The 56,552-nt window shown below is 43.6% G+C and carries 64 protein-coding genes (1 of these 64 running past the window's edge); 37 read left to right on the forward strand and 27 right to left on the reverse strand.

The window, feature by feature from the left end:
• Window positions 1–267: 267 nt before the first annotated feature.
• Entirely contained in the window at window positions 268–1,149 is an 882-nt protein-coding gene (locus ANME2D_RS08705; protein ID WP_048090732.1) for an ABC transporter ATP-binding protein, read from the reverse strand.
• A gap of 37 nt (window positions 1,150–1,186) precedes the next feature.
• Here ANME2D_RS08705 and ANME2D_RS08710 point away from each other — a divergent pair, with 37 nt between their 5' ends.
• A complete protein-coding gene (locus tag ANME2D_RS08710) occupies window positions 1,187–2,944 on the forward strand; it encodes an ABC transporter permease (protein WP_048090734.1) in 1,758 nt (585 codons plus the stop codon).
• Window positions 2,937–3,992, forward strand: coding sequence for an ABC transporter permease (locus ANME2D_RS08715; protein ID WP_052368733.1), 1,056 nt, complete (start codon window positions 2,937–2,939; stop codon window positions 3,990–3,992). The genes ANME2D_RS08710 and ANME2D_RS08715 overlap by 8 nt, the downstream gene beginning before the upstream one ends.
• 57 nt (window positions 3,993–4,049) lie before the next feature.
• Here ANME2D_RS08715 and ANME2D_RS08720 read toward each other — a convergent pair whose 3' ends face one another.
• Window positions 4,050–5,249 (reverse strand): RNA-guided endonuclease InsQ/TnpB family protein, encoded by a 1,200-nt coding sequence (locus ANME2D_RS08720; RefSeq protein ID WP_052368735.1) that lies wholly within the window; start codon window positions 5,247–5,249, stop codon window positions 4,050–4,052.
• A 257-nt stretch (window positions 5,250–5,506) separates the two neighbouring features.
• On the opposite strand from ANME2D_RS08720, the gene ANME2D_RS08725 reads away from it, so the two are divergent.
• The 11 genes from ANME2D_RS08725 (at window position 5,507) to ANME2D_RS08775 (ending at window position 15,470) form a co-directional block, all read left to right on the forward strand.
• A complete protein-coding gene (locus tag ANME2D_RS08725; protein ID WP_048090735.1) occupies window positions 5,507–5,995 on the forward strand; it encodes a DUF7287 family protein in 489 nt (162 codons plus the stop codon).
• Window positions 5,995–6,600, forward strand: a complete 606-nt coding sequence (locus ANME2D_RS08730) for a DUF7288 family protein (protein ID WP_052368736.1) — start codon at window positions 5,995–5,997, stop codon at window positions 6,598–6,600. The genes ANME2D_RS08725 and ANME2D_RS08730 overlap by 1 nt, the downstream gene beginning before the upstream one ends.
• Complete coding sequence (locus ANME2D_RS08735) at window positions 6,600–7,433, forward strand: hypothetical protein (protein WP_048090738.1); 834 nt, start codon at window positions 6,600–6,602, stop codon at window positions 7,431–7,433. Before ANME2D_RS08730 ends, ANME2D_RS08735 begins: the two co-directional genes overlap by 1 nt.
• Before the next feature lie 4 nt (window positions 7,434–7,437).
• Window positions 7,438–7,914: a hypothetical protein gene (locus ANME2D_RS08740; RefSeq protein ID WP_048090739.1), complete on the forward strand. Its 477-nt coding sequence runs from the start codon at window positions 7,438–7,440 to the stop codon at window positions 7,912–7,914.
• 90 nt (window positions 7,915–8,004) lie between these two features.
• Window positions 8,005–8,790: a DUF7289 family protein gene (locus tag ANME2D_RS08745; protein ID WP_048090741.1), complete on the forward strand. Its 786-nt coding sequence runs from the start codon at window positions 8,005–8,007 to the stop codon at window positions 8,788–8,790.
• Window positions 8,787–10,223 (forward strand): DUF7289 family protein, encoded by a 1,437-nt coding sequence (locus ANME2D_RS08750; RefSeq protein WP_048090742.1) that lies wholly within the window; start codon window positions 8,787–8,789, stop codon window positions 10,221–10,223. The genes ANME2D_RS08745 and ANME2D_RS08750 overlap by 4 nt, the downstream gene beginning before the upstream one ends.
• Window positions 10,224–10,413: 190 nt before the next feature.
• Complete coding sequence (locus ANME2D_RS08755) at window positions 10,414–11,679, forward strand: COG1470 family protein (RefSeq protein ID WP_048090744.1); 1,266 nt, start codon at window positions 10,414–10,416, stop codon at window positions 11,677–11,679.
• Window positions 11,680–11,722: 43 nt separating this feature from the next.
• Window positions 11,723–12,298, forward strand: coding sequence for a hypothetical protein (locus ANME2D_RS08760; protein ID WP_048090746.1), 576 nt, complete (start codon window positions 11,723–11,725; stop codon window positions 12,296–12,298).
• Window positions 12,299–12,452: 154 nt separating this feature from the next.
• Window positions 12,453–13,358 carry an ABC transporter ATP-binding protein gene (locus ANME2D_RS08765; protein WP_048090748.1) on the forward strand — a complete coding sequence of 302 codons (906 nt, stop codon included), beginning with the start codon at window positions 12,453–12,455 and terminating at the stop codon, window positions 13,356–13,358.
• On the forward strand, window positions 13,327–14,511 hold the full coding sequence (locus ANME2D_RS08770; protein WP_048090750.1) for an ABC transporter permease: 1,185 nt from the start codon (window positions 13,327–13,329) through the stop codon (window positions 14,509–14,511). The genes ANME2D_RS08765 and ANME2D_RS08770 overlap by 32 nt, the downstream gene beginning before the upstream one ends.
• Before the next feature lie 173 nt (window positions 14,512–14,684).
• Window positions 14,685–15,470 carry a helix-turn-helix transcriptional regulator gene (locus tag ANME2D_RS08775; RefSeq protein ID WP_048090751.1) on the forward strand — a complete coding sequence of 262 codons (786 nt, stop codon included), beginning with the start codon at window positions 14,685–14,687 and terminating at the stop codon, window positions 15,468–15,470.
• Here the strand turns inward: ANME2D_RS08775 and ANME2D_RS08780 are convergent.
• On the reverse strand, window positions 15,427–16,152 hold the full coding sequence (locus ANME2D_RS08780) for a UbiA family prenyltransferase (RefSeq protein WP_081810208.1): 726 nt from the start codon (window positions 16,150–16,152) through the stop codon (window positions 15,427–15,429). The genes ANME2D_RS08775 and ANME2D_RS08780 overlap by 44 nt on opposite strands.
• Entirely contained in the window at window positions 16,127–16,357 is a 231-nt protein-coding gene (locus ANME2D_RS17970; RefSeq protein WP_157834036.1) for a UbiA prenyltransferase family protein, read from the reverse strand. Before ANME2D_RS17970 ends, ANME2D_RS08780 begins: the two co-directional genes overlap by 26 nt.
• A 145-nt stretch (window positions 16,358–16,502) precedes the next feature.
• Between ANME2D_RS17970 and ANME2D_RS08785 the strand changes: the two genes are divergently transcribed.
• The 6 genes from ANME2D_RS08785 to ANME2D_RS08810 all read left to right on the forward strand — a co-directional run bounded on the left by ANME2D_RS08785 (window position 16,503) and on the right by ANME2D_RS08810 (window position 21,666).
• Window positions 16,503–17,321, forward strand: a complete 819-nt coding sequence (locus tag ANME2D_RS08785) for a hypothetical protein (protein ID WP_048090753.1) — start codon at window positions 16,503–16,505, stop codon at window positions 17,319–17,321.
• A 29-nt stretch (window positions 17,322–17,350) separates the two neighbouring features.
• Complete coding sequence (locus tag ANME2D_RS08790; protein WP_157834037.1) at window positions 17,351–17,839, forward strand: hypothetical protein; 489 nt, start codon at window positions 17,351–17,353, stop codon at window positions 17,837–17,839.
• An 81-nt stretch (window positions 17,840–17,920) separates the two neighbouring features.
• Window positions 17,921–18,574 carry a Yip1 family protein gene (locus tag ANME2D_RS08795; protein ID WP_048090755.1) on the forward strand — a complete coding sequence of 218 codons (654 nt, stop codon included), beginning with the start codon at window positions 17,921–17,923 and terminating at the stop codon, window positions 18,572–18,574.
• Window positions 18,571–19,245, forward strand: a complete 675-nt coding sequence (locus ANME2D_RS08800) for an ABC transporter ATP-binding protein (RefSeq protein WP_048091111.1) — start codon at window positions 18,571–18,573, stop codon at window positions 19,243–19,245. Before ANME2D_RS08795 ends, ANME2D_RS08800 begins: the two co-directional genes overlap by 4 nt.
• Complete coding sequence (locus tag ANME2D_RS08805) at window positions 19,238–20,458, forward strand: COG1361 S-layer family protein (protein ID WP_048090756.1); 1,221 nt, start codon at window positions 19,238–19,240, stop codon at window positions 20,456–20,458. Before ANME2D_RS08800 ends, ANME2D_RS08805 begins: the two co-directional genes overlap by 8 nt.
• Window positions 20,455–21,666 carry an ABC transporter permease gene (locus tag ANME2D_RS08810; RefSeq protein WP_048090758.1) on the forward strand — a complete coding sequence of 404 codons (1,212 nt, stop codon included), beginning with the start codon at window positions 20,455–20,457 and terminating at the stop codon, window positions 21,664–21,666. The genes ANME2D_RS08805 and ANME2D_RS08810 overlap by 4 nt, the downstream gene beginning before the upstream one ends.
• 11 nt (window positions 21,667–21,677) lie before the next feature.
• On the opposite strand, the gene ANME2D_RS08815 is transcribed toward ANME2D_RS08810, so the two are convergent.
• The gene (locus tag ANME2D_RS08815) at window positions 21,678–22,493 is read right to left on the reverse strand and encodes a polysaccharide pyruvyl transferase family protein (RefSeq protein ID WP_052368740.1); all 816 of its coding nucleotides are present in this window, start codon (window positions 22,491–22,493) and stop codon (window positions 21,678–21,680) included.
• Between the two features lie 157 nt (window positions 22,494–22,650).
• Between ANME2D_RS08815 and ANME2D_RS08820 the strand changes: the two genes are divergently transcribed.
• Genes ANME2D_RS08820 through ANME2D_RS08850 form a run of 7 tightly spaced genes read left to right on the forward strand, consistent with a single transcriptional unit; the run spans window position 22,651 to window position 28,434 of the window.
• Window positions 22,651–23,178 (forward strand): 3-isopropylmalate dehydratase small subunit, encoded by a 528-nt coding sequence (locus ANME2D_RS08820; RefSeq protein WP_048090760.1) that lies wholly within the window; start codon window positions 22,651–22,653, stop codon window positions 23,176–23,178.
• Between the two features lie 5 nt (window positions 23,179–23,183).
• Entirely contained in the window at window positions 23,184–24,374 is a 1,191-nt protein-coding gene (locus tag ANME2D_RS08825; RefSeq protein WP_048090761.1) for an oxygen-binding di-iron domain-containing protein, read from the forward strand.
• Between the two features lie 17 nt (window positions 24,375–24,391).
• Window positions 24,392–24,913: a precorrin-6Y C5,15-methyltransferase (decarboxylating) subunit CbiT gene (cbiT, locus tag ANME2D_RS08830; protein WP_048090763.1), complete on the forward strand. Its 522-nt coding sequence runs from the start codon at window positions 24,392–24,394 to the stop codon at window positions 24,911–24,913.
• The gene (locus tag ANME2D_RS18910) at window positions 24,907–26,238 is read left to right on the forward strand and encodes a cobalt-factor II C(20)-methyltransferase (protein ID WP_320408815.1); all 1,332 of its coding nucleotides are present in this window, start codon (window positions 24,907–24,909) and stop codon (window positions 26,236–26,238) included. The genes cbiT and ANME2D_RS18910 overlap by 7 nt, the downstream gene beginning before the upstream one ends.
• Window positions 26,231–27,100: a cobalt-precorrin 5A hydrolase gene (gene cbiG / locus ANME2D_RS08840; protein ID WP_048090764.1), complete on the forward strand. Its 870-nt coding sequence runs from the start codon at window positions 26,231–26,233 to the stop codon at window positions 27,098–27,100. The genes ANME2D_RS18910 and cbiG overlap by 8 nt, the downstream gene beginning before the upstream one ends.
• On the forward strand, window positions 27,075–27,842 hold the full coding sequence (gene cobJ, locus ANME2D_RS08845; RefSeq protein ID WP_048090765.1) for a precorrin-3B C(17)-methyltransferase: 768 nt from the start codon (window positions 27,075–27,077) through the stop codon (window positions 27,840–27,842). Before cbiG ends, cobJ begins: the two co-directional genes overlap by 26 nt.
• Window positions 27,832–28,434 carry a precorrin-8X methylmutase gene (locus ANME2D_RS08850; RefSeq protein WP_048090766.1) on the forward strand — a complete coding sequence of 201 codons (603 nt, stop codon included), beginning with the start codon at window positions 27,832–27,834 and terminating at the stop codon, window positions 28,432–28,434. The genes cobJ and ANME2D_RS08850 overlap by 11 nt, the downstream gene beginning before the upstream one ends.
• A gap of 13 nt (window positions 28,435–28,447) precedes the next feature.
• Here the strand turns inward: ANME2D_RS08850 and ANME2D_RS08855 are convergent, their stop codons facing one another.
• The 6 genes from ANME2D_RS08855 to ANME2D_RS08880 all read right to left on the reverse strand — a co-directional run bounded on the left by ANME2D_RS08855 (window position 28,448) and on the right by ANME2D_RS08880 (window position 35,166).
• A complete protein-coding gene (locus tag ANME2D_RS08855) occupies window positions 28,448–29,806 on the reverse strand; it encodes a Ni/Fe hydrogenase subunit alpha (RefSeq protein ID WP_048090768.1) in 1,359 nt (452 codons plus the stop codon).
• Window positions 29,787–30,554, reverse strand: a complete 768-nt coding sequence (locus ANME2D_RS08860; protein WP_048091116.1) for an NADH-quinone oxidoreductase subunit B family protein — start codon at window positions 30,552–30,554, stop codon at window positions 29,787–29,789. The genes ANME2D_RS08855 and ANME2D_RS08860 overlap by 20 nt, the downstream gene beginning before the upstream one ends.
• Entirely contained in the window at window positions 30,538–31,419 is an 882-nt protein-coding gene (locus ANME2D_RS08865) for an FAD/NAD(P)-binding protein (protein ID WP_048090770.1), read from the reverse strand. Before ANME2D_RS08865 ends, ANME2D_RS08860 begins: the two co-directional genes overlap by 17 nt.
• Window positions 31,409–32,527, reverse strand: coding sequence for a 4Fe-4S dicluster domain-containing protein (locus ANME2D_RS08870; RefSeq protein ID WP_081810223.1), 1,119 nt, complete (start codon window positions 32,525–32,527; stop codon window positions 31,409–31,411). Before ANME2D_RS08870 ends, ANME2D_RS08865 begins: the two co-directional genes overlap by 11 nt.
• 143 nt (window positions 32,528–32,670) lie before the next feature.
• Complete coding sequence (gene proB, locus ANME2D_RS08875) at window positions 32,671–33,810, reverse strand: glutamate 5-kinase (protein ID WP_048090772.1); 1,140 nt, start codon at window positions 33,808–33,810, stop codon at window positions 32,671–32,673.
• Window positions 33,811–35,166: a glutamate-5-semialdehyde dehydrogenase gene (locus ANME2D_RS08880; protein ID WP_048090773.1), complete on the reverse strand. Its 1,356-nt coding sequence runs from the start codon at window positions 35,164–35,166 to the stop codon at window positions 33,811–33,813. It abuts the gene before it with no gap.
• A 274-nt stretch (window positions 35,167–35,440) separates the two neighbouring features.
• Here ANME2D_RS08880 and ANME2D_RS08885 point away from each other — a divergent pair, with 274 nt between their 5' ends.
• Entirely contained in the window at window positions 35,441–35,662 is a 222-nt protein-coding gene (locus ANME2D_RS08885) for a hypothetical protein (protein WP_048090775.1), read from the forward strand.
• A gap of 10 nt (window positions 35,663–35,672) precedes the next feature.
• Here the strand turns inward: ANME2D_RS08885 and ANME2D_RS08890 are convergent, their stop codons facing one another.
• Entirely contained in the window at window positions 35,673–35,972 is a 300-nt protein-coding gene (locus tag ANME2D_RS08890) for a ribonuclease P protein component 4 (protein ID WP_048090776.1), read from the reverse strand.
• 133 nt (window positions 35,973–36,105) lie between these two features.
• Here ANME2D_RS08890 and ANME2D_RS08895 point away from each other — a divergent pair, with 133 nt between their 5' ends.
• Entirely contained in the window at window positions 36,106–37,071 is a 966-nt protein-coding gene (locus tag ANME2D_RS08895) for a patatin-like phospholipase family protein (protein ID WP_048090777.1), read from the forward strand.
• A 109-nt stretch (window positions 37,072–37,180) separates the two neighbouring features.
• On the opposite strand, the gene ANME2D_RS08900 is transcribed toward ANME2D_RS08895, so the two are convergent.
• The 3 genes from ANME2D_RS08900 to ANME2D_RS08910 form a co-directional block, all read right to left on the reverse strand.
• Complete coding sequence (locus ANME2D_RS08900; RefSeq protein ID WP_048090779.1) at window positions 37,181–37,558, reverse strand: hypothetical protein; 378 nt, start codon at window positions 37,556–37,558, stop codon at window positions 37,181–37,183.
• 16 nt (window positions 37,559–37,574) lie between these two features.
• The gene (locus tag ANME2D_RS08905; protein WP_206741773.1) at window positions 37,575–38,162 is read right to left on the reverse strand and encodes a hypothetical protein; all 588 of its coding nucleotides are present in this window, start codon (window positions 38,160–38,162) and stop codon (window positions 37,575–37,577) included.
• Between the two features lie 329 nt (window positions 38,163–38,491).
• Window positions 38,492–38,854 (reverse strand): ArsR/SmtB family transcription factor, encoded by a 363-nt coding sequence (locus ANME2D_RS08910; protein WP_052368744.1) that lies wholly within the window; start codon window positions 38,852–38,854, stop codon window positions 38,492–38,494.
• 179 nt (window positions 38,855–39,033) lie between these two features.
• Here ANME2D_RS08910 and ANME2D_RS08915 point away from each other — a divergent pair, with 179 nt between their 5' ends.
• Window positions 39,034–39,585, forward strand: coding sequence for a putative zinc-binding protein (locus ANME2D_RS08915; RefSeq protein ID WP_081810210.1), 552 nt, complete (start codon window positions 39,034–39,036; stop codon window positions 39,583–39,585).
• Window positions 39,586–39,652: 67 nt separating this feature from the next.
• Here ANME2D_RS08915 and ANME2D_RS18680 read toward each other — a convergent pair whose 3' ends face one another.
• Window positions 39,653–39,877 carry a hypothetical protein gene (locus ANME2D_RS18680; RefSeq protein ID WP_241763340.1) on the reverse strand — a complete coding sequence of 75 codons (225 nt, stop codon included), beginning with the start codon at window positions 39,875–39,877 and terminating at the stop codon, window positions 39,653–39,655.
• Here ANME2D_RS18680 and ANME2D_RS08920 point away from each other — a divergent pair.
• The 8 genes from ANME2D_RS08920 (at window position 39,813) to ANME2D_RS08955 (ending at window position 46,802) form a co-directional block, all read left to right on the forward strand.
• The gene (locus tag ANME2D_RS08920) at window positions 39,813–40,472 is read left to right on the forward strand and encodes a dolichyl-phosphate beta-glucosyltransferase (RefSeq protein ID WP_241763348.1); all 660 of its coding nucleotides are present in this window, start codon (window positions 39,813–39,815) and stop codon (window positions 40,470–40,472) included. The genes ANME2D_RS18680 and ANME2D_RS08920 overlap by 65 nt on opposite strands.
• Window positions 40,463–42,640, forward strand: coding sequence for a DUF2298 domain-containing protein (locus ANME2D_RS08925; protein ID WP_048090787.1), 2,178 nt, complete (start codon window positions 40,463–40,465; stop codon window positions 42,638–42,640). The genes ANME2D_RS08920 and ANME2D_RS08925 overlap by 10 nt, the downstream gene beginning before the upstream one ends.
• Window positions 42,641–42,752: 112 nt before the next feature.
• A complete protein-coding gene (locus ANME2D_RS08930) occupies window positions 42,753–43,490 on the forward strand; it encodes a hypothetical protein (protein ID WP_048090788.1) in 738 nt (245 codons plus the stop codon).
• A 23-nt stretch (window positions 43,491–43,513) separates the two neighbouring features.
• Window positions 43,514–44,137, forward strand: a complete 624-nt coding sequence (locus ANME2D_RS08935; protein WP_048090789.1) for a Mov34/MPN/PAD-1 family protein — start codon at window positions 43,514–43,516, stop codon at window positions 44,135–44,137.
• The gene (locus tag ANME2D_RS08940; RefSeq protein WP_048090791.1) at window positions 44,134–44,637 is read left to right on the forward strand and encodes a hypothetical protein; all 504 of its coding nucleotides are present in this window, start codon (window positions 44,134–44,136) and stop codon (window positions 44,635–44,637) included. Before ANME2D_RS08935 ends, ANME2D_RS08940 begins: the two co-directional genes overlap by 4 nt.
• 26 nt (window positions 44,638–44,663) lie before the next feature.
• Window positions 44,664–45,071: a type VII toxin-antitoxin system HepT family RNase toxin gene (gene hepT, locus ANME2D_RS08945; protein WP_052368748.1), complete on the forward strand. Its 408-nt coding sequence runs from the start codon at window positions 44,664–44,666 to the stop codon at window positions 45,069–45,071.
• Window positions 45,068–45,490, forward strand: a complete 423-nt coding sequence (locus ANME2D_RS08950) for a nucleotidyltransferase domain-containing protein (RefSeq protein WP_048090793.1) — start codon at window positions 45,068–45,070, stop codon at window positions 45,488–45,490. Before hepT ends, ANME2D_RS08950 begins: the two co-directional genes overlap by 4 nt.
• A 73-nt stretch (window positions 45,491–45,563) precedes the next feature.
• The gene (locus ANME2D_RS08955) at window positions 45,564–46,802 is read left to right on the forward strand and encodes a BatD family protein (protein ID WP_157834053.1); all 1,239 of its coding nucleotides are present in this window, start codon (window positions 45,564–45,566) and stop codon (window positions 46,800–46,802) included.
• A gap of 10 nt (window positions 46,803–46,812) precedes the next feature.
• Here ANME2D_RS08955 and ANME2D_RS08960 read toward each other — a convergent pair whose 3' ends face one another.
• From ANME2D_RS08960 to ANME2D_RS09010, 11 genes are all read right to left on the reverse strand, one after another.
• A complete protein-coding gene (locus tag ANME2D_RS08960; protein WP_048090797.1) occupies window positions 46,813–48,786 on the reverse strand; it encodes a VIT domain-containing protein in 1,974 nt (657 codons plus the stop codon).
• Window positions 48,787–48,897: 111 nt separating this feature from the next.
• On the reverse strand, window positions 48,898–49,980 hold the full coding sequence (locus ANME2D_RS08965) for a hypothetical protein (RefSeq protein ID WP_157834039.1): 1,083 nt from the start codon (window positions 49,978–49,980) through the stop codon (window positions 48,898–48,900).
• A gap of 131 nt (window positions 49,981–50,111) precedes the next feature.
• Complete coding sequence (locus tag ANME2D_RS08970) at window positions 50,112–50,357, reverse strand: hypothetical protein (RefSeq protein ID WP_048090800.1); 246 nt, start codon at window positions 50,355–50,357, stop codon at window positions 50,112–50,114.
• 11 nt (window positions 50,358–50,368) lie between these two features.
• Window positions 50,369–50,713 carry a DsrE family protein gene (locus ANME2D_RS08975; RefSeq protein WP_048090802.1) on the reverse strand — a complete coding sequence of 115 codons (345 nt, stop codon included), beginning with the start codon at window positions 50,711–50,713 and terminating at the stop codon, window positions 50,369–50,371.
• Window positions 50,714–50,716: 3 nt separating this feature from the next.
• Entirely contained in the window at window positions 50,717–51,019 is a 303-nt protein-coding gene (locus ANME2D_RS08980) for a DsrE family protein (protein ID WP_048090804.1), read from the reverse strand.
• Window positions 51,020–51,022: 3 nt separating this feature from the next.
• The gene (locus ANME2D_RS08985; RefSeq protein WP_048090805.1) at window positions 51,023–51,247 is read right to left on the reverse strand and encodes a sulfurtransferase TusA family protein; all 225 of its coding nucleotides are present in this window, start codon (window positions 51,245–51,247) and stop codon (window positions 51,023–51,025) included.
• A 4-nt stretch (window positions 51,248–51,251) separates the two neighbouring features.
• Window positions 51,252–52,061 carry a HesA/MoeB/ThiF family protein gene (locus ANME2D_RS08990; protein ID WP_048090808.1) on the reverse strand — a complete coding sequence of 270 codons (810 nt, stop codon included), beginning with the start codon at window positions 52,059–52,061 and terminating at the stop codon, window positions 51,252–51,254.
• Window positions 52,062–52,141: 80 nt separating this feature from the next.
• On the reverse strand, window positions 52,142–53,230 hold the full coding sequence (locus ANME2D_RS08995) for a site-2 protease family protein (RefSeq protein ID WP_241763341.1): 1,089 nt from the start codon (window positions 53,228–53,230) through the stop codon (window positions 52,142–52,144).
• 109 nt (window positions 53,231–53,339) lie between these two features.
• Window positions 53,340–53,990, reverse strand: a complete 651-nt coding sequence (locus tag ANME2D_RS09000; protein ID WP_048090812.1) for a class I SAM-dependent methyltransferase — start codon at window positions 53,988–53,990, stop codon at window positions 53,340–53,342.
• A gap of 426 nt (window positions 53,991–54,416) precedes the next feature.
• The gene (gene cooS, locus ANME2D_RS09005; RefSeq protein ID WP_048090814.1) at window positions 54,417–56,408 is read right to left on the reverse strand and encodes an anaerobic carbon-monoxide dehydrogenase catalytic subunit; all 1,992 of its coding nucleotides are present in this window, start codon (window positions 56,406–56,408) and stop codon (window positions 54,417–54,419) included.
• Window positions 56,409–56,454: 46 nt separating this feature from the next.
• Window positions 56,455–56,552 carry the end of a hypothetical protein gene (locus ANME2D_RS09010; RefSeq protein WP_048090816.1) on the reverse strand. It continues 475 nt past the right edge of the window, so 98 of the gene's 573 nt are visible here — the last part of the coding sequence; its start codon lies beyond the right edge, outside the window; it ends in the stop codon at window positions 56,455–56,457.

The following is a 56,552-nucleotide window of genomic DNA, read 5'->3' on the forward strand; positions in this document are numbered from 1 at the left end:
AAATTCACCCCCGAGCAGGTTAAGGAAGCCCACAAGAAATAACCTGCTACGAAAGCAGGCAAACTTCAGGAGTATTCGCATCGATCCAGCCAGACCACTGCCTGCGCCGAACCTGGTGTCACCTGGGGTGAGTTAGATCGCAAGAAACAGGCTTTTGGCCTCGCGTTACCAGGCGGCATGGTGTCTACGACAGGCTATAAGCAAATCTATATCAGAGTCCTTTCTGTAATCCCCCGCACCACAGAGCCGTAATACTCAAGAACGTGTTTATCCCATCAATCTAAGGAATATCTCCTCAAGAGAGGGCTCAGCGGTTTTTACCCCGATTATCCTTCCGTTGTGCCCTGCTACCCAGCCCATGATCCTGTTAAGCTCCTCGATGTCATTTGTGCGTGCTGTGAAATTCCCGTTGTTCTCAGTGGCATCAAAATCAAATGCTTCACTGGCGCTGAACTCGATTATATACTCGATAGCGCCGCACATTCTCTTGATCTCAGCTACAGTGCCGCATGCGATCTCTTTTCCCCTGTTCATTATCAATACCCGATCACACAGGCTTTCGACCTGGTACAGGTTATGCGCGCTGAACACGATTGTTTTCCCTTTATTTTTAAGGTCGGCCACAAAGCCTGCCAGGTATTTTGAGGTTGTTGGGTCAAGGCCTGAGGTCATCTCATCCAGTACCAGGTATTCAGGATCATTTATCAGCGCCCTTGCGATCGCAACCTTGCGCTGCATTCCCTTGGACATCTCCCCTATCTTTTTATCAGGCGCATCAAGCCCAAGCTCATTAAGGATATGTTTTATCCTGTCTGATGCAGCGGCCTTCTCAACCCCGTAGATCTGCGCGAAAAACATCAGGTAATCATCTGCAGTCATTCCCTCATACAGGGGACTGTCCTCTGGCAAAAAACCAAGCCTTTGCTTGATCCATTGTACATCCTTTTTTATATCCATTCCCTGTACTGTTATATTCCCCCGTGTCGGGGTTATAAGCCCGCTTAACATTTTAAGGGTGGTTGTCTTACCTGCGCCGTTTGGTCCCACGATACCGAAGATCTCCCCTTTTTTAATCTCAAAATTAAGAGAATCAACTGCTGTGAAATCATCATATTCTTTACCCAGGTCGCTGACAATTATCTCATTCATGCAAACTATTATTTAATCCTGAAGTAATATAAATGCGATGGGTCTATTAACGATCTCAAAATTGGAACTGAGAAGAACAAGGTTGAGCTTCGGTCAGAGGATCCCTGTTTTTTCAATCCTGCTTATAATCCTGATAGGACTGGTCTCTTTCTTTGTATCCCAGTATGGTTTCCATATAAATGATAATATCTACAGGGTGGCTGTCACAGACCCCGGTCTGGCAGCAGTCCTTAATACGGATGATAAATTCCAGGTCTATATCGCAAACGAACAGGAAGCAAAAGAACTGTTCGAATACGGGGGGTTTGATATTCTGATAACTGGTAATAATGTCCGCTATCACATCTCTGAGAAATCGATATCAGCCCTCGATGCCCTGGACAGGGCCGTCCAGAGATACGATGAAGCCAGGCTGTTAGCTTATAATGACCTGAATAATACCTTTCCTGTATGGATAACTGTGAAACATATTGCAAGGGAACAGACATTCCAGGCTCCATCCATCCAGAGGCTGCCTGATCTTGAAGCTGCACAGCAGACAGCCGCATCTACTGCAGAAAAGCCCGTGGAAACAACCAGAGAAACACATACAAAAGGAGAAGTACCGTCTCCCTCCATCCTTGAGGTTACAAAGACAGATAGAGGTCTGCCGATAAGAGATAAAGCTCTTGCAACTCCCTCACACCTCAATCCTTCTCTTCCATTCGGATCTGTGGTAATGAGTTTTTTATTTATATTCCCTATATATTTTATAGCACAGTTTTATTCAGCAAGTATTATGGAAGAGAGAGTAAGGAGAAGGGGTGAACTTCTACTTGTATCGCCTGTAAAATCCTATGAGATCGTACTTGGCAAGCTCATTCCATATCTCCTGATCACACTTGTACTGATGGGCGGTATAACCATCTACATAGGAGGGAATATACTGGTGCCGGCTATTCTGTTACCTGTTGCCCTTATGTTCCTCTCAACCGCTTTTCTCGGTGCGGTTATATCCAGGAGCTTCAAGGAACTTACGTTCATCCTTGTCTTCCTGTCGGTTATTCTCTCAGGCTATATTTTCCTTCCTGCTATGTTCGCCAATATCCATGCTATCAGCGTCATCTCCCCGATATCTCTTGTGGTAAAGCTTCTTGAAGGCGAATCTATCTCTATAACCGAATATGTATTCTCGACTACACCCTTCTACCTGGTATCTTTTCTGATCCTGATGTTCGGTATTTTCATCTATAGAGAAGAGGATCTATTTACCCAAAAATCTATTAAAAATAAACTGCTGGACTCAATACAGGTATTTATCGAGCGCATCCCGGCTCCGTTTTTCTTCTTGAGTATTGTACTGCTCCCGATCGCATATTCATTCCAGCTTATTCTGATTGTACTGATGTTCAATCTTCCCATACGCTATGGGATCGTGATCTTCATATTCATGGCTGCATTCATCGAAGAAGTGATCAAATCAGCCGGGATATATACTGTTTTCTCAAGAAAAATATCCAGCATTACTACAGGCAACGCTTTAAGATTCGGGATCTATGCAGGAACTGGTTTTTTTATAGGTGAGAAGCTTCTATTACTGGTTGTTATAACCAGCATAGCAGGTTCTGTCTTCGGTTCTGCAATGGGTATCGGTCTTCTTATATTCCCGTTCGTCTTGCATATAACAGGTGCGATCATCTCCTCGCTGGGTATGAGGTATCTTGGAGTCGGGAATTACCCGGCTTCTGTGATACTGGCATCCATTGTCCATTCAGCATACAATCTCTATATTGTCAGGGGGGTGCTGTTTGGGTAGTTCTGGTAATACCCTGGTTATAACTAAAAAGGAGATGCGCTCATTGCTCAATGAGAAGACCCTTATCCTTGCTGTTATCATCCAGTTGATGATTGCATCTTTTTCATCCCTGCTTGTGATCGGCCTTTCCTCTTTCTTTGACCCTTCAGCCCTGGATCGGTACGATATAGACAGGGTAAAAGTTGGAATTATTGGGGAAGGAGAATTAAAACGGTTCATCGAAAAAAGCAAGGTAAAGCCGTACTATTATGAAGACCTTGATTCTGCACTCCTGGATTTTAACAATAACAGGATAGATGCGGTTCTTGTGTTCCCGACTTCAGAATCCAGCAGTAATGAGATCATCCAGATCCTGCTTTATCTGCCAAAATCAGATATAAAGGGCACTTTTGTCACCCTGCAACTGAAAAAACCCCTTGAGGAGTTTGAAGCCTTTGTCAGGGATGTAAGAGGCCCGAGGATCGGCTTTGAGCCAGTAAGGTTATATGTTGATGAGGCTCCCAAAAAAACCTCAACATACTTTGAGTTCATTTACGGGATACTTATTCCCCTTCTCGTCCTCACACCGGTTTTTATCTCCGGCAGCATGGTTATAGATATGCTCACAGAGGAATATGAGCGCAGGACGATGGAACTCTTGCTTGTCTCCCCACTGTCTTTTTCAGAGATATTGAACGGCAAGATGCTCGCAGCCGTGCTCCTTGTCCCTGCGCAGGTGTTTTTATGGCTTGTACTTGTAAGCCTGAGCGGTATTGAGGTGAATAATATAGGGATCATATTATTATTAACAACCGCAGTCTCTGTTATTATTATCCTTATCGGTGCCGTTATCGCTGTTAGATATAAGGAGAGGGTGATCTCTCAGTACCTGTATTCCCTTATCCTTATACTGCTGTTCATGGCAGGGTACCTTTTTGCTGACTCCCCTTTTAATCTGATAACCAGGCTGTCATCAGGTGCTGCAGGCGCAGAAGCGCTTATTTACTGCGGGGTATATGCTGCTGTGGCAGTTCCGCTGTATGCTCACGTGACATCCTCCCTACCCTGAAGGGTTAGGGCTTCCTGCTTCATCGAGTGTCCATTGGCTGCTCTCCACAGGCGTTAATCAACTGTCACGCCAGTTGATTGCGTATCCACGTATTGCTTCGCAATACGTGTCTGCGTTCTCAAGGGGCGCAACCCTTGATTCCCCACAGTCCGTAGGTACTGTATCTATTTTTGATTTGTTTCCTATTAGTATTGCAGAAACGTGATCCCTTCCAATCACAAGACCACAGTTCGGACATGAATGTATCCGTACACAGAGGTCTTTAGGCACCTGGTATCCGCATATGCAAACTTGTGATGTGTTTTTAGGATTAACCAGTTCAACTATCTTCCCAGCGTGCTCTGCTTTGGATTTTGTCAAGCTGATCAATTGATACCATCCAGCATCTGAGATTGACTTTGCAAGATGATGGTTCGCAAGCATGTTCTGGATCTGCAAGTCCTCAAACACTATATGGTCGTATGTATTGACAAGCCATCTGCCTGTCTTATGAGCAAAATCTTTCCTCTGGTTCCTGATCTTCCTGTGTACCTTAGCTACTTTGATCCTCTGCTTGTTCCTGTTCTTTGAACCCAATTTCTTTGTGCTCAGTTGTACTTGTTCCCAGGCAAGCTTTATTTCTGATTTTCGGAAGTATTTTGGGGGCTCTATCTGCTTTCCATTGCTTAACGTGAGCAGTGATCTCAGACCAACGTCAATACCTATCTTTGTTTCCACAGGCACTTTTTCTATCTTCTTTTCGATTTCTACTGTAAATACAGCATACCACTGATCTACGTCTTTCTTGATAGTGCAGGTCTTGATCTTGCCTTCCATCTCCCTGTGCTGGAATATTCGTACAGTCCCTATTTTAGATAGCTTAAGATCGTTGTCTTTAAGCTCAAAACCTGATTGAGGATACGTGAACGTGTTATACCTGTTCCTTCCTTTGAACCTTGGATACCCAAAGCCATTATAGAAATTCTTAAAACTTCGATCAAGTCTCTTCAACGTGTTCTGAAGTACCTGTGAGTGTACTTCTTTCTGGAAATCAGTTTTTGATGATGCTAATTCGTTAGCCTGGTATTCGTATGAAATCCATTCAGGTTTGCCCCAGGGAAATACCTCTAACTCCCGTTTTAACCTGTTAAGCTCTGCCTGTTTCCTTCTTTCTGCAAGGGCATCGTTATAGAGATGCCTACAGGTGTTAAGCGTTCTGTTTAGCTTGACCTCCTGATTCTTGTTTGGATAGATACGGAAACTATAGGCTTTTTTCATACAGCATCAACAACCTATATATTATCTTAATAATATATATTATTTGCCTATCCCTTAAATGCAACATCAACAACTGTTTTTAGGGATAGGTATTATGATCGCAAGGGGTACGATTCATCTCACACCTTTTGGGTTTGAGTTTTCTCTACCCCTTGACCCCAACGCTATAAGGAGAAAAAGGTAAAGCTATGGCAGGAGAGTTTGATGGCCAGAAAAGCTTTATAGAATAAGCGTATGATAATGGTAATAGTGATTATGTGAAAAGCGACAGTGCACAGATAACTATAGATTACGTTACAGGGATGGGCATATTTCTTCTCTCTGTTGCCTTTGTATTCCAGTTCATGTATAGTCTCTTCATTCCATTTCAATCGAGTTCGGATGAGGTCACACTTGCTGCTGACAGGGCAAGCACAGTACTGGTCGAGCGCCTGCTCGCTGCTGATAGATCCGGTGCGGTGAACGTAATAGACCGGGAGAAGCTGTACTACTTCAATAACACAAAACTAAACCATTCTAACGAGATTGGCTATAAAAATGCGCTTCGTGAGCTTGGATTATTCAGCAATGAGATCATCTTTGATATGAATATGTCAGTCGCATATCTTAATGGCACTATAATGAACCAGAGCGGCCCTGAACTCCCTGAGAATACTGATATAGGCAAGACCAGACGCCTTGTATTGATTGTAAATTCCTCTACAGGCTATAATGAGACGGCTGTCATCTCAGTGAGGGTATGGTAATGTTCGATGAAAAAGCCCAGTTGCATACGCTTGAAGGTGTGGCGGCAGCGGTAATCATACTTCTTGTAATAATATATGCCATCGATGCAACCTCGATGACGCCTCTTACCGCTTCAACCGCAAGTGTGCATGTAGAGACTGAGCTTCGTGCACTGGGACAGGATATTTTAAATACCCTGGATTATGCAGAGCCAGGACACACCTCAAAACTAAAGAATGATATATTAGCATGGAATGGCAGTGTATATACCTGGAGCGGCTCTAATTACACAGTCAGGATTGGTACCGATAATCTCAACAACAACCTGACAGAAATCTTCAGGGATACGCTGGTCGAACAGGGCATTGCCCACAGTGTGGAGCTGACTTTTATTGATAACAGTACGCTCATACCTTATACAGTGAATATGATATACAACGGTGACCCCTCAAACAACGCTGTGGTGGTCTCCAGAAAATTCATATTACAAAACATCGGTCCCATAGATGGAGAAGATAGACCTGAAGGAGATAGCATAGATACACACAATCCTATAAAGGACATTGATCCTTCAACCAACCTGTATAATATAGTTGATATCAGGCTTATTCTGTGGAGGATGTGATGGGGATAATAGAGAACCGGGACGCTCAGTTCATGCTGCTGGCAGGCTTTATTATCGCTATTGGCCTGGTGATAACCACGGTGCTGCTTAACAGCGTGATATTCGAGGGCAATATGGCAATCGGGGCAGGAACAGAGCCTTCAAAAATCGGGATAATCAACCTTATGGAGATTACCAGGGACGAGACCAGGAGCGCATACAGGAACGCAACTGCGCCCGGGACTGATTATACACTCAGGTTTACCAATTTCAGCAATCAAATGCAGAACTTCAGTACGAACCTGTCCAAGATCTATGCGCTGCATGGAGAGGGGATTAACGTGAGCTGGGATGTGAGCAACTGGGAGAACAGTCTTTTCGCTAATTTCACCGAGAATGGAACTGCAAGCGGCGCGGTTGATTGGACAGTGGTGGAAGGCGTACGAAATACTACAGCTTTTGAGCTTAGAAGAATCAATGTAAGTGCGGGAGGGTATTTTATTATCAACGTAACCAACAGTTCAGCAAGCGTGTGGTCTATGAATTTTACAGGAGGTAACCAGATAAATGTCACCAATAAAACTGGTGGAATCTCTAATTACACTGACGATTATAACTACATAAACATTTTAGATTCAACATACGAATTCAATAGTAGCACCCTCAATGAAATATATAATATAAATTTCGTTAGAGGTAATGAGGCATGGGGACAATTCACCATTAAAGGGAACCATACAATATACAATAAGAAATTCATCCGCTCAAGAGATTATATCCTTAATGCAACAGCAGTGCTTTATACCAGCAGGATGCGAGCCAATATAACGATCCCTGTTTCTGTGCCGTGGTGATGTTATGAATTCTAAAGACCTGTTTAAAAATAATGATGCAGTATCCATCTCAGTAGGCTTTATACTGATGTTTGCAGTTACTGTGCTTATATTCTCTGCTACTATTCTCTCTTTTTATACACTCTCACAGCAGTCTGAAAAAGCAGCCATGAGGGAAAGTTTTAGAACCATGGGGAGCGGGCTTGCCGTAAAAATAACCATGGTCGATACACTGGCCAGCGTAATCAATTCCTACGGAGGTACGGTGAATACCCTGGAATATGAGTTCTCAGCTCCTGCTTCCGTAGCAGATAAGAGCTATACCGTGAATATCACCGGCCCAACCCAGGAGATTATTATGGAATCGGATAATGGCGTCAGAATAGTAGCTCCCTTCAATACCTCCACCAGTTTTACCGGGATAAAAATATACAGCGGAGCTGTGGATTATGTACTTAAATACGATAGATCCAGCAATAGCCTTAACATAGAAGAACAATGAGCTTGATCCATCATGATAATAATGACAGGCTTTAAATACTATGCAATACAATGTATTTTATAGGTGATTCCCATAAAAAACTTCTTTAATATGAAGCGGTTCCTGGAATCCGGGGAGGCAGTGACAGAAGTAATGGACTTCATTACAATCGTTGGAATCCTCATTCTTTCTTTCAGTCTTATAGGACTCGCAGGATATCCTATACTGGAGAGTGCCCAGAAGACAAGGTACACAGAGAATACAAGGCAGAGCTTTGTTGTGCTTGCTGATAATATCAATAAGGTAGCGCTCGGACAGGCGCCTTCCCAGAGTGCAGAGCTCAAGATGTACGGAGGGACGCTTGGGGTTGTAAGGGTTAGCACGATCCAGATCAATGGGACTGTATTCAATGAGACCAGCTATAGCAATGAGAGTCTAACAGTTGACCTGCCGATGTACAGCATTGAAAACTCCATAGGAGATAATGTAGTTGCATACGAGGGTACAGGAGTATGGGTAAAATATCCGACAGGTACCGTATTGAATGCTTACAAGCCGCTTATTACCAATATGAGCGATGTGCTGATCATACCTGTCGTATATATAACCGGGAAATCAGCAATATCCGGCAGCGGTATGAGCAGGGTGACTGTATGCCAGCAGGAGCTTCCAACAGAAGAGGGCGGATGCGGGATGCCAAGTGTTACCATCTTTAGAAATGTGAGCAATATCACTGTAACGATCACTGGAGATTACTCAGAGGGATGGCGGGATTATTTCATAAACACAATGAAGTGGAGCTACGACCCCGGCGAGACATATACTGCAAAATTAAATACCGCTAAAAATCTGGATCTTTATATAGTGCAATCAAGGATTTACACGGTGATAACATGAAATTCCTGAGATCAGAAAAAGCAGCCTCAGAGGTTATAGGCCATGTTATCATATTAGGCCTGACTATTACAGGAGTAGCCCTGATAGCGCTGATCGGCGTACCTTCAATTTTCAGCCTGCAGGATATGGCAAATATCAGGAATGCGGAGCAAGCCTTCACGGTGCTGGATTCCCGCGCAAGCATCGCGTTGCTCGGTGAGTCTCCGATGCAGGTTGTGGATATAAACCTTGGTGGAGGCACTCTGGCAGTTAAACCTAACGGAACAGGCAGGGAGAGCTATATGATAATAGGACGTGAGAACGAAGGTGATACTATTATAATACCTATGGGGAAGATGGAATACCGCCTCGGGGACAGGATAGTGGCATACGAGGGAGGAGGGGTCTGGTCAAAATATCCCTCAGGCGGCTCGGTCATGCTCTCACCTCCGGAATTTCACTATAACGGCAGGACGCTGACACTCCCAGCAATCAATATAGCCGGGGATGCCGCTATCGGAGGAAAAGGAGCGGCAGCAGTTTACTTAAAGAAAAACGGAACTAAGGTAATATTCCCTGATCCTTACCAGGGCACAAACAGGACAAACCCGATAAATTCCAGCATAAGTGGAACGATCTATGTGAATGTTACAAGCGACTTCTACGATGCATGGGCTGATTATGCCAGAAGTCTATTATATACCAAGGTCAGAACTGATGAAAATAACCGTACAGCCAGCATAGAACTTACGGTTGTTCCTTCAGGTTTTGGAGCAAGCACAGATATAACCTATCCGGTCAGTTTCAGGGGGCTTCCGGATACTGGCGCGCCGCTGGATAACTTCAGTTTCAGGATTTATAATAATAATAATTTTAATAATTTTAACTGGGACATCCGTGCAAAAACCGGGAATAGGATATTAATATTCTATATAAAAAAGAACCCACCAAATCGCGTAGAACTCATGGTTGGTTACCAAGATAATGATAATATTATTAATCCTAGTGATGGTGAGACATGGGGAGGGGCTAATTTTTATATACAAACTGATGCGAAGGGAAGTTATATTGATGTGGATTTACTGGACATAAGTAGGAACCTTACCTATCAAAATGAAAATGTCGGATCTACTAATGCCAATTTATGCCAGCAGCCTGTTAGTGGGACAGTTAGAGGTATTCGCACTACGGCTGATTCTTGGAGCAATATTTACATAAACACTAGTAATGCAAATAAGACACAGTCTATCTATAATGTAACCCAGCACTACATCAGGAAAATGGCGGAAGGCGGGGATATATTCTTTTTTAAGTGTGCGCCTGCTGTCAATAACGAGCAGAACCAGAATAATGAACCTGCGGATGACTCCAGCGTGCTCGTGGACTACAACCCCGTAGGTGCCATCACTTTCCTTTATATCTCAGATAATAAGGCAGATGTGACTGCCGGTTGAATAATAATTTTTATTATGTTAATGTATTTAATCACATAGCTTTGTTTATAAACTCAGTATAGAGCACTATTTTATTATCTAACCCGACGATAAATAGAAAAAGTTTAAGTATAAATACAGTATATTTAAAGCTTGAGGTCAGTCTATCCAGTAGACGATCTTGACGGAAAAGAGAATCAGGAGGTAAATTATGAATAGATATGCAGGTATCGTAACTGCAATAATCGTCATGGGCATGTTTGTCTTCGCCGGGATAAGCAGCACATCTGGCCAGGTTATAGAAGCGCCAGAGAAGATAATCAGCGTCCCTCCCATGCCTGCGGGAGATATGCAGGCAGGCAATTTCACAAAGCTTGAGATATCACCCCGCTACGGCAATTTCAGGCTGCAGCCGGGGGAAAGCAAGGAAATGACGATCACCATCAGGAACAGGGAGAAAAAAACGGTAAGTATTAAACCCGATGTCGTTATACAGCCTTATGGCGAGTATATGATCGAGAAAGAGTGGATAACAGTAACGCCGGACAGCGCTGATATAGGGGCGGAAGACAGCCAGAAGTTCACGGTAAAAGCATCGATCCCGAAGGATGCATCCATAGGATACTACAGCGCCCAGATCGCTTTTACAGATGAGGTAATACCTGTGCCCTATCCGCAGCCATTTCCCAGTTATGTCCATTCATTCGGCCTTTCAATCGATGTCTGGGCTCCACCTAAAATCCAGATAATGTCACCTTATATAAATGACCAGCTTGAGGCCGGGAAGGAATCTGATTACGAGATAAAACTAAAGAACACAGGGGATAAGGATATAGGCATAAGCCCCAGGATAGGGAGCGATATGGGCTATATGGGACCATACGGTAGAGTAAGCACTCTAACTGATGATGCCATAACTATAACTGCGCCAAAGAATGTTCCGGCCGGTGCGGTCGAGGTAGTAAAGATACACGTTAAAGTGCCTGCAGATGTTAAAGGCTATTATAACGGCTATATTGATCTTGGTATAGACGATCCCTCGGTTAGAGAATGGGAAGGAAGGGTACAGCTCAGCTTCAATATATGGAAGCAGCCAGTCGATCCTTTTGTAAAGAGCTTCAACCTGAAAGAAGCTGCACCCACAACCATAGAGATCAGCTCAAACTTCTTCGGGATGTACCCATGGGGTCCATGGAATCAGGGGACAAAAACCGCAAAAGAACCATCTTTTGAAACCTCACTTGAGGGCGCGGATGGTAAAGCCGAGCTAAAAGTCGTAAAGACCGTGATAAAAGGCAGTGTGAGCATGGGGAGCGAGATTCCTCCATGGGAAATTGAGAGCACGGGTATATACCAGGAGATGGGAACACAGTATATAGAGACATACTCTGCTGATATTCCTGCAGGTGAATGGAAACTGAAGGTGCTGCCCAGGAACACGGACCGGTTTGAGTACACTATAACGATAGGAGGGTGATCCCTCTTTTTTATTTTTTATAAAAGATAAAGGTCGCTGGATCATGGATACAAAGATAAAACTCGTAACCGGATCTATTGTTCTGATATTAATCCTCAGTATCGGGCTCAGCTTAAACCAGGGGCAGCCTGATGTAAGGCCTTCATGGGTGCACCAGGTAGAGTGGTCAGATAAGCCAGATGATGCCGCAAAGATAGAGGAACTGCTGTGGGCAGAAATAATCCCTTATAGAACGGAATATGAGATTGTAAATATAAGCGCAAAAAGAGAGAAAGAGGATATGCGCCTGAGGATAATAGCCCGTACAAAAGACTCGGATAGCCCTGATATCTACGATTTTGTGTATGATGAGAAAAGACTGCTGCTGACAGGCTATCTCCTTGAAGCAGTATCGCCAGTTTACAGGAACGAGGCAATCGGCATTGCGCTCGGGAACCAGGAAGTAGCAGCCTCAGTTGCGAACGCTGGCGCTCCGACTGTAAGACGCATCCTGCCGGGGACATCTGAGAAATTCTATGCGCCAAAAATGCTGTTGAGCGTGACATGGAGAGGGACTTCTGCATTGATCGATCCGGATGAGAGAAAAGTGGTGGACGTCTGGAAAGAGAGCGTAAATTGAGCTATTATACTAAATATGCCTCTCTATAAAAAGGGAAAACTGTTGAGCAAGCTTAGGTATAGCTTTATGGTTCATAATTTTTGGAGAGGGAATCATTAAATGGTTTAGAATATTAATAGGTGTACCGATTCCTGATTAGACGAGAGGATTGAAGATGGCGGTTGAGATCTCACATATATCAAAATCATTTAACGGGCAATCTGTAGTTAAGGACATATCTTTTGATATTGCACCGGGCGAGGTGTTCGGCCTGATAGGGCCGAATGGAGCAGGGAAAACCAGTATAATACGCATGCTGCTTGATATAATAAGACCTGATTCAGGCAGGATCAGAATCCTGGATGGCTCACCTGAGGGAATAAAGGACAGGATAGGCTATCTTCCTGAGGAGAGGGGGCTGTATCGAAGGCTGACAGTTATGGATACTCTCATGTATCTTGGCGCATTGAAGAACAGACAGAACAGAGAGAGCAGAGAGAGAACACTTGAACTTCTTGAGAAGATGGATATGCTCTTGCATAAGGATAAGAGGATCTCTGAGCTTAGCAAGGGCATGCAGCAGAAAATCCAGCTCATTGCCGCGATAGGCCACAACCCTGAACTCATAATCCTTGATGAGCCTTTCTCAGGCCTTGACCCTTTAAACATGAAACTTGTAAAAGACCTGATACTTGAACTTGGCAGAGAGGGAAAAACCATACTGATCAGTACGCATATGATGGACCAGGTTGAGCGAATGTGCGACAGGATATTCATGATAAACAGGGGAAGCGGGGTCTTATACGGCAGCGTTGGAGAGATAAAATCCAGGTACGGGAAAAACACCATTTTCCTCGAGTTCGAAGGGGAGCTCAAGAACATAAAAGGTGTTAAAAAAATCAATCACTCAGGCAAGTATGCAGAATTGGTTCTTGACGCAGGCGCAGATGCCCAGGATGTGTTAAAGAACATAGTGAGCGAGGTGAGGGTAAGCAGATTCGAGCTTTCTGCGCCTTCCCTGAATGAGATATTCATAGAGGTGGTGGAACATGATAAAGTGGATCACAATAGCAAAACATGAATACGTATACAATATACGCAGGAAAGAATTTCTCTTTGTAACTTTTGGGCTGCCGTTATTTATTCTGGCGATCATGGGACTGCCAGTGCTTTTAGCGGGCAGCAGCGCAAGCCCTGAAGAATACATGATAGGCTATGTGGATAGAACAGATCTGTTTGATTCTGTGAATTTCATTAAATACACGGATGAAGGACTTGCAAAAAAAGACCTGCTGGACGGCAGGATTACCCACTTCTTTGTCATACCGGCGGATTACACTGTGACCGGGAAGATTGATATCTTTTCGGCAAAAAAGGGATTTCTGGGATCAATGGCAGTTGAGAGTCAGATAAAAGGCTTCCTGCTGGATAATCTGCTGAAAACTGAGACAAAAGAGATAGTGGAAAGGGCAAAGAATCCGATTAACAGCGAATATTTCACGCTCAATGATAGGGGAGAGAGCACTGATGCAGGGTTATCCGCATTCCTGATCTCTATAGCATTCGCAGTTTTTTTCATGCTCTCCATCTTCTCCTCATCGAATTTTCTCCTGCAGGGCGTTGTAGAAGAAAAAGAGAGCAGGGTTATGGAGATCCTGCTGTCATCGATCTCGTATCGGGATCTGCTCATAGGCAAGATATTTGGACTTGGAGCAGTCGGCCTGACCCAGATACTTATATGGTTTATTATAGGAATGGTGCTGATGTCCTCAAATCCGATATCTCTTGCATCTCTGCTTGGCAGGGTACATATCTCTATCCCGCTGTTGATGTTTGCTATCGGCTATTTTATACTGGGATACCTCGTCTTTGCAAGCATAATGGCAGGCATCGGGGCAGTTGCAACGACTTCAAGAGAAGGACAGCAGATAGCAGGGATATTTTCGATAACAGGTGCTATACCATTAATAATCTCTCAATTCATTATCGCAAATCCCAATGCAGTTCTCGCAAAAGCGCTCAGTTTCTTTCCACTGACCTCTCCAATTACAATTGTAATGAGACTATCCCTGGCACAGGTGCAGTTCTATGAGATTATTATCAGCACTCTGGTATTGATGGCTTCGATTCTTATTATAATAGAGTTGTCTGTCAGGATATTCAGGGCGAGCCTTTTGATGTACGGGAAAAAACCAGCTATCAAAGAGGTGGTGAAATATTTGCATGAGGGGTAATGCTTACAGATACGACCTGAAGTAAAGCTCTATATTCTTTTTCTATTGATTCAGTAAGAACCATTACGGCATCTCTTATTATCCCACGATAGCTTTATTAATAATCTTTGTAAATTATATGTTATGGCAACTATCATTATGCTCATAAAGGCTTATAAAGGAAGTGGATCTTAATGAAATCAAGAGGGTTATTAAGTGTCCTTACATTTTCAGAAAAACGTGAAAATCTTCTCTTTTTGTTACTTAATGAACCAAAGACCATAGCTGAGATAAAAGGCTATCTCAATGTCTCTACTCCGGAGATTTTTCCCCGTATAAAGGAGATGGAAACTAAGAATTTAATTTATAAAGAAAATAAATACTATGCTCTAACTCCGATTGGAAAAGTTGTGGCTAAATTTTTTCAGCCATTAGTCAATACCTTGCATGTAATAGAAGAGAATGAAGAATTCTGGAAAGAGCATAACATCGAAGCCATTCCACAATGTTTTTTAGAAAGAATTGATGAGTTAGGGAATTGCAGGTTTATTGAAAATAGATTGGAAGAGATGTATGAACCGCATACAGAATTTTTTGAGAATATCTCAAAATCGGAGCTGGTAATGGGGGTTGCCCCGGTATTTAATCCCGCTTATCCAGCGTTCTTTTTACAGTTAGCACTACACAAAGTTCATGTATCCCTGATCTTAACCAAAAATGTCTTTGAGAAGGTTAAGAATGAATATCGGGATGATCTTCAAAGATTTCTGGAATGCAATAATACAAGCCTGTACGTCTTAGATGACATTAGTTTAGCTTTTGTGGTAACCGATATTTTTCTTTCACTGTCTCTATTTTATAAGAATGGCATTTTTGATGCCCAAAGAGATCTAATAAGTTTTGATGAATCCGCTTTAAAATGGGGAGAAGAACTTTTCAATTACTATAAAGAACATTCCAAAGAAATAAAGAGTTTGTAAATGCCCGCAGGCTAATTTCCATGGTAGATTCACCATCAACCAGGAACTCCCGTATAAGTTTTCTAGTCCTTGATTCGGCTTCAGTAGCTGCGGAGTAACAAGTAATGCAGATTATCCCTGCGAAGAGACTATATAGCAATATTATTGGCTCAAACGCTATGATTCCCATAATAATCGCTAAGAGCATACCTATATGTGTCAGTATATGCAGGATCAAAAGAAAAGCTATGGTCTTTTTTTCACCTAACTGTACAGGTAAAGTTCTAATACCAGCCAGTGAATCACCCTTAACATCTTTAAAATCATATATCACCGAATTTATGAAAACCTTACTGCTGAAAAAAGAAAAAACAAAAATTAGCGGAACTATATTATCGGCTGATTTTCCGGCAATCCCTGTGATGAAAGTCCCCCATGTAAAGGCGACAACGAGATTCTTGATTCCAATGCCGCTTTTAAGCTTCAAATTGAGTCTACCGATTTTTATGCCTTTGCTATATAAATAACCAATTATAAGCGGTAGAAAAGGCAGAGTATATAACCCCTCATTGAATAAAATTAAGGCTCCAGCGCTAAAGGCTGAGATGGACACAAGAAATGCGATATCCTTTCTTGAGCCTGTTAATTCACTTCTGTTGACTGTATCCTCTTTGCATTCAAGTGTTCTGTCCAGGGTGTATATTGTATATCACAAGACCTCCAGCTATATAAGTTAGAAAGCTGGCTTCTGATCCAAGGAAAAGGGAGGCTATGAAGAGCCTGAATGCTCCAGAAACCGCCACCAGTGTTGAAGCATTTAGAAGATGGACTGTTGCACTAAAGCCCACACCCAATATATTTATGTATTCTCTTATATTAGTAAAGTCGTATAAGATTATACGATTCAACTAATGTTATAGGATTGGTATAATATTATACAAAATTACTTATATATATTTTGGTCTCATACACAAGAGTGGCTTGTAATAGCGATGGGGAAAAACGCAGAGAACCACTGCGTTATAAAGCCTGAAATTGAAGGAAGGAAATAACATGAAGAGGATTAAAGCAATAAGTATACTGTTGATAGCATTGGTACTTATTGGAGTAACAATAGTATCGACAGTAAGTGCACAGAATAAAGAAAAAACAATATCAAGTAAAATCATAGATAAAGTAGTTACTACAGAGAAACAGACTAGAGATGATTTGGAAAAAGATAATAAGGAGCATATTGATTTTCTTAAAAAGAATTTAGGACCAGAGACTGCAAAGAAGATAGCAGATAGATATTTCACTGATCGAGTTGAGGAGTTGAAAAAATTACCAAAAGAAGTTAAAATACAATTGATTGAATTGGGAAATAATTCTCCTCAACTTTGGCCTTATACTAGCGAAACAAATGGAAGTTTCATAAAGCAAGATCCAATAAATCTGATATTTTACAGGACTGGTAGTGCATGGGATGTACAATATGATATGCAAAATTGGCTTACTAATGAATGGGAAGGAGCATCAGGTTGGACACAGTACACATATATTGGCACTACAAATAATGGTTTAAATTGGAGACGGGATGATTATCAACTCCAAAATGGATCCTATTGGGGAACGAGATACCATATAAGGATATTTGACGGTGGAGTTGATCCAGACTGGGCAAATGAGTGGAGTGATGCTAATGTGCATAAAGAGCATTGGGATTGGTCAAAATTGACTCATGTAGTTGATAGTTTCGAGCAAGCTGAGAGTTTTGTGAGAAATGATTTCCAAGGAAAAGGATTTGTAGGATCTATATGGTATGCAAATCTTAACAATCAAGATATAGGTGATAATGATGGTCAGGCTACGGTGATTGAGCTATTATATTAAATATGCCTCTATATAAAAAGGGAAAGCTGTTGAGCAAGCTTAATAAGCCCCCACTTCTCCTATTTTTTGGTATATCGTTTTTTTATATGTTTCCAAGGATAGTTACATCAATCGCTGATGCCATGCACTTCGAACTTCCTGTACGGTTAACTCTCATTATACTCTTTCCAATCATGGCCTTTTTTACACCAGCTATAGCTATAATATATGGTAAACATGTTAAAAATATAAAACTAGCGTTTGCATCTTGTTTTTTTCCGGTTGTGATTTGGGAATTTGTTTATTCAATCGTTATCGGAATTATTCTATATATATCATCGTTGGAAATTATTAGAATATTAATATTATCATTTAGTTTAGGCTTGATTGGAGCAAGTAGAGGATTCGCTAAAGAAAGAGCAGAATATAAAGTAAAGTATGGTTTAATGGCATTAGGCATAGCTTTATGGTTTATAATTTTTGGAGAGGGGATTATTAGATGGTTTAGAATATTAATGGGTATACCGATTCCTGATTAGAGTATAAAAAACACATAGATAAATTTTATCCCCACATAGTTTTATATAAATCCAATCGAAAGATAATCTGGAGATCATGCAATGAGCTTCATCGAAAAAATAACCGCAGCAATAAAAAACCCGAAAAACGCCATGAAAAACATATCAGATCAGCCCATGATCGAGGAGGCTGTGATGATCGTGGGGATATATGCGGTTCTGGGCGCATTAGCAGCGTACGTACAGGCCAGCAAAATAATCTTCGTCTTCGAAGGTTTTGAGAACATGCCACCTTCGATACAGTCGATAACAATGGTACTCCAGGTTGTGGGCGCGCTGGTAGGTCCTTTCCTTACGTGGTCAATCGGCACTGGAATAATCCATCTGATCTCAATGGCTTTAGGCGGAGAAGGTAAGTTCTATCCACAGATGATGACTGCTGTTGGCTACAGCTTTATTCCCATGCTTTTTGGCAGTATTATCAGCCTTGCACTGCTTCTTTTGATGGAACCAATGACAATAACCATATCAGCAACAAATCAAGCGGCAGCAGAAGAATTTTACAAGAATCCATACATATTTGCCTCAAGCGTGATCGGGGCGGTCATGCTGATCTGGACATCGATAATCCTCTTCTTCGGTGTGCAGAGCGCACAGAGGCTCACGCCTGCTAAATCGGCAATAGTAGCAGGAATTCCTCTGGTGATTGGCGTTATATCCCTGGTATGGAGCATCTGGAACCTGGGAATCCTATGAGAACTGTATTAAGTATAGAGGATGTATCCAAGTCATATACGCTTGGTAAGCTTGAAGTGCCTGTACTGCACGATATCAACCTCGCGGTCAGCGAGGGTGAGTTCGCAGCAATAATGGGGCCCTCAGGCAGCGGGAAGAGCACGCTGATGAACCTGATCGGCTGCCTTGATCGGCCAACAACAGGGAAAATAATCATTGGTGATCGGGATACTTCAATTCTTTCTGATATGGAACTTGCCCTGATCAGGGGAAAGAAAATCGGTTTTATTTTCCAGACCTTCAACCTGGTATCACGCCTGAGCGCGCTTAAAAATGTTGAACTGCCCATGGTCTATCAGGATATCCCGAAGGGACAAAGAATCAGGAGGGCTAAAATCCTGCTTGAAATGCTCGGTCTCGGGGATAGAACAGATCACAAACCTGCTGAGCTCTCAGGCGGGCAGAGGCAGAGGGTGGCGATTGCACGGGCGCTTGCCAATGAGCCCGAGATACTGCTTGCAGATGAGCCGACAGGGAACCTTGATTCAAAGACAGGGAAGGAGATCATGCAAATATTCAGCAAATTACATAACGATGGAAGAACGATTCTCATGGTTACACACGATAATGGACTGGCGCAGAACTGTGATAGGATTATAAGGCTAAAGGACGGAAGGATTGAAGATGATTAAGCTATCAAACATATGGAGAATCCTGCCTGTACTCTTCATAATATTTTCTTTTGCAGGCGCCTCGGAAGCTGCGGTTATAGAGAACTCATTAAAGATCAGCCTTATAAAATACGATCCCTATCCTGTTAATCCTGATTCGGATTTCAGTATATGGGTTTCAGTTAAAAATGTAGGGGACAATGATGTAAGCGCAGCATCGGTCGAGTTCGTACCTAAATATCCTTTCACAGTAAAAGCCGGTGAGAACGCCGTAAAATACCCCGGAACTATAAGGAAAAGTGATGAACTGGTGCTCAGGTATAACCTTCATGCTGATAAGAACGCCTTCGTGGGTACAAATACCATTGAGGTGGGTTACAGGATCGACGGTGTTTTCACAAAAAGGGAATTTGATATCGAGGTGGGAAATGATGTCGTGGATGCAAGAGGTACGGTCAGGCTTGAGAAATACACGATCTATCCAGAGACCCTTATGCCGGGTGATACGGCCACAGTGGCGCTAACCATCAAAAACAGCGCCTCACAGTATACGATCAAACTGGACGGCAGGGATTACAGCATGAACGCACAGATACAGTCGGCAGAACTCATCGGGAATGAGGTCATAGATGTGATAAGTGAACCATACTACAATATGGGTATCGTGGGGCCCGGAGACTCTGTTGAGCTTTTGTATTCGGTCAAAGTTAAAGAGAATACGCCTGACGGTATATATTTCCTTGATTTTAATCTTAAGGGAAGCGCAAGGCTCTACAGCCTGAACCTGAAGATACCGGTAAGGGTGGACTCCTCCTCTATTAAGACCTCACTCTCCGAGACCCCGAAGCTAAACCAGGACAAGATCATACTCAATGTGGCGAACAACAGGCCGAACGCCATCCAGGCTGCAACTGTTCTTCCCGCGGGCAATGCAACATTCGAGCCTGCCGAGTATTTCATAGGCACGATGGACCCGGATGAACTTTTCACGGTTAAATTCGATCTGAATGTAAACAATCCGCAGGAGGATATAAATTTCAGGATCAGATTCAAGAACGGAAACAACTGGCATGAAATTGAGGCATTGACCGTTATGCTTGATGGCCCAGAGGACACGAAGACCCTGAGCGCAGACACATCATCCATCCTGCCGGTAATTGCTATTTTTGCAGTACTTATTGTTATTTCCGTATTCTTTGTGCTTATGAGACGAAGGAGAGCGAAATCAGAATGAAGCTGATTGATGCCTTCGAGCAGGTCTCACTCAGCTTCAGCAGCAACAAGTTCAAGACCCTGATGTCAAGCCTTGGCATAATAATAGGTGTTATTGCCATAGTGGTCATGCTCTCGGTAGGGGAGGGGCTTCAGGAGGGTGTGGGCAGGGCATTTGTAGGCCTCAACCTGGACGTGATCACCATATACCCTGGCGGCTCCAGTTTTGAGGGTGGGAAGTTCGTTTACCAGAAGCCTGCTGAGTTTGATGACAAGGATGTCCATGCACTTGAGAACACTGTCGGCGTTAAAATCGTATCGCCAAGGGTGAGCAGCGGTATGTCAGTAAATCTCAGAGGTGAGGAGCGCTCGGTGTCGGTAATAGCAGTTATGCCTGCAAAAGAGCCTGAGCTATCGGATTCAATAGATAAAGGACGCTTTCTAATGGAATCTGACAGGAGCGCCATAGTCATAGGCAGCGATATAGCAAATAAGATGTTTAAAATGCCCCTGAATCCAGGCATGCGGATGAGCATTAAGAATAAAAATAATGACTTAAGCAGGGAGTTTACGATCGTGGGCATACTTAAAGAGAAAGAGCAGACATCAGCCTTCGGTGGCAATTCGAACATGGAGATTTTTACCACGCACCAGGCATTAAAAGACCTGCTTGATGTAAAAAATTATTCATACTCCTATATACTCGTTACTGTAGAGGACCAGAGCCAGATAGAAAATACTGCGAAGAGGCTTGAAGATCCTCTGAGGAGGCTGCATAAGGATGAGGCATTCACTATTTTTATGATGAAGTCGATCCTTGAGCAGATAGGTCAGTTGTTGACCATGATTAAATTCGCACTTGGTGGCATTGGTGCAATATCCCTGGCTGTGGGAGGCATTGGCATAGTTAATGTGATGATGCTCACGGTGACTGAACGGATAAAGGAAATAGGGGTGATGAAGGCAGTGGGCGCAACCCGGGAGAATATCCAGATGGTCTTCATGCTCGAATCAGGACTTCTCGGACTGGTAAGCGGCCTGATAGGAATAACCATGGGCGCGGTAATCTCGATACTCATATCAACACTGGGTGCATTCCCGATAGCAGTTACATGGACCTCGCTTGTAATTGGATTGCTCTTCGGTGTAATTACGACAACTATAGCCGGTGTCTATCCTGCAAGTAAGGCAGCAAGGCTTGACCCTGTGGAGGCGCTTCGGGCTGAGTGAGGGGGCTTTTTTTATTTAAAAGGACAGGAATCCATCAGTTTATCAAGATCTATGCATAGTTCATTGGTTCCTTTATCTGCAATACTGATGAGTTCGTCTGTAGAAGGTATCTGGTTCTTAAAATTAAATGGTTTGTATGGCTCTATATTTACAGATAGAAAATAATCATTAAATTTAGTCCCGTCTCCTACTAACCTGTTTGAGAACTCTACCCAGACTGATGGTACACCATACGTGTGTGAAGTAATTATACCATGCAAAGAACTTGAAACTGTCCTTTTACAGCTATAGACACTATCTATAACTTGTTCTATCGGGTCGAGCAGATTAATTATCAAAGCATCACCGGTATCTATTTCATTTTTAACTCTATTGTAATCAACGTAGTGTGGGATTATTCCCAGATCGTATTGTTTTTTTGTTTTAGGTGTATATAATCTTGGCAGCAGTAATGCCGGATCACCGTAAACCTCAGGGCATTCATAACCTGACTCTAATAGCCTCTTTCTTGTTAGAGGACCCCTTACAGCAAATATTTTTTTGGGTTTTTTGATTTTCTCATATCTATAAAGTATTCCTGCACCCCATATAATCGCGTTTTTGTTCGCAGCGCCAATAACACTTCCAGTAACAATATAATATTCTTTAGAGCAATGTTTGCTGCACAATACAGGTTTTTTATGACTTATTTTTTCTACCAGGTATGGAGAGAGTGCATCTCCAAAATTCCTGTTTCTCTCTCCTGACCACCAGTATGCTCTTATAATGTCAGCTTCCTTTTTTTTCCTGAGATCAGATTTTTTAATAGATGCAGTTAGTCTTGACATGTCTTTTTATCTCAGGTTTCAGGACAGATACTTAACTGTGACGTATTACCCAACAACTTTTCAAGAGAATCCATATTATTATCTATTTTGTTTCGATTAGCAAAAAAACCTACTGTCTGAATAAAGATTATAACCAATCCGACCAATTCAATCCCTCATGAAGCAGAAACCCACAGTAGACCTCGAAAAAGATATAAAACCCCACTCAAATGTCTGGAAATTCGGCGACGATATTGATACCGATGCCATAACACCTGGCAAGTACCTCACGATAAACAAACCTGATGAGCTGGCCAGACATGCCTTTGAAGGCGTGCGTCCAGAATTCGCAGGCGGTGTTAAAGAGGGAGATATCATTGTAGCAGGTTTTAATTTCGGATGCGGCTCCTCAAGAGAACATGCGCCTCTTGCCCTCAAGGGAGCAGAGGTAAGATGCATCATTGCAAAGTCGTTTGCACGCATCTTCTTCAGGAATGCTATAAATATCGGCCTTCCACTGCTGGAATGCCCTGATACCGATAAGATCGAAGAGGGAGATCATATAGAGGTTGATTTTGAATCCGGGATTATTACCAATAGCTCAAAGAACCAGACATATCAGGCGACGCCACTGCCTGATTTTGTTCGTGGCATAGTTGATGCCGGCGGCCTTATAGGTTTTGCCAGAAGAATAGTAGAGGAGTGATAAAAATGGTCGTGGAATTAAAAGATGGAGTATACTGGGTCGGATGCGTTGACTGGAATATCAAGCATTTTCACGGGCATGAATTATCAACACACAGGGGCACAACGTATAATGCTTATCTGATAATCGATGAAAAAATAGCTCTCGTTGATACAGTCTGGGGCCCGTTTTCACATAAGCTGATAGAAAACATTGAAGAGATAATCGATATCAGAAAAATAGATTATGTAATAGCAAACCACGGTGAAACTGACCATTCGGGAGGACTTCCTGAATTGATGAAGTTAATCCCGGATGCTACGGTCGTGGTCTCAGAGAGGGGAAAGGAAAGTATCTTCAAACATTATCATTCTAACTGGGATTTCAAGGTTGTAAATACAGGTGATGCAATCAGCCTGGGTGAAAATAAGCTTGTTTTTGTTAAAGCTCAGATGCTCCACTGGCCTGACAGCATGTTCACATATCTTACAGGTAAAAATATCCTGTTATCAAACGATGCCTTTGGCCAGCATTATGCCTCATCGGGACGGTTCAATGACGAGGTCGATGATACAGAGGTCTATCAGGAGGCCATAAAATACTATGCGAATATCCTGACCCCTTTTAGCGATCTTGTCATCAAGAAAATAGATGAGCTAAAGAGCCTGAATCTCCCTGTGGATATAATCGCACCAAGCCACGGGATCATCTGGAGGAAAGACCCGATGCAGATCGTGGAGAAGTACTATGAATGGGCATCCGGGAAAAATGACGATTCTGTTGTTATAATATATGACACTATGTGGAATGGCACTGAGGAAATGGCATTGGCGATCGCAAAGGGGATTGAGAAGGAAGGTTTGAGATTCAAGATGTTCCATATGGGCGTATGCGACCGCAACGATGTGATCACAGAGGTTCTCAGGGCCAGAGGGATACTTATCGGTTCGCCAACAATGAATAATGGTCTCCTGCCCAGTATAAAACCCATACTCGAGGATCTGAAAGGATTGAAATTCAAGAACAAATCTGGTGCAGCCTTTGGGTCATACGGCTGGAGCGGGGAGAACGTGAAACTTATCGAAGAAAACCTTGGAAAAGCAAGGATAAAAGTCCTGCAGGAAGGTATCAAATTCAAGTGGCAGCCTACAAAAGAAGAATTAGAGAAGTGTGTTGAGTTCGGAAGGAACTTTGCGAAAGGCCTGATGAGCGGTTAGAGAGACCAAAGAGACCAATGAGATATCCAGGTGGCACACCCACACAGCCAGAGATCATCGCTGTAGCTCTATCAAAGCTCAATCTTACACCTGATGATGTATTTCTGGATATCGGTTGCGGGAGCGGCTCAGTATCTATAAGCGCTGCGCGGCTGGTAAAGCACGTGTACGCCATTGATAGCAGGGATGAGGCTGTTCGTGCTACAATCGATAATATAAAAGAGTGCGGCATAACCAACATCAACGTGATAAAGGGTGAGGCAGCAGAGCTGCTTGATGATATGGATGCTGACTGCGCATTCGTGGGGGGAAGTAAGAATATAGAGCAGATCCTTGATGTAGTGATGAGAAAAGTTCCCAGGTTCGCGGTCAGTGCAGTGAGGCTTGAGACAGCAGCACTGGTGCTTGAGATAACTAAAAGAAATGACAGGTTCAAGGAATTATTACAGATACAGATATCAAGAGGGAATGCGCTTGCAGGAGGTACTATGCTAAAACCTGAAAATGCAGTGTTCCTGATCGTGGGTGGCTCATGTTAATCGGAGTAGGTCTTGGGCCAGGCAGTCCTGATCTCCTGACGCTGGGAGCAATAAAAGCCCTTAAGAACAGCAGGAAGGTGTTCGTTCCAGGAAAAATGGCTGCCCGGCTTGTCGCACCCTATGCCAGTGCCGAGATCCTTGATTTTCCTATGATCCATGACAGGGAAGAACTCTTAAAGCTCTGGGAGAAAAACGCAGGGATAGTGGCAGATGAGGCAAGGATGGGTGTGGTCTCTTTTGCTGTGATCGGCGACCCAAACTTTTTCTCGACGTTTTCCCATCTTAGAAAGACTATTCACGAAAAATACCCTGATATCGAGATTACAACGATTCCAGGGGTGAGCTCAATAACCGCCCAGGCAGCCAGAACGAATACAGGCATTGAAGGCTCATTCATCGTAAGCGACGGCTCGCCTGTCAGGACAAAAATAATCCTGAAGACAAAACACCCTGAAAAAACAAAAGAGGAATTAATAAAAGAGGGCTTTGATGAGTTTATTTATGCAGAGCGGCTGTTCATGGAAAACGAGAAGGTAACGCACGAGATCCCGCAGGATGGAGATTATTTCAGCATCCTGGTCGCAACGAGAGACAGGAGAAAGAGAGGCAAAGAAGCCAGAAAGGTTGTGTATTTTGTGGGGGCAGGTCCGGGTAATCCTAAATACATCACAGTAAGGGGGCGCGAACTCCTTGAATCAGCCGATCTTGTAATGTACACAGGTTCGCTTGTGAACCCTGAGGTTCTGAATTATGCGCAGGGCGATAGGATCGACAGTCATGGTATGAAACTTGAGGATATTGTGGATGCTCTTGCAAAGAACGCAGAAGAAGGGAAGACGGTTATCAGGCTGCACAGCGGTGACCCCTCACTGTACGGGGCGATCATAGAGCAGATCGACGGCCTGAAAAAACGCGGGATAGATATAGAGATCATACCTGGTGTGACATCGCTTTTTGCCGCAGCAGCCGCGCTTAAAGCGCAATTAACATTAAACGGGATAACAGAGACCCTGATAATCACACGGCCTGCCGGTGTGACGCTTGAGAAGGATTCGCTGCGTGAGCTCTCACGCCATAATGCCACCATGGCCATATACCTTGGTACCCATAAGATAAGGGAGATCACGGATCAGGTGACATATCCAGAGGATACGCCTGCTGCTGTGGTGTACCATGCATCATGGGATGATGAGAAGATGATCCTTGGCACGGTTGGCGATATTGCCGATAAGGTCGAAGCTCTGGGGATTGATAGATCGGCAATGATTATAATAGGGAATGTGCTCTCGCCTGAGAACTACAGGAGGTCGCACCTGTATGGATGATGAACTGGCTATCATCACTTTTCAGCGTAACCTTGGCGTTGCAAGAAGGATACAGGAGTTCATGGGAGGTGATATTCTGATATACTCAAACGACGCATTCAAGCAGGCGCTTAAGTATAACTCAATAATAGCCATAATGGCAGCAGGAATAGCGGTAAGGAATATAGCTCCTCTCATACGTGGTAAATGGGAGGACCCTGCAGTTGTTGTGGTGGATTCGGGATCGAATTTCGCTGTGCCCATACTGGGCGGGCACCACGGGGGGAATGATCTGGCAAAAAAGCTATCATGCCTGGGGATAATCCCTGTGATAACGACTGCTACTGAGGCAGCCGGAGTGGAATCGGTTGAGGGTATTGCAAAAGAGCTTGGCTGCAGGATAGTGAACAGGGACTCCACAAGAGAGGTGAATACGGCACTGCTGCATAAGGATGTTGAATCCCTGTATATAAAAGGTCCAAAGATCGTGCTTGTTGATGATGATGTCGCTGTTCTTAAAAGATACGGGCTTGTCGTCGGGATTGGTGCTAACCGCGGTGTCAGCAAAGATGAGGTAATTGAGGCTGTAAGGAGCGGATTGGCTGAGATTAATGCAAGCATGGATGATGTGAGATGCTTTGCATCCGCAGCCATTAAAGAGAATGAGCAGGGTATTATCGATGCAGCAGCAGTATCTGGTAAGGAACTCAGGTTTGTCTCACATGAGCTCATCAACTCGATCAGGGCACCAACGCTCTCAAAGGCAAAATCCCTGGGGTTGAACGGGGTATGTGAACCTGCCGCGCTTGCAGTATCTGAAGAAAAAAAACTGCTGCTTAAAAAGAGGAAATACGGAAATGTCACAATCGCGCTTGCAAGGTAAACTGTACATCGTCGGCATAGGGCCGGGTTCGATCGAGCATCTTACAAAAAAGGCTAAAGATGCGCTGCTTGAATCTGAATATGTTATAGGTAATGGCACGTATCTTGACCAGATCGCCGATGTAATTAAAAATGCGAAGATCATAAGAAGCGGGATGGGAGGAGAGGTTGAGCGAGCCAGGAGGGCGGTTTTTCTCTCAAGGGACCATGTTGTCTCAATAATAAGCGGGGGAGATGCAAATGTGTACGGGATGGCAGGTATCGTGTTTGAGGTGGCAGAGAAGGAGAGCGATATAGAGATCGAGGTGATCCCGGGCGTGACCGCGCTGAGCGCTGCTGCTTCGCTTCTGGGTGCGCCTGTAGTGTCCGATTTTGCAGCAGTAAGCCTGAGCGATCTTCTCACGCCGATAGATTTGATCGAGCGCAGGCTTAAGAGCGCGGCTCAGGCTGATTTTGTGATTGCTATTTATAACCCGAAGAGCAAAAGCCGCAGGCAGAATTTCGGATGGGCGATAGAGATCATACGAGAGTACAGGAGCGAGGACACACCGGCTGGAATCGTGAAAAACGCAACACGGGAGGGTGAGACTGTTATTGCCACGACCATCGGGAAAATCATGGAGTACAACGATGTGGTTGATATGAGCACGATAGTGCTTATCGGGAACAGCGAATCAAGGCTGTGGGATAGCAGGAACAGGATAATAACGCCAAGAGGATACCAGAGGAAATATGAATACTGATCTTGGTGCACACACCAGGGAAGCGCAGGAGATAAGTAAAAAAAGCAGGATGATAGTGCGCAGTATCGTAGGGGGCGACACACCAGAGGACAGGATAAGGCAGAGATGCGTTATAGCTACAGGTGACCCCGCGTTTGCTGATCTTATGAGGTTCAGCAATAACCCGATAGAAGCAGGAATAAAGGCAATCAGGGAAGGTGTAACAATATTCACTGATATTAAAATGGCGCAGGTAGGTATAACAAAGCGCGGGCACAACTGTAGAGTGAGGTGCGTGCTTGATTCTGGAGATGAAATAGCCCGGAGAACAGGCATGACCAGGACATCAGCAGGGTTCATGGCCCTGGAGCATGAGCTTGATGGAGCCATAATCGTAATCGGGAACGCACCTTCTGCAGCGATGACGGTATGCGGGATGATCGAGCAAGGGCTAAGACCCGCGCTGCTTGTAGCCACACCTGTCGGGTTCGTGAATGCTGCCGAGTCCAAGGAGCGTGTGAGGGGACTTGATGTGCCATCCATCACCTGCATCGGGACAAGGGGGGGAACGCCTGTGGCCGTGGCCGTGGTGAATGAGCTTGTGGAGTTTTGATTTTTTATGGATATTAAGCGTTAACAAATTTTACATCTAAAACATGGGTAGCGCATGAAATGCAGGGGTCATATGCGCGCGCAAGCATCTCTAAATCCAGCGTAATTTGCTCCTGCGTATGCGTGCCCAATAATTCCGGCACAATTTTACGCATGTCCTCTTCTAAATTGCCTATATTTTGATTTGTGGGAATAACGCAGTCTGCCGCAGTTATATGAGCGGTATCATCTATTGAATATTGATGGAATAAAGAGCCCCGTGGAGCCTCAACACAGCCTGTCCCTGTATCAGGCATGAACTTAAGCGTGTTGATCTGGCTCCTCTTCGGCCAGGATGCAACCACTATCTTTTCTTCCTTCAGGCCGTTTTTCAAAATCTTCTCCATCATTTTAATTGATTCCTCCAGACAATGTACCCATTCCACAAGCTGTATGGCAGTGTTTAAATAAGGATTATGGCATGGTGGTTTTAAGCCCAGTTCTTTTGCAACTTCTTTTGCTTTTTTGTTCAGTTTATCATAATTATTATTAAATCTGGAGATCGCACCGACCGTATAAGGTTTATTATCAATGGTAGATATTTTTGCTGTCGAATAATCAAGCACTTTTTCTGTGAGAAGTTTTTTGTAATCCCTTATCTTTGTGCGGCGTCCACCGTTGATAATCAAATCTCCATCATAAAAAGCATATTCCTCTTCGCTGGTAAGCGACATATATTGCGTAGGCCGGTTAAATTCAGGAAATTTTAATGCCTTGATTATCTTCACCGTTTCATCACCATCACGCCTCGCCTCAAGCATCAACTTATATAATTTTTCCAGGCCTTTCTTTGAAGGCATCTGGGTCAGGCCCCCTATGACATAACTTATCGGATGGATATGCCTGCCTGCCAGAACCTCTCCTGCATAATCGCTCATCCTTTTCATCCTGAGAGCCATCTCAACCAGAGGTTTGTGCGTCTTAATGAGCTGCATAACACTTTTTACTCCTAAAAGATCAGGTACTACCAGAAAATAAACATGAAGGATATGGCTATCCATCATTTCAGTATGTAAAAGCAGCTTTCTCAAACTGATGACCTCCTCAGAAGGCTTTATTCCCAGAGCGTCCTCTGCTGCCTTGATACTGGCTAAACTGTGGGCGCAGGCGCAGATTCCGCAGATACGACTGGTCAGATGCTGTGCCTCCCAGATACAGCGGTCAACGAGCATAGATTCAAAAAAACGCGGCGATTCTATAACCTGGAATTCGCATCTGGTAAGTTTTCCCTCTTTAACATCAACAACAATATTGCCATGCCCTTCCACGCGGGTTAAATAATGGATATCAACTTTTATATCTCTGGAGTCTGTATTATTTGAATTCCCGGTCATATTTCTTCTCCCCCTGCGGATCGTTATATAAAGTGAAGTGCTTTAATATATCCTCTGCTTTAAACCCATATTTTAAAAATATATCTTTTGCGCCGTCTGCTGCAGGATTCTCTACAAGACCGCGGCATGCATAACACCTGTTGCCGTTATTAATGCACCATGAATTGCAGCCGGCCCTTGTTACAGGCCCCATGCATTCCTCGTCCTTCTCGTAGCGGCAGACATTTTCATTCATTTTGCACTCCACACAAACTGCATAATTGGGAAGCGGATACGGCTTGCCTATGAGTATGCTTTTAAAAACAGCTATTATTTCCGGAACATATGGAGGACAATTTAAAATATAATAATCAACTTTCACCACCTCATCCAGAGGCATTGCTTTAATTGTGTTTACAGTATCAGCCTTATCACCATAGACTCTTTGCCTGGCAAGTTCAAGAGGAGCGCGGTTTTTTATACCGTTGACACCTGCAATAGTAGCGCAAGAACCAAAAGCAACCAGAATTTTTGCTCTTTCTCTGATACCTTTTATGCGCTTGATATCATTGTCGGTGGAGATACTGCCTTCTACTACAGCTATATCATAATCATCGGATTTCTCAGACATTATTTCCCTGAAATTCACTATATCAAAAAGTTCCGTTAATTCAAGAAGAGTATCCCCCATATTTGTAATCTGAAGCTGGCAGCCCTCGCAATCAGTAAAATCAAAAAAAGCCACTTTTGGCTTAGATCTTTTTTTCATAACACTCTCCTTCATGACATTCACCTCTAAAATCCTTCAATTGAGCGTAATTAAAAACCGGCCCGCTCTGGCAGACATAAATCCCCTCAATCTGACAATGACCACACTTGCCAAGACCGCAGCGCATCCTTCTCTCAAGAGAAACGATAATCTGATGATCAGGGATTGCCTTTTCAAGGAGTTTTAAAATAACGAATTTATACATTACTGGCGGCCCGACCACAACCGCATATGTCTTAACTGGATTAATATCCACACCCGGGATTAAAGAAGTAACAAGACCGACATTACCTTTCCAGTCTGGATCTGCCCTGTCAACTGTACACTTAAATTTTATCTCTGTGCGCCTCATCCATTCTTTTGTTTCTTCTTTGAATAAAAATTCTCTGGGAGTCCTGCAGCCAAGGAGTATCTGTACATCTCCAAAATCATTCCTGTTATGCATAATGTACCTTATCAAAGACCGCAGCGGCACGATACCAAGGCCGCCAGCAACGATGACAATATCATAACCGAACATATTATCAACTGGAAAACCTCTGCCAAACGGTCCGCGTATGCCGACTATGTCGCCCTCGTTTAATTTATGCAATGCGTTCGTCAACATCCCCACATTCCTGACAGTCAGATCAAAAAAACCTTTATCTGTGGGAGAGGAACAGACCGATATAGGCGCTTCCCCGAAGCCGAAAATAGAAACCATAACGAATTGTCCCGGCTCATGGGAGAGGTTAATTTTACCTTCAAGCTCGATCTTGAAGAATTTTTCGTTCTCCGTTACCATCTTTGCCTCAATAATTCTGGCCTTCATCGGCTTATACGGAGAAGTCTTCATCTTTTCCAGAAGTATCGCCTTATCTATCATCGCAAGCTCCTGTGTCCTGTGTTATCTGACAAACTTCTGGCATATTTTTGATCAAACCTTTATAATTCTGGGCATTTGCCGGATCAACGATGGAATCCACTGTTTCAATAAGGATAATATCAGCCATACACGTCCTTGAGCACCTGCCGCATCCTATACAAAAATACCTGTTATATTTATCCACTGGATATTTGAACTTCCTGTAATACCTGTGCCTCTGCCTTGAATTCCTGCCCTTGCGAAAGTCTTCACCTGTAGCCACCTTAGCAAAATCATCCATCTGGCAGTAATTCCAGATGCGATACCTCAGTCCATCATTTAGTGTCAACTCCAGCTCATCTACAATATCAAAACAATAACACGTCGGGCATACCGCAGTGCAATTCCCGCAGGCAACGCACCTTCTTCCCACATCGTTCCAGACCTCAGAATGGAAGGATTCATATTCAGAAAAAGCCTTATAAACTTCAGGCAGCGGCGCATTTAACTCTTCCCTGAACATCTTTTTCTTCTCATTTCTGAAGTTCTCAAGTTTAGCCAGATCCTGCGGTTTTGCTTCTTTTATATAGTCCAATTCCACAACTAACCTTTCGCCTTTTTCAGAATTAATGTGAATTATAAAATTCTGGCCTAAATCTACCATCATTAAATCATAACCGCCCCTGGGCACATTATTACCCATTGAAGTGCAATTTGCATATTTATCGCAATATTTAAAGCACTCTATGCCTATTATCGTCATTTTTTCTTTTCGGTTTAAGTAATTTGGGTCCTCTGGATATTCTCTGAATACTACATCCAAACATTGAATACCGGCTATATCACAGGTATGCACGCCAAAAAGAATGTATTCCTCAAATTCCTTAATTGCCTTTTCTGACTTGAAAGGTTTGATACTGAATTCAAGCAGCTTTTCCTTCTGGGGAAAATAATATTTTTTGGGAGGAAGTATCGTGGGTATATAATCAAGACAAATTTCATCCGCGTTTTTAACCGGACCGAATACGAAAAGATTTTCTTTCTTTTTAGGCGCATAAAGTCTTGCCTTTATCTTCAAATACTCAACCCATCTGTATAAATCCTGCTTTTCCAAAATGGCATATTTCACTTTCATTCCCCCTGAAGTGAACCCCGGTGTACAGTTAGTTAAGAAACGCTACTATTTAAGACTTTGTTTTCTTTTCACGGGAGACCATCCGCTAATCTGGCAGGATAACAGGAGAACGTGGATTGCCGGTATCCGCGTTTGAATCACAATAATCCTATATTCGTCTTCCTTACGACCTCATCGTAATTCTTGTATCCGAGCACCTTCTCGATCATATCTGAGTGTTTCCCTTTGATCTTATTCAACTCGGATGAGGTATAATCCGTGATTCCTTTTGCAAAAACCCCATCTTCGCTCTCGATCTCTATGATATCCCCCCTGTCAAAACTCCCTGTGACTTCTATAATCCCTGAGGGCAAAAGCCCCATGCTCCTCTTTATGGCCTCTTCTGCTCCTCTATCTACCATGAGCTTTCCTGATGCTTTTGACAGGATTATCCAGCGAATCCTGTTCCTGTACTTTCCATTCCGGGCAAGGAAGAGCGTCCCTATGTCCTCGCCATACATGATCCTGATAACCGCATCACTAACAGCGCTGTTGGCAATCACCATATGGCATCCTGATATTGATGTTATCTTGGCAGCCTCTATCTTTGTCCTCATCCCGCCAACGCCTTTCATACTTGTGGGATTTCCGCCGTAGCTCTCTATTTCAGGCGTGATCTTTTCTATGGTGCTTATAAGCCTTGCATCTTCATTTTTCTTGGGATTTTTATCGTACAGCCCATCGATATCGGATAAGAGGATCAGAAGCTCAGCCTCGACCTTGCTTGCCACCATTGCAGAGAGTTTATCATTATCCCCGAACGTCGCCTCTATCTCGTGCACGCAGATCGGATCGTTCTCGTTGACCACAGGAACCACCCCTGCCTCCAGAAGCGCAGAGATGCTGTTGCGAAGATTAAGATACGTCATCCTGTTTGAGAAGGCCTCGTAGGTAAGCAGTATCTGGGCGACCTTCAGGTCATGTTTTTTGAATGCCGCCATCCATTCCTGCATCAGGATATTCTGACCGACAGCAGCAGCGGCCTGGCGAAGCGGGATCTCACGCGGACGTGAGGCCATTTTTAGCTCCTCGCATCCTATTCCGATAGCGCCTGAGCTTATGATGATCACCGTCTTTCCAAGTTCCCTGAGTTTTGCTACCTGGTTTGCTATGTCCTCTGTTAACCCCCGGTTAAAACTGCCATCTTCTCTTGTCAGGGATGAGGTCCCTATCTTCAGTACGATCCTTTCTATATCCCTGAGGAGCTCTTTCCTGTCAATAGTCTGGATGGAATCCATTCAATCCCTGGCCATTTTATCAGCAAGGTTTACATTCAGTTTTCTGTGTGTGAATTTTCTTGCGTTTGCTCCTGCATAGTCAGCAACTCTGTTCCCGCCCCCTAAAAGCACATACTTGTATATCAGAAGTCCTTCCATCCCCACAGGGCCGCGGGCATGGATCTTGTTTGTACTGATGCCAACCTCAGCACCCTTTCCATACCTGTAACCATCCGAGAACCGGGTGGATGCGTTCCACATCACGCTGGATGAGTCCACAAGATCAATGAATCTTGAGGCATTACTCTTATCCTCTGTCACAATGGCATCCGTGTGATGGGAACCGTATCTATTGATATGGTCTATACCCTCATCCAGTGAATCCACAACCCTGATGGAGAGGATCAGATCGTTATACTCAGTCCTCCAGTCCTCCTCAGTGGCATGAAGTACAGCTTTCAGGAATCCCATTTCTTTCAAAATAGAGAATGAGCGGTTATCGCATCGAAGTTCTACTCCAGCCTCATTGTACTTTTTACCGACATCGGGCAGGAATTTTTCTGCGATATCCTTATGCACAAGTAATGTCTCCATGGCATTGCATACAGCAGGATACTGTACTTTGGCATCATAGCATACATCGATCGCCCTGTTCATATCGGCCTCACTGTCGACATACACATGGCATATCCCATCAGAGTGGCCAAGCACAGGTATCCGCGTATTATCCTGGATATATTTTACGAACTCATTTGAACCCCTGGGAATGATGAGGTTTATGTACTCATCGAGCTTCAGCATCTCGTTGACCTCTTCCCTTGTCTCCATGAGCGCAAATGCGCCGTGAGGCATACCCTCTGTGCTCTCAATTGCATTCACCAGTATATCGAAAATAGTCCTGTTGGAATAGGCTGCCTCGCTTCCGCCTTTGAAGATGGTGGCATTGCCGCTCTTAAGGCACAGCGCCATTATCTGTGGAACGACATCAGGGCGGGATTCGAAGATCACGCCTATCAATCCGATAGGACAGCTTACCTGGTACAGTTCAAGCCCGGTATCGAGTTCAAGGGCAGAAAGTGTCTTCCCAACAGGGTCTTCGAACTTAATGACATCGTTGATTCCTGCTATCATCTCATCGATCTTGGAATCGTCCACCTTCAGCCTTTTAACAAGCGCTTTTGAGAGTCTGCCGGTTTCAACAAGTCTCTGTGCTGCTACAAGGTCTCTTTTATTTGCAAAGATAATTCCTTCCCTGTTTGAATCTAAAGCAGATGCCATTGCTGTGAGGGCTCTGTTCTTAACATGACCTGGCACACTGGCAAGAGGGATGGAGGCTGATTTTGCAGTTTTTACTTTGGTTATGATATCTTGGGGCATGATTGATAACCACCTGATATGTAATATGGAGTTATATCATTTTATTTCTTATAGATATGGGTTTTGATTATAGTGATCGCTGGAAAAGTTCCACGGATGATGAATTCGAAGGCTTTAAATAGATTCGTAGCTATACAACTTTTGTTCACGTTGTGGGCTTAAAGAAGTGGGAATTACGTTGTGTCTGACTCTTGCATAAACTAGATAAAAAGACTGTGAGGAGGGCACAATTTCTATATTTGATATCTCAGGTCAGATACAGGAGGCAAAGAATATGGGAGAAAAGATTGAAGATAAAATCAGATCATTACTGAACGATATAGACAAAGAATTTCAGAGGCTTACTCCACATGTTGGGGCAAAGTTTGCAATAGAGCAGATAAGCATGTGGCAGCAGAAGTTCAACGAGGCAAAGAGCAAAATTCTTAAAGAAAATGTTGTGGATGCCACATCTGAGCGCAAGGTAATCGGTCAGGATGCTGAAATAGATTCGTGATATCCTTACCCTAATACGGCCGCCTCATCTGTTCTCCGCAAACCAGGCATGTCGTAGTTATGTGGGTGTCCTGAAGCCTTGTGCGTGCAGTTACACCCTGGACTAGATATGCATGGCAGTGTTTGCAGACTTTTTGTTTTAACTCCTGCGGGATTCTGACACGGTATCTCATGGCAATACGCCTTGCCAGTTGTACATAACGGTTGCTGCGTTCAGGGTGGGCTTTGAACTCATGATCTGCAAGCTCAAAAAGCCGGATTATACGCTGCTGTGCCATGTCCTTTGCCCATCCTTTCTGTTTCTTGCGCATGGGGGTTAATGGGCGGTGAATTACAAATAGGTGTGGGAAGTGAGAGGGCTTTAATATAATCAACATAACTGAAAAAAGCAAAACAATTTAAAAGCAGAAGTAGCATATATTAAGGTAAGGGGGTAAATAAATTATGGGAGAAAATGATAATAGAAGCATTGCTATAGCGTGCCAGGGTGGTGGGAGTCATACAGCCTTCACTGCAGGAGTACTGAAAAGAATCCTGAAAGAAAATAAAAAACAGTATGAGATCACATCTCTAAGTGGCACATCCGGTGGTGCTATCTGCGCTATGCTGGCCTGGTATGGCCTGTTAACTAATGATAAGGATAAATCAATCAGGCTTCTTGATTCTTTCTGGACAGATCTTTCGGCGAATTCATTTCAGGATATGCTTTTGAACTGGTGGGTTGTCTGGACATCCCGGATGAATGGTGTTGTTCCCACGCTTGAAATCAGTCCGTATTATTATCCTCCCTGGGCACAGGAATATATGAAGGGTGTGCTGGAGAAGCATGTTGAATTTAACAAAATAAAGATGCTCGTGGATTCAAATCCTTCATGTCCTGACCTGTTTGTTGGGGCTGTTGATGTTCTTTCTGGTAAATTCAAGGTTTTCCAGAACGCTGAGATCGGTGCTGATGCGATTCTTGCTTCAGCCGCAATACCGACTTTTTTAAGGGCAGTGAACATCGACAGTAAAGTGTACTGGGATGGCCTGTTTTCACAGAATCCTCCTGTACGGGATTTTATAGGAGATGAGATCCACACAAAACCTGATGAAATATGGGTAATACAAATAAATCCGCAAAATCGACTCTATGAGCCAAAATCAGTTGAAGAGATAGTTGATAGGCGCAATGAGCTTGCCGGCAATCTCTCGCTATATCAGGAGATAGATTTTATAGAAGCGGTCAATAAGTGGGTAGAAGCCGGATACCTTCCAGATAACAAATATAAGCATATTGATGTGAGATGGATCGGGACGCCTGATGGGAATCTGGATATAGCATCAAAGCTGGATCGCAGTCCGCAGTTCATACGTTATATGATGGCTTACGGTGAAAAGCAGGCTGAGGACTTTTTGGCACATTACTGAGCTTGATTGTCAATTATTGTACATTCGCCAGAGGTGCAGGACAAGCCCGCATCCCCCTGATGGGGACGGCGCGCCCCGAAGCATGTGGAGATCGGGCGACCCTGTGAACTCACCTCTGAGGAGACGATGGTATGACGCTAGTCAGTGTTTTCAGATATTTTCCCTTTTTAAATAAACCTGGATATGTTTTGATCAGAATAGAGCCGATACCAAGGCCAAGTAAGAAAAAGGTCAGGCTTAGAACTGGTTGACCTGCTGCAAGGCTTAGCCCTGAAGCGACAGGACCCAATACAAGAAGAAGCAAATAGCCTATAACAGTGCGTATGTTAAGAGTTGCTTCAAAGACCTGGATTTCAATGGGTATATCGCGGGTTTTTGGAGTGATTGGCACGCTTGGCGAGAAGTACTTAATAAGGAAAGCTCTTCTGCCCGTTTCCGGGTCGCGAGCAAATTTATATTCAAGCACAGAGAAAGCATAAGGTTCCATTATCATTCACCTCTTCTTATTCGCACGGATGCCATGGCCTCAAGATTTGTTCTTCATCATTTATATGCCGCCAATCATCAATAGGAGAATCTTGACGGTAAACAGTACCTTTTGGCTCACCACGTTCATAATCATCTGGAATACCTACCACTATGCTCACACCTGCTCCTATAGCCGCGCTACCGATAGTGGCTATAATCCCGGCAGCCAATGCACCAAGCTTTATTATTACTCCTCCCGCCCCGAAAGTAGCTACAGTCAGAACTACTGCTCCTACTACTACTAGCCCCCAGCCTATGTAAAACCAGGCTGAGTGTTTTTTTACAGCTTTGTATGCCCTAATGCAATAATGGCCCCACGTTTGTTCATAATTTTTAAATGTTTGGACATCCTGGCACTCGTATACATATTCTCCTCCAGTAGCAGGCCGTCTGTTTGTTCTGATACTATCCGGTCTTTTATCTTGATTAGTGAATGTACACTGAATATACCAGTCCTGAATCTCATGCGGTTCATTATCTTTTTTTATGGTATATTCAGTCTTACGATTTTCTTCAAATATACACTCATGATTTCCATGACATGACATCTGTACCACATCCAAAATATTTGAGTTTACTTAATATATCTGTCTCGTTTTTTAAAATCCAACCAGATGGATAGTTCCACATAAGATTTATTAATAGTATATATATTTTTCAGTATTGAGTCGTGTATGTAGAGTCGTGTAAAGTCTGAGATTGATTAATGGTCGCGACGGTAGCCGTAATTTCGAGCATATTTGTAAGCGATAGAACCCCCTCATGCACCCGCGCAGGGATGTCCGTTTTTCAAAACAAGGTATGTGACTGCAACGATAGGGGTTGTGTGTATCCTTTAGAATATCTGAAATTAAAAAGTTGGATTGCTATGAACAACTATAAAAAGTATATATTATTTATCAATTAGATTCTCTTTAATTAACCTGATTATACCAATCGCATTATCATTCAATTTATAGAATTTATTTTTAGAACGGTTGTAGGAATCTATCACCTTATATTTTTTTAATATACCCAGATTATATGAAATCAGATTTTGTCTCTCTTTTAATATGTTAACTAATTCACAGACACAATGATCTCTGTTTAAAAGTAACATTACTATTTGTAACCTCGAAGGATGGCTCAAAACTCTTAATATAGTACTTGCTTCGCGAAATTTAGCAGTTTTTAAAAAATCCGTTTCTGTTTTAAGCTCTTCTTCCCAGTCACTTTTTACTGCACAATCAGCAGGGCAACACCGAACCTGTCGCATGGTAAAGCAGAGTGTCCTCGTATAATAAATATTTTTGTAATAACCTCCTGGATTGCCAGTAGTTTCTGTATAATTTACTTAAAAGGTTATCGTTTAATTTCAGTTTTTTTTGATATGCAGTTCTATGGTTAATATAACTTAAAATCATGATACAAATTATCCTATCAGGGAGGTAAAATATGAACCATGAAACAATCAAAATCGAAAAGGAAGAGAAATCCTGCCCGGCATGCGAAAAATATGCAGAAAAGCACTCTATAAATCCACCCAAGATTGCAGTTATGGCATGTGAGGGAGCATGCGCTAAAGGTGAAGTTGCAAGAATAGCAGCAAATCTCGTGGCACATCAACTCGCACGAGAAAATACTGTTCGTATCTGTCTGGGCAGCGCCTTTACAAAAGATACCGGACAAAGAAATCTTGTCAGGAGAGCAAACAAGACTATTGCTATAGAGGGATGCTTTATATCCTGTTCCTCAAGGATGATGAAGGGCGTATTGCCCAGCCTTCAACCTGAAATAATCCAGGCTGATACTTTATACGAATCTTCTCTTCCTTTTGGGATAGATGAAGTATCAGAGGAAGAACTCAGAGAATGTGCTAATATAGTAGCCGAGACCGTAGCCAGGGAGCATATCAAAAACTCAGCACTGGTAGGAGAGAAGGTATCAAAGAAAGAATCGACATGCATACCAGACAAAAGAATAAAATCTAGCTGCTGTGGAAATTAATTTATGTAGCTCAAGCAACTATTTAAACCAAAAAAAGAGAAATAAGAAGCAGAGTATACATAATTAATTAAAATTGGAAATGTGATAAATCAATATGAGACGGGAATTCACTGCAGTCATAGAGCAGGATGAAGACGGCATATATGTAGCTTCTGTGCAAGAATAAAGGAGGGATCAATATAGTAGAGGTCTCGATTATCTTACCTGCATACAATGAAGCCGCAAGGATAGAGAGTACAGTTGAGCGAACAGCAGCAGCGCTTCGTGAGACCACTCCCTCCTTTGAGATCATAATCGCAGAAGATGGAAGTACAGACGGAACAGACAGGGTCTGCCAGGCTCTTACAAAAAAATATGATTACGTGATGCATCTGCACTCCCAGGAAAGGCAGGGGAGGGGACGGGCTCTTGACCGTGCCTTCAGGGCATCGAAGGGAGAGATCCTCGGGTATATCGATGTTGACCTTGCAACAGATATGAAGCACCTGAAGGAGTTGATCCAGTCGATTCGTGATGGTTATGATGTTGCCACAGGCTCAAGAATGCTTCCGCAAAGCAATGTAGAGAGGCCTTTTAATAGAGGGTTTGCAAGCAGGGGTTTTAATTTCCTGACCAGGCTGATGCTGGGCTCAAGGCTATATGACCACCAGTGCGGTTTCAAATCATTTAAGCGGGATTCTCTTCTTGGGCTTCTGGATAAGGTTAAGGATACCCACTGGTTCTGGGATACGGAATTACTTGTCAGGGCACAGCGCGCAGGTTTTTCAGTAAGAGAATTCCCTGTAGAGTGGAGGCACGGAGGCACCACAAAGGTTGACCTGAAAAGGGATGTAATTGGAATGGGTTCACAGATATTCAGGCTATGGTATGAATTCCTATGGGATTAGCTCTGCTTGATATCGCTGTATGGTGGCTGGCATTAGGATTAATCGGCTTTATCACCCTTCCTATCACGTCATATATCTGCCGCAACCTGAGGGATCATGGATACTCCATCTCCAGGCCCCTGGGATTATTGCTCCTCACATATATAAGCTGGATCATCTCTATCTTTGCAGGTTATTCGTACCTCTCAATCATATTCTCTATGGGGATCATAGCAGCATGCTCGCTTATCATCTACTTAAGAGAGGGCCTCACTCTTGACAGGAATTACGTACTTAAATTTGAGGCACTATTTCTCTTCGCGTTTGTGATCTTTGCGGTTATCCGTGCATACAGCCCTGATATTTACTGGACAGGAGGTGAGAAGCTCATGGATATGACATTCATAAACAGCCTTCTCAGGACAACTGAATTCCCGCCCTATGATCCATGGATGTCAGGAATAGCCATGTACTACTACTATTTCGGATATCTGATAGTGGCCAATCTGATAAAAATAACAGGTATCCTGCCCTCAATAGCATTTAACCTTGCAACTGCCTCATTCTTTGCTCTCTCTTTAACCTCTGCATTCGGTATCGGGTATAACCTTACTGAGAAAATGAGATACGGAGTCATTACAGCTTTTTTTGTAGCAGTAGCAGGAAATCTTGCGGGTTTCTTTCAACTGATGGATATCCTGTTCATACAAAGAGGCGGCATAAACAGCATTCTATCATTCAATTACTGGACCGGCTCGCGTGTGATACCATATACTATCAATGAGTTCCCTTTCTTCAGCTTTCTTCACGGCGATGTCCATGCCCACATGATCTCAATTACTTTCCAGCTTCTTATTATAGTCCTTCTATTGAATGTAATGAGATCCGGGATGCAGGGCAGGCAGTATATACCCTCAATACTTATACTGGGGTTGTCCATCGGTTTCCTGTATCCTCTGAATACATGGGATTATCCCGTATATCTATTTCTTGCTGTCTCTGTCATGGTCACTCATTTTTTCATATCAAGAGGACAATCGCTTTTTTCAGCATCAGGAAGAGATCTTGCAACACTGGCCTTTGCAGCAGGCACAACAGCGGCACTTAGCTATCTGTTGTATCTCCCGTATCATGCCTCGTACAAGGTTGATAAGGCAATCTCTATTGTTCCTTCGGGAAGAACATCGCTGATATTTTATCTTGCTATCTATGGGTTGTTCCTGTACCTGCTATACAGCTTTGTTATCCTGAGATCCAGGAAACACAACCTGAGACCGGGGTATTTCGTGATCTCTCTTATTCTGCTTTCAGCAGTTGTAGTGATATCTATCATAGAGTTTAAATTATTTGTTCTGGATAAAGATGTGAACCCGGGTATCTTTGAGTTTGAATTACTGATCCTGCTCATACCGCTGCTTATTCTGTCAGTGATCTCGATGATTAAAGAAAAGGACAGGAGCCACATTTTTATTCTTATACTGATAGCAACAGGTGTTCTTATATCTTTATTCTGTGAGTTTTTTTATATCAGGGATGCCATGAGCGGAAATCCTGCTTATGTCCGTTTAAATACTGTATTTAAACTCTACCTTCAGAACTGGGTCCTATGGGGGGTTGCAGCAGGAGCTATATTATCCAGGTTTGAGAATTATTTTACTCAAAAGAGGGCATGGGGTATTGCTGCTGCAGTCCTGATAGTAATGGTGTCTATATATCCTGTTTTTGCAACGATAGGAAAATCAGGTGCCTTCGGGGGTGAACCCACGCTTGACGGCGAAGCATATGTAAAAAGACAGCACCCCCAGGATTACGCTGCTATACTGTGGTTCAGGAATATAACCGGGCAGCCAGTGGTTCTACAGGCGCGTGCAGATTTATATACGTGGAATACCTCTGTAACTGCATTTACCGGCCTTCCTACAGTGATTGGATGGGCGGGGCATGAACTTAACTGGAGATTCCCATACAGAAAAGATATAGATGAGCGCTGGTTTGATGCGAATAAGATGTACACATCTTCTAATTTAGAAGAGGTTGATGCGCTTTTAAAGAAATACAATGTGTCATATATCTATTTTGGAGAGGTTGAAGCAAAGATATACAGCCCGCAGTTGTTTGATTCCCATCCTGAACGCTTTGAGAGGGTGTTCGAGTACGGGGATGTTGTTGTTTACAAGGTAATAAGTTAAATTAAACCAAAAGATATATAAATATGTAAGGCTCTGTACATCAATAGTTTGTACACAAACAAAAGATTAAGTATTGAATCAGCATTACTGTGTACAGAGTAGGAGGAAAATAATGGAACAGTCGATTAAAAGAGCATTACTGATGCTCTGTATATTAAGCATCTTTATTGTAGCTATACCGATTGCTGTAGCCGAGGGGAATCAAACAAATGCTACAGGGACGCCTACAGCAAATGCAACATCAACCCCAAATGTGACCACACCAACGGCTTCGCCAACGGCTTTGCCCACAGATGTTAAAGAGGCAAAATTCAGAGTAGGGCCAACGGTTAAGTTAAGACCGGTGAACGATGTGATAAACAAAACCTCAGATGGGCTAATTGAGCTATACATGGATAATCCCTCTTTGAACGATGTTGTGTTAAACGTGGATGCACGCATCAGTGTTCCTGCAGGGATACATGTCTATGGTCAGGGTTTCGGGGAAGCGGGAGCAGCGGGAACTGTGTATGGAACGTTCGATGTCCCGCCAGGCAAGGCGCGCACTATTTATATAACCATTAAAGCCGAGAAAACGGGTGATTTCTCTGCGCATTTCAGTGGGTTATACTGGCCTGGAGATAACAAAGATGCATACAACCCGATATCGCTCACACATCCCTTCAAGGTCTATGAGCCATCCTCAAATCCAAACGATCCGGTACCGAGCAATCCACAGCAGTTTTCGGTTACTGGACAGGAGATACCCTATACCTGGATCATCCTGGCAGCAGTAATACTGGGCGGGATTGGTCTGATCTTCGCACTCGGGAGAAGGCCGCCAAAAACCGAGGTAAATATAGAGCAGTAAAAAGTAAAAACAAGTGTAATAAAATGAAAAAAATCAAAGTAAGTATTGGAGGAAACGGCAAGGTCACAATAAAGTTAAAAAAAGAAAGACCTAAAGAAGAGATAAAAAAGGAGTTCGCTGCCTCGACCGGGGGTGTCCTCCTTTCATCCTCCATGATAAATCAGATGGAGATCAGAGTGGAGTCTGTGTTCAGACCCGGTCAATCCGATGTTGAAATAGTATATGCACTGACAGGTTCAAAAGCAAATCTCCCGGATATGCTTCACAAATTCTCATCAAGCGAAGTTGTGGCGCATGCTGCACCCGACAGGATATCCACAGCAGCGGAGAAAATGGCTGAGCATATAATTAAAGAAAGACCTGATGCACCAGAGATAATCGTGGCTGTGCATACCCACCCAGATGCTGCAGCCGAATTATCAGAGCAGGATAAAAAAAGCATGATCCATATTGCAGGAAAGCTCAGGGAACTCATCCCTGCTGCAGATGTAATTTTTGCTGTTCATGCTGTCAGCAATGAATCGCCAGGACCAAGAACCCAACCTGTGAAAATCGCAGGCAACAGGATAAAATGGAGCAGCATCACCAGAACACATGAGGTTGCATTTTTCGATGAAAATTCCAAGCCATTTGAGGTATCGATATGAGCAGTATTGAAAAACTAACAGCACTGCTTGAGCTGGATGAACAGGGTGAAGAAATAGCAGAGATCATTGCAGGTATGCTTGTGGACGATAGAAAAAGGAATATCTTTGTGACAAGGCTTGCTGAGATAAGAAATCAATTACTTGCGATTGATGTTAAAGTTGAATTGACAGACGCTGAGGATGCTGTCAGACGATTCGTGGTTGAGGCTAAAAGACCTGTTACAACCCAGGAAGTAGCAAAGAAAATCGGGCATGAGTTCCCAAGCCTGAAGTACAGGACACATGCATCGGCAGCTTTAAACTCTTTAGTGAGTAAAGGGGTTCTAGGAAAATTTAAGGTTGGTTACAGCTACTACTTCACAACGCCAAGAGAGGCCGTGATGGAGCGGCTTAAAAAAAGAGAGGAGGAACCTGTAAGATGCTCGCCGGCAGAGATAGCAAAGGAAACAGGGATGCCGCTGAATACAGTGTTAAATATGCTAGAGGAGCTAATATTATGAGTCCAGGATAAATTAGTGGTGTATATATGGAATTGAATGAAGATAGGAAAAGTCGATACCATTCCAAGATTGGATATATTCTTGAGAAGATGTATTCACTTCCTGATAATACTGCTGTGCTGGATGAGCTTGAGATAGATGGAGTGCTGTACAGAGTGCAGACCAGCATTGAAGCTGCAATGGATCTGGCTGCTATGCTGGTGAGAGATATTGGAATCGAGGTGGGTGACGATTATGATAATATCGAAACTCTTAAAGAAAAAAAGGTAATCGGTGCAGAGCTTGCAGAAGAACTTAAAAGACTGAATGGTATGAGAAATGCCATTGTACATAAATACGGGGGTGTTAATACTGAACTGATATTACAGAATCTTGAAATAATTAAAGAAACTCTCCAAATTTTTGTTGAGATAATTGAGGGTGAATTAATATGAAAAATCTCCAGGATATCAGAACCGACCTGTCTTTTATGAAGGACCACGAGGTAGTTGTTTTTGGCTCGTATGCAAGCAAGAGAGCAGATAAACGCTCAGATATCGATATTGCAGTGATAACAAGAGAGAAAGACAGGAACAGATGCATGGAGATCTGGAAGGAAATTTTGGGGAAGGCGCCAGCTACCTATGATATAAAAATATTCGAGCTTCTTCCTCTACATATAAAAGCCTCTCTCATTCAGAACTATGAAGTAGTTTTTGGGAATAGGCTCGATATCTCTGAATATTTTTATAATTTTAGAAAACTCTGGAATGATATGAAATACAGATTTAAAGAGAATCAATTTCAGAGCACAAAAGAAAAAATCATGGCACTTGAGAGATACAGACGTTCACCAAGGAGATATCGGGTTTAAAATAAAAGGGAGGAGAGCCAAAACGATAAAAAAATTTAATATATTTCTACTGCTGGCCGCATTCTTTCTCATTATGCCTGCCTCAGCAGACGATGGAGCACTGGACACATTCAGCGTTCCTGCATTCGGGCCCAGGGATACAGGCTCCTCTGTGAACTCATCCTTGGTTCTTGAGAAGGGTTCAGAGTACAGGATCGTTGTCTCTGGTGTATATCAATTTAAAGTAGGCACTGACTGGGGTTATGCTGATGCGCAGTACCGCATGGGCGCAGGTCGAAAATATAATCAGCCGTTTAATTCCATTGAATTTGATGGGGAGCGGCTTAACGCTGATATCAGTGACGTCAACAACCATACATACACATTCTACTTGACTGGCAGTGGCAAAAAGATCAGGTTCAGTATATACGATAGCTATACCACAGGCGAAAGAGGAGAGTACGATAACAATGCAGGTTATTTAAAAGTAGAAATATACAGGCTGGATACAATATCCCTGACAAAATCCCTTTCTCCCCGGTCTATAGAACTGGGACAGGCCGCAACTGTAACCATAACATTAAAGAATACAGGAACTGCTGAACTCAAAAATATCACGGTATCAGATCCCATTCCAGCCGGTTTTACTCTGGTAAGCGGTAAACCTGATAAAAACTACGATGTACTGAAACCAAAAGACACAAGGAGCTTTCAGTATATTATACAGCCCCCTGAGACCGGTACTTTCAATCTTGAGCCGGCAGAAGTTTCGTATTATAATAGGGATGGATATCCCCATATCAGCAAATCCAATAACTCCGCAGTTATCGTTGTACCATCAGACAAACCCGTGTTCACACAGATCTCTAACGCAAGCGTGCAGTTACACGGTGAGAAAACAGATGTTGTGCTCGGAGAGGATGTGTTGCTCAAGCTTTCGGCTGTTAACCTGATTACAAAGCCCATTATGCATGTTCAGGTCATCATTCTCCCACCTTCAGGAATGAGCGTTACCTCATCAGAGTTCGTCCAGTCAGGCTCAGGCCAGTTCACGACCACGTATGAGATCCCGCCCGGCAAAGGAAGGAACATCGAGGTCAGGATAAGATCAAATCAGGTCGGCGAGTTCGAGGTGCTGGGAAGAATCGTGTACTACTTTGATGGGGATAGTGAGCACTCCGAGGATTATACGCTCAGGCTTCCTATCAATGTAAGGGCAAATGCAGAGCAGCCAGCGCCCACAGACACGACATACAGGAACTGGATACCTGGCTTTGAAGCACTGCTTGCGGTCATAGGATTACTGGTGCTATATATAATCAAAAAATGGTAATGCATTGATTTTATTTGCGTCTGCGCAGTGCCAGGTATTTGATGGCAAGCAATCCAGTTATGGCTAATACGACCCCAAAGCCAGGCTGTGCTGGTTGGTTCTGGGGTGAGTCTGGTTGATAATCCACCGGCTGATAATCCTCCTGAGCAGGGGCTCCTGCTGGCCTTGAGTTTCCTGAGAATGGTATTCCTGATGGTGCTTTTGCTGCTGTTGCTGCTGCTGTTACTGATACATATTTAGGCGCATTTGGAGCTCCACTGACTTCCCCGGCCTTTGTATCTGCGGATGTTGATGCGGTACTGACATTGTTCACAGGCACCTCCACGAAAAGCGATGTATATGGTGTTACGAACTTGAATTTCAGGGAGATATCGGTAACCGCTGATACCAGTGCCTCTGTCTCACCTTCCACATCCATCCTGTCCATCAGCTTTCTGATAGTAGTGTATGCCCAGAGCCTGGGAATAAAGTCGTTCTCTGGTTTTGAGACCGCGTTAAACGAATTCCTAAAATTGCGGCTTCCTGTACGTGTGGTTGCTGTAATATTTGAGGTTATCATGGTTGTACCCGGGCTGTATTTTCCCAGTACAATGGCATCTGAGCCAGCAAACAGATTGTTCTGGCCTGTGTTTACGATATCCGAGACAGCATTATAGGTGAACTTCATATCCGTGATCAGTGGGGTAGATATGGTATTGTAGAACCCGCTTATCTCCTCCTCGACTTTCCCTTCAAGATAAAACCGCTGTGCTTTGCCATAATTCTCCAGGCTCAGCGCCTTGAGGAAATCATAGTTGCCCTCATTTTCAATACCGAAGGCAATGGTGAATATTGATACCTCTGCCCTGTTGGCATCTCTTATGTTCTTTCGGATCACATAGGGAGAGGTAATTCCATCGGTAGGTTCCCCATCGGTGAGAAACACGATTATAAGAACCCGCTCACTCTCATCTGCGAACATGCCCAGCGCATCCAGCAGGGCCTGATTGATGTTCGTACCACCTCTGGCATCCAGGTTATTTATAAAGTTTGCCGCATCTGCTTTATTCTTTGTATTTGCCTCCATGAGCGTGCTCGAATACGCCCGTGTTGATGAGTCAAAGAATATCACATTGAAATAATCATCGGGTGGAAGATCGGAAATAATGCTGGTGAATACCCTCTTCACCTGTGCTATCTTGTCGCCACCCATTGAGCCTGATTTATCGATCACAAAAACAATGTCCTTGCTCATGGCCGTGGTACCAAGATCAGCCTCTGATGGAGAGAATACGTGCATCAGGTAGCCCTGACCTTCCGTACTGTAGAAGAGCATATCGCCGTTCAGAGGTGGATTATTGGTAGTGTATACAATAGTAAGGTCCTTATCTGGGAGTGCATCAGCGCTGTATGTTACCTGACCTCTGGTGGTTGAGAGGTATTTCACATTTGCTCCTGTAAAACCCGGGGTCTCAAGAGTAGTGATCTCATTAATGGATATAATGCTCAGGTTCACGGAGAGGTCGCTCACGCTGTGAGCCTGGTCTGTATTGCGCAGGAACAGCACATACTCGTACTCACCCAGAGTCTTTTTCACTGCCTGCTCGTATCTTAAGCGAACAATGATGCTCTGGCCTGGTGCAAAGTTCAGTGAATAGGAGAACAGGTTTTTCTTTTTAGTTTCAAGAAGCCCGGCTGATCTGCCTTTTGAGGCTGCCTCCTCAAATCTCTCCTCTGCCTCTTTCTTTGGAAGCACATCTGCCCTGTATTCCTTGCCATCAATGATAAGAGAGAAACCTGATATAAAAGCCTCATCTGGAATCAAGAACCTAAACTCATCCTCAAAAGCGGTATCAAGCTGATTGCTCAGTTTTTCTTCCACAGTAGTAATAGCATAGCCGTTGTTCACATCAGCATTAATATGTAAATAATCCACAACAGGCTGTGCTGCTGCTCCCTGGCTAAATGCCAGTAAAACAAGACAGATAATGATTGCTCTTTGCATTTATATACACCATGATTACATACCCGTTATTTAATTTTTATAAAGAAAGATTTAAACGTTAATTAATCTTGTGGTCGAAATAATAGATTGTTTGGGTTGTGAAATAATTGCTCAGTCATACATAATAGTCCCCCCGGAAAGCCTGACTACCTGCCATCCCTCAGTCAGCCTCCTGTGCTCCTCTGTATATAAGGATAGTACAGCTCCCCAGCCATTATCCCGGCTAACAGAAAATCTTAACCCGGGGCCGTCATACTCTGAATACACCCATATATCTACCGTCTGACTTCCTTTGATATCCCCGTAATGTGTTGAATCACTCGTGCTGATTGTGAATCCATTCATGAATTTCTCAGTGGCCTCCTGGGTTTTCTCTGGTATTCCATGCGTCTGTCTCATATTTATCCCGATCACTCCCGATCCACTTATCTCAAGGGCTTTTCCATAATCAGTATCTATTATTGCAGTAGTTGCATTGCCTGTAATTGCGGGTTTTTCAAACATCTCCAGTACCTCTCCATTCTCATCTAGCAAAACAGGAACATAAAGTATGGTTTTTTCATTACCAGCCTCTATGTGAACTGATTCAGATGTGCTTGCATAATGTGCAATGCTTACTAATATTATTGAGGGATAGAACAGCACGAGAACTGTCAGAGCTACCCCTGTGTTCCTGGCGATCTTTAAAAACCTGGGTATCTCCCTTCTGGTATATGCGGTTCCCTGGGCAAAATACATTCCTGTGGCTATCGAGGCTCCTGCGATCCCTATTGCAAGTAAGAAGAAAAAAAGAGCTATAAAAGGTATAAGTAAACTGCCTCTCATCCCGCTGTTATTAAGAAGATATATTATGTTTTCACCAAGAACATACATCCCGTAGCCCATCGCGCCGCCAGAAGCACCGGATACTGATAGGGTAACCATGTTTTTGATTCTGGGTAGACCAAAGATAAGACCTGCAATGGCAACAATGACCGGATAGGACACCACTGAATCAAGATAAAATGATGCCACAATGCCACAAAAAGGCCCTGCAATAACGCCCATTTTAGCTAACCTTGATGAACTCCTCTGCCCGCCAAAGACGTATCCAACATAGGCACCATAGATCACAAAAACCAATATCAGACCAGGGATGATACCAGCACTTAAACCAAATATTAGCAATATCAGCATCAGCAGACCGATGCCCATAAATAACCCCAATGCACCGTGTATTCCATAGCTTAACATGCTCCTCAGATCAATTCTACTGCTCTGCGTATTTACCACCTTACCGTTTGTATCCTATACTTAACCTGCTGGTGGTCTTGATAAAAAACACTTTACCACGATATGATTTTATCATACTCAAACAGCATCTCTACTATCCTGTCATACCCGATAAGTTCATGTCCGGTAACTCCCCTTGCCTCTGCATCACCAGCGCAGGCATAAACCCCCGCTCCAGGAGCCGCGTACACTGCATCGTGCAATAGAAGTATCGATACTTCATGCTCTTTGCTCTGGGCTTTTGCGATCTCTATCGGGGTTATATCGTCTGGATTCCTGATAATATGCAGTATCTTCATAGTAGCTCCAATCAAAATGGTATCACAATATCTGAATCTGTTATTGTTCTCACGATCTCTTCACGCTCTGCCACCTTTATATTTGTAACAAGATTCTTTATTCCTCTTTTTTCCATGGATGGTTTGTCTGCCATAAGAGTGCATTTCAGCAATGAGAGCGCCTCAAATTCCTTATTTAGCGGCTGTAAATTAATCAACTCAGGCCTGGCAGGGGTTGCGGTATGGACGCCATCATCTATAAAAATAACAGTAACTTTATCCTCCCTCAGCGTGAGCCCCACACTCATCCTCAGCGCTTCGGCATTTTTCCTTGTATTTAACGGAAGGTGTCTTACGATCACAGTAATTTTTTTCATGATCTACCCGAAAGATATGAACCTGTCAACCTCGTTTACTATACATGCATTGTCGTACTGGCTTCCGAACAGTATGCCCTCGGTCTTACTGATGTTGCGCTGGGTGGCATTAAGCGCACAGAGGGTAATGTTAACGCCCCTATCCACCAGTTCTGAGAACTCTTTCTTATGAATGTTATATACGCCGTCATACATCAGGAAAATGGAGACTTCATGTCCCTTATCCCGCGCAGCCCTGCTTATGGCAATGACTGTACCGGTATTCTCATTCTCAGGGCCTGTTGTCAGCAGTATTCCAAGCTTCATGATTTATGCCTTAAGTATCTTTACCTTCCACAGGTGATCGCCGTTCTGTTCTATTTCCAGTATCTTATGCCCCTCATTCTTCAGGCTGCGCGGTACGTTATCCACGGCGGGTGCATGGTCAAGTATTACATTCAGTTCTTCTCCGCTCTCAAGTTCTTCAAGCTTGAGCTTGGTCTTTACAAAGGTGTATGGGCACACCTCGCCTCTCAAATCCAGTTCAACTATCATTTTTTCACCATATCCTGCATGACTCCCCGTATATCTCTTCCTGTATCGAGGTGATCTTTGGTTCGGTGCCGCATACAGGGCAGTTCTTATTCCACCGGATCTTAATCTCATCAAAAACCATGTTTAGGGCATCATAGTATATAAGCCGTCCGACCAGCAGCTCCCCGATCCCGAGCAGGTATTTCACAACCTCTGTTGCCTGGATAACCCCTATTATGCCTGGAAGTACGCCAAGTACCCCTGCCTCCTGGCAGCTTGGTACCATTCCAGGCGGTGGCGCATGTTCAAATATGCATCTGTAGCACGGTCCTTTGTGCGGTATTATCGTGGTTACCTGCCCTTCGAACCGATATATGCTGCCGTGGGATAGAGGCGTGTCTGTGAGCACACATGCATCGTTCACAAGGTATCGTGTTGCAAAGTTATCAGAGCCATCTACCACTATATCGTATTCCTTGAAAATATCAACCACGTTGTTGGCATTCAGTCTTTCGACGTATGTTCTTACTTCGATATCAGGATTGAGATTATTAATAAATTGTCTTGCAGATTCGACCTTGTGTATTCCTACGTTTCCCCCGTGTATGATCTGCCTCTGAAGATTGCTCAGATCAACAGTATCGTCATCGATAATCCCGAGTGTTCCCACTCCCGCAGCAGCGAGGTACTCTATTATGGGTGCGCCAAGTCCTCCTGCACCTATGCATAACACTCTTGAGGATAGAAGTTTTTTCTGGCCCTTTCCGCCTACTTCGGGCAGGATGATATGACGTGAATATCTCTTTATCTGTTCTTCACTGAATCCGCCTAACATTTCATCACCATATTATTACTGCTAGTATTATTTATAGCCCTAAAGTATTACTACCATAAATAATTTGTGCTCATTGTTTATTATACCTGGAAAGGAACTGGCGTTATACTGAGCAGTCCCAGGGCAAAGGTAATGATCCCTAAAGCCATCCTTCCCCTGTCAAGCGGGTCTTCGTCATTAAGAGGCCTGGGATGGCCGGATGCAGCAAACAATGAGAGTATGAGTCCCCAGAATATCCATATAGAGCCGTTTATGTTCAGGATAAAGATCATGTAGGCTCCAAGGGAGAGCAGTACAAACGGCAGAGCCAGTGATACATAGGATGACCTGTTACCCACCATCGCACGAAGAACATGCCCCCCATCCAGTTGTCCTGCAGGGATGAGGTTTAGCGCTGTCACAAGCATCCCTACCCACCCGGCAAATGCAATAGGATGTATTGCCGATGTTTCGGCGACCGGGATAATGCGTGTTATAAACTCAAACAGGGGTGGAAGGCCAAGATATATCTGAAAACCATCTGAGGTTTGAGTAATAGGAGGTTGAAGAAGACCAATAATGGTAACAATAACTGATACAAAAAGGCCGATCAGGGGACCTGATACACCCACATCAAAGAGGGCTTTGCGATCGGGTATCGGCCCATGGTGCCTGATTACAGCCCCCATTGTCCCGATCAGGCTCGGAAAGGGGATAAAATAGGGTAGTGATGTACGCATACCATGCTTTTTTGCGACTATGTAATGTCCTGCCTCATGAGATCCCAGTACAGCCATGATCGCGATAGTGAAAGGAATGCCTCTTAGAGCATCATATGGGTTACTTCTCAGATCGGCACCGAACAGGAGTGAGCCCATCACCATTGTAGTGATAAAAGTAGCAATGGCCAGCACTACATTTATCCATCGCCGCTCTGCCGGGAGCTTGAGGGGAGAGGCTATCAGTATATGCCCCTCGGGCTCATATTTAATAGCAAACTGATATCCTTTCTCGGCAAAGGCAGTCCATAATTTTTGGTAGGCTCTGCTAACTTCTATTGAGCCAGATATATCTTCTATAGCGCTAATATTTTCTTTCGGGGTTCCATAGAAATATATACTGCTGCCCTGCTGCTGTATCCCATAAACAGAAAAATACGGGCTGATTTTTTCAACAAGTTCCTGGATCACTGGATCCAAATCCTTACGTGAGAGATTATGCATTTTGCATTAATATTCTATTTTCCGACTAATGAATGTAACCCTGAATTTAAAACATAAAACCGGATTCTAAATCTTCTCATCTGGGTTTTCGTGCCCTGTACAGGGAAAGCGTACCGAATACTGTCATGTATCTTTCTGTCTCCTCAACCTGATCAAAACCAGCGTTATGTAACATCTCAGGCAGCAGACCTTTTATATTATCCAGAGTCTCCTCAAACTGCCTGATGATCAGAGATATCAGGTACATAAGGATATTATGCGGCTTCCCAAAGTCGGCGGCATGCAGCTCTCCACCTGGCTGAAGTACTCGAAAGACCTCTCTAAATGTACTGATCTTATCCTCATGGGTCAGATGATGAAAAACAAGGCTTGAAACAACACAGTCAAAGGAGTTATCAGGATATGGCAGTTCAATGGCGTTTGCATGATCCAGGGCAATATCCACACCTGCCTTCCTGATCTTCGACCTTGCTACCTCCAGGATATCTGGATCAATATCAAGCCCGATCACTTCAGCTTCAGGGTGAGCCTTCTTGATGAGGATAGTGAGTGTGGCAGTACCGCAGCCGAGATCAAGCACCCGGTAGCCTTTATTGATCCTCATCTGCTCAACCAGGCGGCGCTTGAAGGTAGACTCGCACATGATCAGCTGCATTACAAGATCATACAGTGGGGTCAACCATTCATAGCTGAGGGCAGGGATGTATTTATCGCGATTCCTGTCCATTGTTAAGAGATGTCCTGCAAGAACAATAGATACATTACCTCCACTCCAATGCTTTATGTTGAAGTTCTACTGAGGTATATTTCTTTTTCAATTCTGATAAACCGCCTTCCCAATCAAATCTAAATTTCTTTTTTGCTCTTATACTGTATTCTCCATAATTATCCAGATACATCTTGTTATCCTGAATTATTTCAGTTATTAATTATTAAATAATCTTATATTATATAAAATTATCTTCCTCGCCGCCTTCAGCAGTAGCGGCATTTCAGTCATAGTACACGGATAACACGGATCAGACGGATTTTCACGGATACTGTTAATCCGTGTCGATCCGTGTCATCCGTGCAATCCGTGTTCTATCACATTTATCCTACCAGGCATGTATGGATTCTTATGCTGTCTAATTGCTTATGTAAAAGACTATAATTATATTGCCAGTCCAAGCCTCTTACGCGTCTCCTTTATGTTCTCAAGCAGTAACTGTGCTGCTCTTTCGGGATCAATTTCCACTATGAACTTCCCGCCGAAGAGCTCTTCTGTTTTTTGGGTAAGCAGAGCTGTCACAGCAGGGCTCCCTATCACTGGCGGCGTTACCCCCAGGTGGACCGTGACGCCCAGGGCAACAGCACCGGTTCCTATCGCTGCTGCCTTTTCCGTTACCCACTCTGCTGCCGAGGCTGCGATCGGCAGGTCCTTTACATGAACGCCCAGTTTTTCTGCAAGGGCAAAGACAAGAATTACCACTCTTGAATTATCCACGCAGCTCCCAAAGTGCCATACTGGCGGCAGTGGTTCTCCAAGCCCTGCTGTCTCTCCAAGTGCCTGCAGCACGCCCTTTATCCTGTTGCCAGCGTATCTCTCAGAAGCCTGGGGGGTCAGAAGCCCGGCTCTTGCACATGCCTGGGCAGCACATCCTATCGCTATTATGAGTACATTCTGCTTCATGAGCTCTTTAGCTATAGTTACATGACTTGCGTCTGCTGTGACCTTTGGGCTCGTGCATCCAGCCAGCAAGACAGCCCCGTAGATATCTCCAGAGGCTATGTTGTCGATCAATGGTTTTAGGGGATCATCAGGATTTATCTTTGAAAGTACACCCAGGCAGGTTTCTACAGAGAATCCTGCAATGATGTCTTTTGGCTCACCTTCAGGAAGGAAGATATTCTTTCCTCTTTTTGGGAAGTTATTTATAGCTATGTCCAGTATTCTCCGGGCCACCTCATCTGCGTGCTCCTCTTCAAAGGGAATGTGTTCAGCACTGGTAAGCCTTGACTCCTTCATGGTTGTGATAACCTTTGTGTGGAAGGTTTTGGCGACATTCTCTATATTCGGGTAAATGCACTGGATATCTACAACAAATGCTTCAACCAGTCCTGTTGCAATTACAAGTTCCTGCTGGAGATTGCTGCCAGCCAGAGGAATGCCACGTCTCATCAGTACTTCGTTCCCGGTACAGCAGCAGCCCACGATATTTATCCCCTCTGCCCCAAGGGCACGGGCTCTGCTCAGGAGTCCTTCATCCTCTGATAATTCAACGATCTTTTCAGAGAGCAGTGGAACGTGGCCATGTACAACCACATTCACTTTATTTCTATCAAGCACACCGAATCCTATCTTCGAGCTTACAGGTTTTGGTACGCCAAACAGCACATCCTGAAATTCAGAGCTTATTATAAGGGATGCGATATCAGCCACTCCAAGTCTGGCTGCATGCAGTACAAGCGATACAGGATCAGCCATCATGCCCATGGAGGTCTCATGCCCCTCATCTAAAAGCTCTTTTCCAACAGATCCAGGGATTGCTCCAAGATCATGAAGGGTTTTACCCACACTTGCCGGGCAGTATGATGTCGCAAATCTCATGGAATCCTCATCGCTTAAGATATCCAGAAGAGCAAGAGAAGCAGCCTGGATTGCCGTATCCTCAATTCCCTGCGCCGTATCAAGTTTCAGTTTTGCGGCTATAGATTTTAATTTCTCAGGCTCCTTTATCAGATAGGGTGTCTTATTCTGTGCTGTCTTAAGAAGTGCCAGAGCAGCATGTCGTGCATGGGAGGCATGGGATGCAGTGCCTCTCCCTACCATCATGAGCAGGTTTCTTGCTACAATAGTATCCCCACTGGCACCGCATGTTCCTTTATCCAATTGCGGAGCAGACGACCTGTACACCATGGGAAGATCCTCATGCCATATCCTGCAGGGACCCATTGCGCACTGCCTGCAGCAGATACCCATCGACCCGAAATAACACCTTGATTTTTCAATTCCTATAAAGGATTCGTCGTATTTTGCCTGCCTGTTAAAAACCGTATCTATACCCAGGCTCTGTGCATGTTCTATCATCTCTTCGGTCGCATCATCAAATGCTCTCTTTGTACTTCTGAGTTCTTTTTCATTCGATAGCGTTTTAATAGCCATTTTACATCCTCTTAAAAATAAGTTTATAAAAATAAAAAAAGCCAGGTTATTTCTGGCTCACTTTCGCATACTGTGCTGGTATATGAAGGACATGGCACTTATAGCAGCTCTCTATACCGATCCCCTGCCGGATCTCTCCAGCTT

Origin of the sequence: Candidatus Methanoperedens nitratireducens, from assembly GCF_000685155.1 — an archaeon.
GTDB classification, from domain to species: Archaea; Halobacteriota; Methanosarcinia; order Methanosarcinales; family Methanoperedenaceae; genus Methanoperedens; species Methanoperedens nitratireducens.

Coding starts and splice junctions, on each gene's coding strand:
- ANME2D_RS08970 (WP_048090800.1), bottom strand. CDS start 50,357: ATGAAGATACTGCATATTATCAGGAATCCAGACGATATAACCCCGATA.
- cbiT (WP_048090763.1), top strand. CDS start 24,392: ATGAGATATCCAGGTGGCACACCCACACAGCCAGAGATCATCGCTGTA.
- ANME2D_RS08960 (WP_048090797.1), bottom strand. CDS start 48,786: ATGCAAAGAGCAATCATTATCTGTCTTGTTTTACTGGCATTTAGCCAG.
- ANME2D_RS08795 (WP_048090755.1), top strand. CDS start 17,921: ATGAGCTTCATCGAAAAAATAACCGCAGCAATAAAAAACCCGAAAAAC.
- ANME2D_RS08745 (WP_048090741.1), top strand. CDS start 8,005: ATGAAGCGGTTCCTGGAATCCGGGGAGGCAGTGACAGAAGTAATGGAC.
- ANME2D_RS08750 (WP_048090742.1), top strand. CDS start 8,787: ATGAAATTCCTGAGATCAGAAAAAGCAGCCTCAGAGGTTATAGGCCAT.
- cbiG (WP_048090764.1), top strand. CDS start 26,231: ATGGATGATGAACTGGCTATCATCACTTTTCAGCGTAACCTTGGCGTT.
- ANME2D_RS08765 (WP_048090748.1), top strand. CDS start 12,453: ATGGCGGTTGAGATCTCACATATATCAAAATCATTTAACGGGCAATCT.
- ANME2D_RS08880 (WP_048090773.1), bottom strand. CDS start 35,166: ATGCCCCAAGATATCATAACCAAAGTAAAAACTGCAAAATCAGCCTCC.
- ANME2D_RS08990 (WP_048090808.1), bottom strand. CDS start 52,061: ATGTTAGGCGGATTCAGTGAAGAACAGATAAAGAGATATTCACGTCAT.
- ANME2D_RS08755 (WP_048090744.1), top strand. CDS start 10,414: ATGAATAGATATGCAGGTATCGTAACTGCAATAATCGTCATGGGCATG.
- ANME2D_RS08775 (WP_048090751.1), top strand. CDS start 14,685: ATGAAATCAAGAGGGTTATTAAGTGTCCTTACATTTTCAGAAAAACGT.
- ANME2D_RS08985 (WP_048090805.1), bottom strand. CDS start 51,247: ATGATAGTTGAACTGGATTTGAGAGGCGAGGTGTGCCCATACACCTTT.
- ANME2D_RS08815 (WP_052368740.1), bottom strand. CDS start 22,493: ATGTCAAGACTAACTGCATCTATTAAAAAATCTGATCTCAGGAAAAAA.
- ANME2D_RS08735 (WP_048090738.1), top strand. CDS start 6,600: ATGGGGATAATAGAGAACCGGGACGCTCAGTTCATGCTGCTGGCAGGC.
- ANME2D_RS08730 (WP_052368736.1), top strand. CDS start 5,995: ATGTTCGATGAAAAAGCCCAGTTGCATACGCTTGAAGGTGTGGCGGCA.
- ANME2D_RS08705 (WP_048090732.1), bottom strand. CDS start 1,149: ATGAATGAGATAATTGTCAGCGACCTGGGTAAAGAATATGATGATTTC.
- ANME2D_RS08710 (WP_048090734.1), top strand. CDS start 1,187: ATGGGTCTATTAACGATCTCAAAATTGGAACTGAGAAGAACAAGGTTG.
- ANME2D_RS08940 (WP_048090791.1), top strand. CDS start 44,134: ATGAGCAGTATTGAAAAACTAACAGCACTGCTTGAGCTGGATGAACAG.
- ANME2D_RS08885 (WP_048090775.1), top strand. CDS start 35,441: ATGGGAGAAAAGATTGAAGATAAAATCAGATCATTACTGAACGATATA.
- ANME2D_RS08760 (WP_048090746.1), top strand. CDS start 11,723: ATGGATACAAAGATAAAACTCGTAACCGGATCTATTGTTCTGATATTA.
- ANME2D_RS08850 (WP_048090766.1), top strand. CDS start 27,832: ATGAATACTGATCTTGGTGCACACACCAGGGAAGCGCAGGAGATAAGT.
- ANME2D_RS08910 (WP_052368744.1), bottom strand. CDS start 38,854: ATGCGACAGGTTCGGTGTTGCCCTGCTGATTGTGCAGTAAAAAGTGAC.
- ANME2D_RS08935 (WP_048090789.1), top strand. CDS start 43,514: ATGAAAAAAATCAAAGTAAGTATTGGAGGAAACGGCAAGGTCACAATA.
- ANME2D_RS08965 (WP_157834039.1), bottom strand. CDS start 49,980: ATGGGCATCGGTCTGCTGATGCTGATATTGCTAATATTTGGTTTAAGT.
- ANME2D_RS08955 (WP_157834053.1), top strand. CDS start 45,564: ATGCCTGCCTCAGCAGACGATGGAGCACTGGACACATTCAGCGTTCCT.
- ANME2D_RS08930 (WP_048090788.1), top strand. CDS start 42,753: ATGGAACAGTCGATTAAAAGAGCATTACTGATGCTCTGTATATTAAGC.
- ANME2D_RS08770 (WP_048090750.1), top strand. CDS start 13,327: ATGATAAAGTGGATCACAATAGCAAAACATGAATACGTATACAATATA.
- ANME2D_RS08740 (WP_048090739.1), top strand. CDS start 7,438: ATGAATTCTAAAGACCTGTTTAAAAATAATGATGCAGTATCCATCTCA.
- cobJ (WP_048090765.1), top strand. CDS start 27,075: ATGTCACAATCGCGCTTGCAAGGTAAACTGTACATCGTCGGCATAGGG.
- cooS (WP_048090814.1), bottom strand. CDS start 56,408: ATGGCTATTAAAACGCTATCGAATGAAAAAGAACTCAGAAGTACAAAG.
- ANME2D_RS08975 (WP_048090802.1), bottom strand. CDS start 50,713: ATGAAAAAAATTACTGTGATCGTAAGACACCTTCCGTTAAATACAAGG.
- ANME2D_RS08890 (WP_048090776.1), bottom strand. CDS start 35,972: ATGCGCAAGAAACAGAAAGGATGGGCAAAGGACATGGCACAGCAGCGT.
- ANME2D_RS08820 (WP_048090760.1), top strand. CDS start 22,651: ATGAAGCAGAAACCCACAGTAGACCTCGAAAAAGATATAAAACCCCAC.
- ANME2D_RS08805 (WP_048090756.1), top strand. CDS start 19,238: ATGATTAAGCTATCAAACATATGGAGAATCCTGCCTGTACTCTTCATA.
- hepT (WP_052368748.1), top strand. CDS start 44,664: ATGGAATTGAATGAAGATAGGAAAAGTCGATACCATTCCAAGATTGGA.
- ANME2D_RS08800 (WP_048091111.1), top strand. CDS start 18,571: ATGAGAACTGTATTAAGTATAGAGGATGTATCCAAGTCATATACGCTT.
- ANME2D_RS08720 (WP_052368735.1), bottom strand. CDS start 5,249: ATGAAAAAAGCCTATAGTTTCCGTATCTATCCAAACAAGAATCAGGAG.
- ANME2D_RS08980 (WP_048090804.1), bottom strand. CDS start 51,019: ATGAAGCTTGGAATACTGCTGACAACAGGCCCTGAGAATGAGAATACC.
- ANME2D_RS08950 (WP_048090793.1), top strand. CDS start 45,068: ATGAAAAATCTCCAGGATATCAGAACCGACCTGTCTTTTATGAAGGAC.
- ANME2D_RS08855 (WP_048090768.1), bottom strand. CDS start 29,806: ATGACCGGGAATTCAAATAATACAGACTCCAGAGATATAAAAGTTGAT.
- ANME2D_RS18910 (WP_320408815.1), top strand. CDS start 24,907: ATGTTAATCGGAGTAGGTCTTGGGCCAGGCAGTCCTGATCTCCTGACG.
- ANME2D_RS08825 (WP_048090761.1), top strand. CDS start 23,184: ATGGTCGTGGAATTAAAAGATGGAGTATACTGGGTCGGATGCGTTGAC.
- ANME2D_RS08865 (WP_048090770.1), bottom strand. CDS start 31,419: ATGATAGATAAGGCGATACTTCTGGAAAAGATGAAGACTTCTCCGTAT.
- ANME2D_RS18680 (WP_241763340.1), bottom strand. CDS start 39,877: ATGATCTCAAAGGAGGGAGTGGTCTCACGAAGCGCTGCTGCTGTTCGC.
- ANME2D_RS08785 (WP_048090753.1), top strand. CDS start 16,503: ATGAAGAGGATTAAAGCAATAAGTATACTGTTGATAGCATTGGTACTT.
- ANME2D_RS08900 (WP_048090779.1), bottom strand. CDS start 37,558: ATGGAACCTTATGCTTTCTCTGTGCTTGAATATAAATTTGCTCGCGAC.
- ANME2D_RS08915 (WP_081810210.1), top strand. CDS start 39,034: ATGAACCATGAAACAATCAAAATCGAAAAGGAAGAGAAATCCTGCCCG.
- ANME2D_RS08860 (WP_048091116.1), bottom strand. CDS start 30,554: ATGAAAAAAAGATCTAAGCCAAAAGTGGCTTTTTTTGATTTTACTGAT.
- ANME2D_RS08810 (WP_048090758.1), top strand. CDS start 20,455: ATGAAGCTGATTGATGCCTTCGAGCAGGTCTCACTCAGCTTCAGCAGC.
- ANME2D_RS08895 (WP_048090777.1), top strand. CDS start 36,106: ATGGGAGAAAATGATAATAGAAGCATTGCTATAGCGTGCCAGGGTGGT.
- ANME2D_RS09000 (WP_048090812.1), bottom strand. CDS start 53,990: ATGGACAGGAATCGCGATAAATACATCCCTGCCCTCAGCTATGAATGG.
- proB (WP_048090772.1), bottom strand. CDS start 33,810: ATGGATTCCATCCAGACTATTGACAGGAAAGAGCTCCTCAGGGATATA.
- ANME2D_RS08925 (WP_048090787.1), top strand. CDS start 40,463: ATGGGATTAGCTCTGCTTGATATCGCTGTATGGTGGCTGGCATTAGGA.